The 57,671-nt window shown below is 47.0% G+C and carries 54 protein-coding genes, 2 tRNA genes and 2 riboswitches (1 of these 58 running past the window's edge); of the genes, 9 read left to right on the top strand and 47 right to left on the bottom strand.

The genetic code is table 11. The features are described 5' to 3' along the window. Positions 1-2,110, bottom strand: the 5' portion of a protein-coding gene (locus tag IT084_RS05835) for a sigma-54-dependent Fis family transcriptional regulator (protein ID WP_195711916.1). Its footprint begins 20 nt before the window's first position; only the first 2,110 of its 2,130 coding nucleotides appear in the window; its start codon is at positions 2,108-2,110; its stop codon lies off the left edge, out of view. A 979-nt stretch (positions 2,111-3,089) separates the two neighbouring features. Here IT084_RS05835 and IT084_RS05830 point away from each other — a divergent pair. Together IT084_RS05830 and IT084_RS05825 are read left to right on the top strand one after the other, a co-directional pair. Beyond that, positions 3,090-4,229, top strand: a complete 1,140-nt coding sequence (locus IT084_RS05830) for a sensor histidine kinase (RefSeq protein ID WP_313885431.1) — start codon at positions 3,090-3,092, stop codon at positions 4,227-4,229. 43 nt (positions 4,230-4,272) lie between these two features. Continuing rightward, entirely contained in the window at positions 4,273-4,923 is a 651-nt protein-coding gene (locus IT084_RS05825) for a response regulator transcription factor (RefSeq protein WP_195711914.1), read from the top strand. Between the two features lie 102 nt (positions 4,924-5,025). Here the strand turns inward: IT084_RS05825 and IT084_RS05820 are convergent, their stop codons facing one another. The 16 genes from IT084_RS05820 to IT084_RS05745 form a co-directional block, all read right to left on the bottom strand. Then, positions 5,026-6,672, bottom strand: coding sequence for a methyl-accepting chemotaxis protein (locus tag IT084_RS05820; protein ID WP_195711913.1), 1,647 nt, complete (start codon positions 6,670-6,672; stop codon positions 5,026-5,028). Further along, entirely contained in the window at positions 6,669-7,034 is a 366-nt protein-coding gene (locus tag IT084_RS05815; RefSeq protein WP_195711912.1) for a DUF192 domain-containing protein, read from the bottom strand. The genes IT084_RS05820 and IT084_RS05815 overlap by 4 nt, the downstream gene beginning before the upstream one ends. A gap of 25 nt (positions 7,035-7,059) precedes the next feature. Beyond that, a complete protein-coding gene (locus IT084_RS05810) occupies positions 7,060-7,977 on the bottom strand; it encodes a type II secretion system F family protein (protein ID WP_195711911.1) in 918 nt (305 codons plus the stop codon). 13 nt (positions 7,978-7,990) lie between these two features. Then, positions 7,991-8,950 (bottom strand): type II secretion system F family protein, encoded by a 960-nt coding sequence (locus IT084_RS05805; protein ID WP_207744449.1) that lies wholly within the window; start codon positions 8,948-8,950, stop codon positions 7,991-7,993. A 22-nt stretch (positions 8,951-8,972) separates the two neighbouring features. Continuing rightward, entirely contained in the window at positions 8,973-10,310 is a 1,338-nt protein-coding gene (locus IT084_RS05800) for a CpaF family protein (protein WP_313885430.1), read from the bottom strand. 8 nt (positions 10,311-10,318) lie between these two features. Further along, complete coding sequence (locus tag IT084_RS05795) at positions 10,319-11,554, bottom strand: CpaE family protein (protein WP_195711909.1); 1,236 nt, start codon at positions 11,552-11,554, stop codon at positions 10,319-10,321. A 15-nt stretch (positions 11,555-11,569) separates the two neighbouring features. Then, on the bottom strand, positions 11,570-12,268 hold the full coding sequence (gene cpaB / locus IT084_RS05790; protein ID WP_195711908.1) for a Flp pilus assembly protein CpaB: 699 nt from the start codon (positions 12,266-12,268) through the stop codon (positions 11,570-11,572). Between the two features lie 39 nt (positions 12,269-12,307). Then, positions 12,308-13,381, bottom strand: a complete 1,074-nt coding sequence (locus tag IT084_RS05785) for a pilus assembly protein TadG-related protein (RefSeq protein WP_195711907.1) — start codon at positions 13,379-13,381, stop codon at positions 12,308-12,310. A gap of 68 nt (positions 13,382-13,449) precedes the next feature. Continuing rightward, positions 13,450-13,848 carry a TadE/TadG family type IV pilus assembly protein gene (locus IT084_RS05780; protein WP_195711906.1) on the bottom strand — a complete coding sequence of 133 codons (399 nt, stop codon included), beginning with the start codon at positions 13,846-13,848 and terminating at the stop codon, positions 13,450-13,452. A 4-nt stretch (positions 13,849-13,852) separates the two neighbouring features. Beyond that, positions 13,853-14,392, bottom strand: coding sequence for a prepilin peptidase (locus tag IT084_RS05775; protein WP_195711905.1), 540 nt, complete (start codon positions 14,390-14,392; stop codon positions 13,853-13,855). A gap of 263 nt (positions 14,393-14,655) precedes the next feature. Further along, positions 14,656-14,817 carry a Flp family type IVb pilin gene (locus IT084_RS05770; protein WP_243276788.1) on the bottom strand — a complete coding sequence of 54 codons (162 nt, stop codon included), beginning with the start codon at positions 14,815-14,817 and terminating at the stop codon, positions 14,656-14,658. A 175-nt stretch (positions 14,818-14,992) separates the two neighbouring features. Then, complete coding sequence (ychF, locus tag IT084_RS05765; protein WP_195711903.1) at positions 14,993-16,084, bottom strand: redox-regulated ATPase YchF; 1,092 nt, start codon at positions 16,082-16,084, stop codon at positions 14,993-14,995. Between the two features lie 73 nt (positions 16,085-16,157). Continuing rightward, entirely contained in the window at positions 16,158-16,985 is an 828-nt protein-coding gene (locus IT084_RS05760; protein WP_313885429.1) for a carbon-nitrogen hydrolase family protein, read from the bottom strand. Positions 16,986-17,044: 59 nt separating this feature from the next. Beyond that, positions 17,045-17,266 (bottom strand): NifU family protein, encoded by a 222-nt coding sequence (locus tag IT084_RS05755; RefSeq protein ID WP_195711902.1) that lies wholly within the window; start codon positions 17,264-17,266, stop codon positions 17,045-17,047. A gap of 173 nt (positions 17,267-17,439) precedes the next feature. Next, entirely contained in the window at positions 17,440-18,525 is a 1,086-nt protein-coding gene (locus IT084_RS05750; protein WP_195711901.1) for a zf-HC2 domain-containing protein, read from the bottom strand. Next, a complete protein-coding gene (locus IT084_RS05745) occupies positions 18,512-19,135 on the bottom strand; it encodes an RNA polymerase sigma factor (protein ID WP_195711900.1) in 624 nt (207 codons plus the stop codon). The genes IT084_RS05750 and IT084_RS05745 overlap by 14 nt, the downstream gene beginning before the upstream one ends. A gap of 182 nt (positions 19,136-19,317) precedes the next feature. Between IT084_RS05745 and IT084_RS05740 the strand changes: the two genes are divergently transcribed. Then, positions 19,318-19,403, top strand: a tRNA-Leu gene (locus IT084_RS05740). Between the two features lie 112 nt (positions 19,404-19,515). Here IT084_RS05740 and IT084_RS05735 read toward each other — a convergent pair. Together IT084_RS05735 and IT084_RS05730 are read right to left on the bottom strand one after the other, a co-directional pair. Beyond that, positions 19,516-20,016 (bottom strand): hypothetical protein, encoded by a 501-nt coding sequence (locus tag IT084_RS05735; RefSeq protein WP_195711899.1) that lies wholly within the window; start codon positions 20,014-20,016, stop codon positions 19,516-19,518. Positions 20,017-20,216: 200 nt separating this feature from the next. Then, a complete protein-coding gene (locus IT084_RS05730) occupies positions 20,217-20,732 on the bottom strand; it encodes a hypothetical protein (RefSeq protein WP_195711898.1) in 516 nt (171 codons plus the stop codon). A gap of 135 nt (positions 20,733-20,867) precedes the next feature. Here IT084_RS05730 and IT084_RS05725 point away from each other — a divergent pair, with 135 nt between their 5' ends. Continuing rightward, positions 20,868-21,716, top strand: coding sequence for a DegV family protein (locus IT084_RS05725; protein ID WP_279327829.1), 849 nt, complete (start codon positions 20,868-20,870; stop codon positions 21,714-21,716). Positions 21,717-21,950: 234 nt separating this feature from the next. Further along, a complete protein-coding gene (locus IT084_RS05720) occupies positions 21,951-22,379 on the top strand; it encodes a universal stress protein (RefSeq protein WP_195711896.1) in 429 nt (142 codons plus the stop codon). A gap of 44 nt (positions 22,380-22,423) precedes the next feature. Here the strand turns inward: IT084_RS05720 and IT084_RS05715 are convergent, their stop codons facing one another. The 28 genes from IT084_RS05715 to IT084_RS05585 form a co-directional block, all read right to left on the bottom strand. Continuing rightward, complete coding sequence (locus tag IT084_RS05715) at positions 22,424-22,606, bottom strand: hypothetical protein (RefSeq protein ID WP_195711895.1); 183 nt, start codon at positions 22,604-22,606, stop codon at positions 22,424-22,426. A gap of 392 nt (positions 22,607-22,998) precedes the next feature. Further along, positions 22,999-24,261 carry an RNA-guided endonuclease TnpB family protein gene (locus tag IT084_RS05710; protein ID WP_243276796.1) on the bottom strand — a complete coding sequence of 421 codons (1,263 nt, stop codon included), beginning with the start codon at positions 24,259-24,261 and terminating at the stop codon, positions 22,999-23,001. Positions 24,262-24,295: 34 nt separating this feature from the next. Continuing rightward, complete coding sequence (tnpA, locus tag IT084_RS05705; RefSeq protein WP_195712064.1) at positions 24,296-24,736, bottom strand: IS200/IS605 family transposase; 441 nt, start codon at positions 24,734-24,736, stop codon at positions 24,296-24,298. Positions 24,737-25,165: 429 nt separating this feature from the next. Continuing rightward, positions 25,166-25,240: transfer RNA gene (locus tag IT084_RS05700), tRNA-Thr, on the bottom strand. A 696-nt stretch (positions 25,241-25,936) separates the two neighbouring features. Continuing rightward, entirely contained in the window at positions 25,937-27,547 is a 1,611-nt protein-coding gene (locus IT084_RS05695) for a polysaccharide biosynthesis protein (protein WP_195711893.1), read from the bottom strand. Positions 27,548-27,649: 102 nt separating this feature from the next. Beyond that, the gene (locus tag IT084_RS05690) at positions 27,650-28,198 is read right to left on the bottom strand and encodes a methylated-DNA--[protein]-cysteine S-methyltransferase (protein ID WP_195711892.1); all 549 of its coding nucleotides are present in this window, start codon (positions 28,196-28,198) and stop codon (positions 27,650-27,652) included. Positions 28,199-28,382: 184 nt separating this feature from the next. After that, positions 28,383-28,958 carry an ECF transporter S component gene (locus IT084_RS05685; RefSeq protein WP_243276787.1) on the bottom strand — a complete coding sequence of 192 codons (576 nt, stop codon included), beginning with the start codon at positions 28,956-28,958 and terminating at the stop codon, positions 28,383-28,385. Between the two features lie 152 nt (positions 28,959-29,110). Then, the gene (locus IT084_RS05680) at positions 29,111-30,637 is read right to left on the bottom strand and encodes an S-layer homology domain-containing protein (protein WP_195711890.1); all 1,527 of its coding nucleotides are present in this window, start codon (positions 30,635-30,637) and stop codon (positions 29,111-29,113) included. A gap of 19 nt (positions 30,638-30,656) precedes the next feature. Further along, positions 30,657-32,339 carry an ABC transporter ATP-binding protein gene (locus tag IT084_RS05675; protein ID WP_195711889.1) on the bottom strand — a complete coding sequence of 561 codons (1,683 nt, stop codon included), beginning with the start codon at positions 32,337-32,339 and terminating at the stop codon, positions 30,657-30,659. Then, positions 32,312-33,226 (bottom strand): energy-coupling factor transporter transmembrane protein EcfT, encoded by a 915-nt coding sequence (locus IT084_RS05670; RefSeq protein ID WP_195711888.1) that lies wholly within the window; start codon positions 33,224-33,226, stop codon positions 32,312-32,314. Before IT084_RS05670 ends, IT084_RS05675 begins: the two co-directional genes overlap by 28 nt. A gap of 24 nt (positions 33,227-33,250) precedes the next feature. Beyond that, positions 33,251-34,465 (bottom strand): DUF4430 domain-containing protein, encoded by a 1,215-nt coding sequence (locus tag IT084_RS05665; RefSeq protein WP_195711887.1) that lies wholly within the window; start codon positions 34,463-34,465, stop codon positions 33,251-33,253. Between the two features lie 53 nt (positions 34,466-34,518). Beyond that, complete coding sequence (locus IT084_RS05660; protein WP_243276786.1) at positions 34,519-38,529, bottom strand: S-layer homology domain-containing protein; 4,011 nt, start codon at positions 38,527-38,529, stop codon at positions 34,519-34,521. 198 nt (positions 38,530-38,727) lie between these two features. Beyond that, positions 38,728-38,919: riboswitch (cobalamin riboswitch) on the bottom strand. Positions 38,920-39,300: 381 nt separating this feature from the next. Then, a riboswitch (cobalamin riboswitch) is annotated at positions 39,301-39,495 on the bottom strand. Positions 39,496-39,555: 60 nt separating this feature from the next. Then, positions 39,556-40,317, bottom strand: a complete 762-nt coding sequence (locus IT084_RS05655) for an energy-coupling factor ABC transporter ATP-binding protein (RefSeq protein ID WP_195711885.1) — start codon at positions 40,315-40,317, stop codon at positions 39,556-39,558. Further along, positions 40,314-41,126, bottom strand: a complete 813-nt coding sequence (gene cbiQ / locus IT084_RS05650) for a cobalt ECF transporter T component CbiQ (RefSeq protein WP_195711884.1) — start codon at positions 41,124-41,126, stop codon at positions 40,314-40,316. The genes IT084_RS05655 and cbiQ overlap by 4 nt, the downstream gene beginning before the upstream one ends. A 62-nt stretch (positions 41,127-41,188) precedes the next feature. Beyond that, entirely contained in the window at positions 41,189-42,241 is a 1,053-nt protein-coding gene (locus IT084_RS05645; RefSeq protein WP_195711883.1) for an energy-coupling factor ABC transporter permease, read from the bottom strand. A 420-nt stretch (positions 42,242-42,661) separates the two neighbouring features. Further along, on the bottom strand, positions 42,662-43,291 hold the full coding sequence (locus IT084_RS05640; RefSeq protein WP_195711882.1) for a GNAT family N-acetyltransferase: 630 nt from the start codon (positions 43,289-43,291) through the stop codon (positions 42,662-42,664). A 74-nt stretch (positions 43,292-43,365) separates the two neighbouring features. Then, on the bottom strand, positions 43,366-44,931 hold the full coding sequence (locus IT084_RS05635) for an ABC transporter substrate-binding protein (RefSeq protein WP_195711881.1): 1,566 nt from the start codon (positions 44,929-44,931) through the stop codon (positions 43,366-43,368). 106 nt (positions 44,932-45,037) lie between these two features. Then, positions 45,038-45,796 (bottom strand): class I SAM-dependent methyltransferase, encoded by a 759-nt coding sequence (locus IT084_RS05630; RefSeq protein WP_195711880.1) that lies wholly within the window; start codon positions 45,794-45,796, stop codon positions 45,038-45,040. Positions 45,797-46,118: 322 nt separating this feature from the next. Further along, positions 46,119-46,538 (bottom strand): EamA family transporter, encoded by a 420-nt coding sequence (locus tag IT084_RS05625; protein WP_195711879.1) that lies wholly within the window; start codon positions 46,536-46,538, stop codon positions 46,119-46,121. A gap of 35 nt (positions 46,539-46,573) precedes the next feature. Then, positions 46,574-47,533, bottom strand: coding sequence for a nucleoside recognition domain-containing protein (locus IT084_RS18810; RefSeq protein ID WP_195711878.1), 960 nt, complete (start codon positions 47,531-47,533; stop codon positions 46,574-46,576). Between the two features lie 671 nt (positions 47,534-48,204). Beyond that, on the bottom strand, positions 48,205-49,125 hold the full coding sequence (locus IT084_RS05615; RefSeq protein ID WP_195711877.1) for a methyltransferase domain-containing protein: 921 nt from the start codon (positions 49,123-49,125) through the stop codon (positions 48,205-48,207). Continuing rightward, complete coding sequence (locus tag IT084_RS05610) at positions 49,122-49,961, bottom strand: bifunctional 2-polyprenyl-6-hydroxyphenol methylase/3-demethylubiquinol 3-O-methyltransferase UbiG (protein ID WP_195711876.1); 840 nt, start codon at positions 49,959-49,961, stop codon at positions 49,122-49,124. Before IT084_RS05610 ends, IT084_RS05615 begins: the two co-directional genes overlap by 4 nt. 32 nt (positions 49,962-49,993) lie before the next feature. Further along, a complete protein-coding gene (locus IT084_RS05605) occupies positions 49,994-50,803 on the bottom strand; it encodes a class I SAM-dependent methyltransferase (RefSeq protein WP_195711875.1) in 810 nt (269 codons plus the stop codon). Between the two features lie 26 nt (positions 50,804-50,829). Next, positions 50,830-51,618 (bottom strand): ABC transporter ATP-binding protein, encoded by a 789-nt coding sequence (locus tag IT084_RS05600; protein WP_313885428.1) that lies wholly within the window; start codon positions 51,616-51,618, stop codon positions 50,830-50,832. After that, the gene (locus IT084_RS05595; RefSeq protein ID WP_195711873.1) at positions 51,615-52,670 is read right to left on the bottom strand and encodes an iron ABC transporter permease; all 1,056 of its coding nucleotides are present in this window, start codon (positions 52,668-52,670) and stop codon (positions 51,615-51,617) included. Before IT084_RS05595 ends, IT084_RS05600 begins: the two co-directional genes overlap by 4 nt. 133 nt (positions 52,671-52,803) lie before the next feature. Continuing rightward, a complete protein-coding gene (locus tag IT084_RS05590; RefSeq protein WP_195711872.1) occupies positions 52,804-53,958 on the bottom strand; it encodes an ABC transporter substrate-binding protein in 1,155 nt (384 codons plus the stop codon). Between the two features lie 36 nt (positions 53,959-53,994). Next, positions 53,995-54,096 (bottom strand): DUF4198 domain-containing protein, encoded by a 102-nt coding sequence (locus IT084_RS18115; protein ID WP_243276785.1) that lies wholly within the window; start codon positions 54,094-54,096, stop codon positions 53,995-53,997. 39 nt (positions 54,097-54,135) lie between these two features. Further along, on the bottom strand, positions 54,136-54,489 hold the full coding sequence (locus IT084_RS05585) for a hypothetical protein (RefSeq protein ID WP_195711871.1): 354 nt from the start codon (positions 54,487-54,489) through the stop codon (positions 54,136-54,138). An 805-nt stretch (positions 54,490-55,294) separates the two neighbouring features. On the opposite strand from IT084_RS05585, the gene IT084_RS05580 reads away from it, so the two are divergent. The 4 genes from IT084_RS05580 to IT084_RS05565 all read left to right on the top strand — a co-directional run. After that, the gene (locus IT084_RS05580; RefSeq protein WP_195711870.1) at positions 55,295-55,726 is read left to right on the top strand and encodes a type VII toxin-antitoxin system MntA family adenylyltransferase antitoxin; all 432 of its coding nucleotides are present in this window, start codon (positions 55,295-55,297) and stop codon (positions 55,724-55,726) included. 21 nt (positions 55,727-55,747) lie between these two features. Next, on the top strand, positions 55,748-56,143 hold the full coding sequence (locus IT084_RS05575; protein WP_243276784.1) for a type VII toxin-antitoxin system HepT family RNase toxin: 396 nt from the start codon (positions 55,748-55,750) through the stop codon (positions 56,141-56,143). A gap of 248 nt (positions 56,144-56,391) precedes the next feature. Continuing rightward, positions 56,392-57,228, top strand: coding sequence for a metal ABC transporter substrate-binding protein (locus IT084_RS05570; RefSeq protein ID WP_195712063.1), 837 nt, complete (start codon positions 56,392-56,394; stop codon positions 57,226-57,228). A gap of 70 nt (positions 57,229-57,298) precedes the next feature. Then, positions 57,299-57,671: recombinase family protein (locus IT084_RS05565; RefSeq protein WP_195711869.1), on the top strand; the 373-nt coding region annotated here is incomplete at its 3' end.

The raw sequence follows: 57,671 nt of genomic DNA, 5'->3' as shown, positions 1-57,671 counted from the left end.
TTAATTTTTCATATAGCGTTGAACGGCTAATCCCCAGATTTCGGGCAGCAAGGGCTTTATTACCGGAAGCTGATGCTAGAGCCTCTATAATAACTTGTTTTTCGGTCTCAACCAAAGCAGTTCGGTAATCTTTGGAACAATTATCCTTTTTAACATTTCCAGTAGTTATGACGGGTGATTCCATATTAGATTCCGTTAATAATAACATCGAAAAATCGTCTTTGTCCAACCATTGTCTTTCCTTTGAAACGAGATTCATTACTCTTTCAATTACATTTTCCAATTCCCGAACATTGCCTGGCCAAGTATATTCATTAAGTAATTCTAAAGCTGGGATTGTCAAACCATAAATATTTCGACCCATAATACTATTAAATTTTTGAATAAAATAATCTACCAAGAGAGAAATATCAGATCTTCTTGACCTTAACGGAGGAATAGTAAACGTAACCACATTAAGCCGGTAATATAAATCCTTTCGAAAACTGCCTTGTTGCACCAAGTCAATTAAATTTTTGTTAGTAGCTGCAATAATTCTAACATCAACTGACCTGGTCCTGGTTGCTCCCACCCGCTCTACCTCACGGTCCTGAATTATTCGCAATAATTTACTTTGTAGATTTAAAGGCATATCTCCGATTTCATCAAGAAAGATTGTCCCGCCATTCGCCAGTTCAAATTTTCCCGGTTTGCCTTGACGTCCAGCACCTGTGAATGCGCCCGGCTCATACCCAAAAAGCTCTGATTCGGCCAACTCGAAAGGAATGGCTGCGCAATTTACTTTTATAAAAGGTTTCCTAGCCCTTGGACTAGCGTTATGTATAGCCTGGGCGAAAAGTTCTTTACCGGTGCCGCTTTCGCCCAGGATTAAAATATTAGAAATACCCTTAGCTACTTGTCTACATTCCGCTTTTAATTTTAGTAGGTCCTCATCTCGCGTGATAATACTATCAAAATTGTATCTAGTACCGTTTAAATGATGTAACTGGTTTTTATAATAATCGAGCTGACTCTTAAGGTCGTCAAGCTGAAAGATTACTTCCCGTAATTGATCCAGTTGACTAACAGTTATTTTTATAATACTGCCTTGAACTTTATCACCATACTTCATTGGCACAACTGATACTATCGCGGGACGACCAGCAACATAGCAGGCTTCTACTTTATTCAAATCCCGGGTAAGGCGGGTAATTGACTGATCTTCCACCACAGAAGAAATCGGTTTATATAAGAGTTCCCCTGAAGACTTGCCTATCAAATCGGAGAATGCCTTGTTGGCTAATGTAATAACTCCATTTTGATCTAATACAACAATACCATCATAAGCTAGATCAAGTATTGTTTGCAGAGTGGTTTGTAATTGTTTTGTACTATTAAGTTCCTTAGACATTTTTTCAACTTCAGTCATATCATGAATAATAAAAATTACACTCTCAATCTTGTTTTGGTTAAACACAGGGACAGCACTCACAATGACACTATGTTTTCCAAACTCTGCTTGTCTTGGCAATATTTTTTCACCATTTAAAATTGATTGCCATCCATCCAAGATGTTTAAAGGAACTAATTTAAAAATATTTTGACCAACTACTTCCGCTCCTTGAAAATCGATTATTCTTTTAGCCACCGTGTTACAAAAAGTTATGTAACCATCAGGATCTGTAGATATTATCCCAATTGATATATTTTCCATAACACTGTTTAATTGAGCATGTAAAATTTCAATGCGATTTATTAAAACAGTTACAGCATTGATGTATGTAATAACGCCAATAGGCCTATCATTATTATCAATCACCGGTGTTTCACTAACAGAAGAAGTGCGCAACCATTTAAGCATTTGATGCAAAGAATCAAAATGCTTATCCATCCGAAAATATATAACATTCTGTTGGTAGATACAGTCTTTAATTTTATGTTCCAGATTTTTCCCCATTAACAGGCTGTCATAAAGGTTTGATCGCGTAAAAATACCTATTAACTGATTATGTTCATTTACTATTGGAATACCATTTAATTTAGCCCTTCTAAAAATATTAATTGCATCTTTTAATGTATCATTAAGCTTAAGATAAATATGTATTTGTTGCATAATTTCCTTTGCGTTCATACTATCACTCCTACAAACAAGTTACCCAAAACACCAGATGACAAAACTGCCGTAAATACGGATATATTGCATCGGAAATATTATATTTATATTTATTTTCCGGTTCACAGTAATTCTACGCGGGCGTTTTAGATGTGTCCCGGCGTTGCAGACCTCCGCCTGAGGCCAGGAACCTATTTGCACTATTACCTGGATGCTACGCTCAGGTAGCGGGGCACCAGAGCAGAGGAGTGCTATAATAAGGTTTTCTACACATCTCCCCGGAAAGAATAACAACCCATGATGACCTGTGGAAAGCTGCAGCTATGAATATACTCTTCACTTTATTGCCAGTTTAGTATCTCAACAATGTTACCTTCAGGGTCTCTCATATAGAGAACTGTTAAAGCCATTCACCTTTAAGATCCCGCTCCGGATACACTGGCTCATACCCCAATACATTAACATAGAATTGAGCGAGTTTTTCCCAATCGTTGGCTATAATGTTTGTATGTGCAAATTTTATATTCATTATTATTTATCCTCCAATCTAAAGGCGTTTATCCTAATTGCTTTTTTTATATGAAAATATCCTTTTTTATTAATATTGCAAAAATAGCTTAATTTTTGTCAAGTCTAAAAAGATGTTTAAGATGTTTAAAACCAGCAAATATACCAATTAAATTTTATCATTGCAAGAAAACTCCTTATAATAGAGATATGGTCAGGCCCTATCAAAATAGCGATTAGGCTGGGCTAGCCTATCTTATGGTATTCCTTGCTATCCTTGCCTGTTTCTACGCTTAATGGCCCAGGAGCAGTAGATAACCTTGGTCTAGGCTATGTTTACCAGGTTTGATGTCAAGCATGTATATATCCACCAGTCCCTCCAGCAGCCTGGCACAAGAACGGCATCATATAGGAATCTTTTTAGACAATATATGCAGGATCGACCGGGCATTACAGCGAATAATTTACCTCACCCGGCTTTATTTGGCAGGTGAAATTCTTGTTTGACCCGTCTGTTCTGGATAAAATTATTAGCGAAACAGTTACTTACATTGAAAAATCCCAGGAACAAATTTACGACATTGCTGAAAACGCGCGTAAAGAGTACGCCTATGTCAATAACGAGCTGGAAGAGGTGAAAAAATCAGTCGCCCAATTAATTGACCGGGTGGACAAGCTGAATATACGGGAAAAACGGGCCCGCTACCGCCTGATGGAAGTCAGCCGGGATTTCACCTGTTATTCGGAAGAAGACATCAAAAAGGCCTACGATACGGCGCAAAAACTGCAATTGGAATTAGCGGCCCTGCGAGGCCAGGAACAACTACTCAGATACAAGCGCGACAACCTGGAGCGCAACCTGCGGCGCCTGCGGGATATGCTGGAAAAAGCGGAAAACATGATGTCACACCTGGGCGTGGTGTTAAAGTACCTGACCAAGCACATGGCCAACCTGTCCACCAGGATCGAGGAATTGATGCAAATCCAGCAACTGGGCATTAATATCATCAAGGCCCAGGAGGAAGAACGCAAGCGGGTGGCCAGGGAAATCCACGACGGCCCCGCCCAGCTGCTGGCCAACATCGTCATGCGCGCCGAGTACATATTAAAACTGATGGACGTTGATCCGCAAAACGTCAGAAAGGAACTGGTGGCGTTACAGGAACTGGTGCGGCAAAGCCTGCAGGACGTGCGTAAAATCATTTTCGACCTTAGACCCATGGTGCTGGACGACCTGGGACTGGTACCCGCCCTGAACCGCTACATTGAAGATTACAGGAAACAACATCAAATCAACGCGGAATTCATCTTTTTCGGCAAGCAGGAGCGACTGTCGCCGGCCACCGAGGTGGCCCTGTTCCGGGTGGTGCAGGAGGCGTTGAATAACGTACACAAGCACGCCCGCGCCAAACAAGTACTGGTTAAAATGGAACAGCTCAACAACAAGATTACAATTATGATTAAGGACGACGGCAAGGGATTCGATCCGAACTTGGTGGAACAGAGTATCAATCGTGAATGCTACGGCCTGATCAACATGCGTGAAAGGGTGCAAATTTTAAGGGGCGAATTTAAAATTTCCAGCACGCCGGGCAAAGGAACATCAATTACCGTCACCGTACCGGTATAAACATGCATATTCGATGACGTTATGATTGAAAGGAGGTTTAATTATGAAACAGACAACAATAATGATCGTCGACGACCACGCTTTGGTCAGGGAAGGAATTACCAAAATATTATCCCTTGAACAGCGTTTCCAAGTGGTAGCTGAAGCAAGCACCGGAAGGCAGGCCATCGAACTTTGCCGCAGCCGGAGGCCGGACATCGTGCTGCTGGACATCAACCTGCCCGACATCAACGGAATTGAAGTGTGCAAAACCATTAAATCGGATTTTCCCTCCACCGGAATCATCGCCCTGACCATCCACGACCAGGATGAATACATCATTGAAATGATTCGCAATGGGATTTCCGCCTACCTGCTCAAGGATGTCAGCCCCGACCAGTTAATTAATACCATATTACAAGTTGCCGAAGGAAAATCCTTTATTTCCCCCTCCCTGACGGCCAAGATTTTCAGCCAGATCAATAAACTGTCCACCAGGCCGGTGGAAAGCAGGCCCCGGGGATTGACTGAAAGGGAAATCGAGGTACTGGGGTTGGTGGCAAAAGGCAACTCCAATAAATCAATTGCCAGGAAGCTGTTCATCAGCGAAAAAACAGTTAAAAACCATTTAACAAATATTTTTCAAAAGCTTGAAGTATCAGACCGGACCCAGGCAGCTCTACTGGCCATCAAAGAAAAAATCGTGGAAATCTAAAACCCCTTCCGTCTCGAAGGGGTTGATGTTGCAAAAGCCAGGACCTTTGTCACATGTCGATGGGAGATTGTGCCCAGGAACAAAGTCCCGTAAAGTCCCGTATCAGGTTTTAAACTGTAGACATAAATTGTTCAAAGTATTTGATACCCTCAATATTTTGCGCATGGAGGATTCCAGTTCCCCCAGCAATTCGGCCTGTTTTTCGCTTGCCTCTCCCGTGCCGGCAAACGCCCTCAACGACTTGTCCAACTCGCCCGCCAGATAGCTTAGAGTTTCCGTTAATTCTTCCCCCAGCTTTTTGTTTTCCGCCAGGTGGGACATCACCCTTTCAATGGCATCCCTGTCTTCGGCCAGTTTCCCGGCTATTTCCCGCCAGAGTTCACCGGCCTTCCTGATCCCCTGTTCGCCTTGACGTACTACGTCGAGATTTCTTTCTACGGCTTCCTCCAGGCGGATGATGTCCTCACCCGCCCGCCGCAACATGCCGGTTATCTCGCCCGTCCGCTCCAAGCCCTCGTCGGCCAGCTTTTGTAGTTCCTCCAGCTTCTCCGTCATGCCACCCCCGCCAATCTTCGCCACTTCGACGGCGATGCCGAAATTGAAAGTTCTGCTCCGGTCCAGGTAACCGGTATACAGGCCGGCCGCTCGCTCCACACCGGCAAGTGTTTCCCTGTAAACCGCAAGGGCCTTTTTCATTTCCTCCAGGGACCGGTAAATGTCGCCAACATCCCGGCCCACGCCGTCAATTAATTCAGCTGGTTCCTCGCTGCCGGATACTGTAGCGGCAATTTCACCCGCCGACTGCTGTAAATACAGACCTGTTTGTTCCACCCGCTCGACCAGGCCGCCGGCCAGGTCGTTGCACCCCTGGATCAGGGCGATATGTTCCCGTGTCTTGCCGGTGTGATGTTCCATCGATTCGGCAAGTTTCCTTGCCGTTTTAACGGAGGAACCGACATTCCTGTTCAGGGCCTGGCACGACCGTACCAGTTCTCCGGTATAAAAGGTTATGGAATGGAACAGGTTGGCAAGGTACCCGGTCATCATGTTAAAAGACATGGCCAGGTTACCCAGTTCATCCCGGTGATGGATTCTGGCCTTTCTGGAGAAATCACCGGTGGCAATGGTTTCAGTGGCCGATACCAAATCCGCGATGGGCTGCTTGAGTATGCGCCTGCTGATCACTATGGCCAGGAAAATGCCGGCGATAACCGCGGCAATGGCGAAGGAACCCAGGTACACCATCATTTGTCCGACCTGCTCCCGCAACCGCCCGTCACCGGTGTCAACTGTCAAATAACCCACCGGCCTGCCGTCTCCGCTTTTTATTACCCCGGTAAAGTCAAAAGCCGGTTCGCCGCCCGGGCCACCGGATAAATAATTCACCGTAAAATCCGATTTCAAGGATCGGATGTTATCCAGTGTTGTCCCCAGCCGGCCGGCGTCCGTACCGGCAATAATCCTACCCGTAGTGTCCGCCACAAGAATATTTTTGAATTCATTTTCTGCCCGGAGCGTTGCAACAAGCTGGTTTAATTGACCCGGATCGCCTGACTCAAGCGGCCCGGCCAAGCGATAAGCCAGCGCCCGGGTCAAATACCGCCCTTTGGCCACCGCCTCTCCTTCAACCATTGCCTTCAACTGGTACAGAGTTACTATACCAACCGTCACCATTAAAAAAGTGATCAACAAACCCAGGCTCAAGGCGATCTTTGATGTTATGGACAACCGCCCCTGTCCGATTTTCATGTCCAAACCTCCCGGTTAACCAGATTTAGCCGGTCATTCAGCAAAGTGCCCGTTGCGGCTATAGTACCCGGGGGCAACTCTATAACCGCCCGGGCTTGTTTGACAAAAGGGCTGACTCGATAAGGGTGGAGAAATTCAATCGTTTTTAGAACCCTGTATTGATCGTCGATAAATAGCACATCGATGGGAAAACGCATGAAAAACGTATGTACCTGCTTGCAGGGAAGTATCAGCAGCGCCGCTCCCGCCGGAAACGCCCGCCGGTCCCGGCCCAACAAGCCCCGCAAGCGTTTTAGGAAAGTTTCGGCCCGGTAAACGTTGTGGGCTATAACCGTACGCCTGGATTCATTAATCAACACCATGCCGGCAATTTTCCACCTCCGGTCGTTAGTGGATAAATGACCGGTAGACCTGAATGGCGCCGGGCCCGAGAATAACGATAAATATGGCCGGGAAGATCATGAACACCAGCGGAAAAAGCATTTTCACGGGGGCTTTCATCGCCTTTTCCTCGGCGTTCTGGCGCCGGCGCAACCGCACCTGATCGGCTTGCCTCCTGAGCACATTGCCGATGCTGATCCCCAGTTGCTCGCCCAGGATCACTGCGCTGACGAAATTGTCCAGATCCTTGACTCCGAATCTCTCCGCCAGATCCTTCAGGGCCTCGCGCCTGGGCTTGCCCATCTTGATTTCATGCATCATCCTTTTAAGTTCATGCGCCAAAACACCCTTCGTCTTTTCAATCACCTTGTACACCGCGCCGTCGAAGCCCAGGCCCGCTTCCACGCTGACCGTCAACAGGTCCATCACCTGCGGCAGCGTTGCTTCAACTTCCGCGTTTCTGCGCCTGATTCGGGCCTGCAGGTAATACTCCGGCAGTATTAATCCCGTACAAACTCCACACAGCAAAATGACGGCGATATGCAACAACCCCACGCCCAGCAAGCCGGAAACAAACAAAGAGCCAAGCCCCGATAACAGTGCCAGCATGTACTTAACCGCCAGCGCTTCCACCGGTTTGAGCCGCTCGATCAACCCGGCCTGGACCAATTTCTTTGCCATGGCCGACTCTTTTTCGGAGGGCAGCGCCCTGGCAAGCGCCACGGTCATTTTCATAACCAGCGGCCTGATCACCCGCTCGGCAAAGGGAGCGCTTAATTCTTTTTCCCGGATGGATATCGCGGGTGAACCCACAACCTGGTCCACCCGCCTGGCCAGCATAATCCGTTCGCCGAAAATTAATATGTACCCCGACAGGAAAACAAAAACACCGGTCAAAAACACCGTCAACATCAGGTATAACATGACCATCCCCCGTTTAATATTTGATATCCACCATGCGCCTGATGATTAAAAATCCGGTAGTCTGCATCAAAAAGGCGATGCCCACCATCACCAGGCCCACCCGGGTGGTAAATAACAGGGAAATGTACTCGGGGCTCATCAAATACATCACCAGAGCCAGGGCCGTGGGCAACAGCCCCACGATCAATCCCGAGACGCGCCCCTGGGCGGTGAGGGTTTTGATTTCACCCTTGATGCGAATCCGTTCCCTGATGGTATGGGCAATTTTGTCCAGCACCTCGGCCAGGTTGCCCCCGACCTGCCGCTGAATCAGCACCGCCGTGACCACCATATCCAAATCGTCGCTGCCCACCCGCTCCGCCATGTTCAGCAGGGCCTGGTCGGTGGGCGTGCCCAGGCTGATCTCCTGGAAGGCCCGCCCAAACTCCCGGGCGATGGGATCGGGCATTTCCTTGCGCACCAGGCTCATGGCCTGCATGAAGCTGAAGCCCGAACGCAGCGCGTTGGCGATAATCAATAAAGCATCCCCGATCTGGCTGTTCAATTGCACCAGGCGCTTGTGCCGGGCCTGCATAATGAACAGGTACGGCAGGGGCAACAAAATCACCACCGCAATGGAAAAATACAACAGGTTGCCTGTAATAAACAATATGGCGAAACCGGCCGTACCGATCCCCAGCACGGAAAAAGCCAGGAATTCCTCGCTGCGCAAAGGCAGGTCCGCCCTGGTCAGTTCCCTGCCGATCCACCTGTTGACCGGGGTGGCGCTGACCACGTTTTGCAGCGCCCGGTACAGGCGGCCGGCGAATTGGTTTGCGCCGGCGGCGCCGGCTGCGGCGTCGTTCCTCCCGTCCTTTCTTAAGATCCTGGATATGCGCCGGGCAAATTCAAGTTGTTCCGCTATCGCGGGCTGGTAAAACCCCAAAACCAGCAGGATTACGCTGATAAAAACCAGCCCTGTGATATAAGTCATGGACACCACCAGCACCTCCCGTCTACCAGTAACCGCCGTCGCCGTTGAACAGGTCGTGGCGCAGCTCGATTCCGTACGCCTCAAATTGCTCAATAAACCGGGGCTTGATTCCCGTGGCCTCGAACCGGCCCATCACCCTGCCGTTCGCATCGATGCCCGTTTGCCTGAACACAAAAAGGTCCTGCAGGGTGATCACATCCCCCTCCATACCCTGCACCTCGGTGATATGGGTTATCTTCCGCGTGCCGTCCCGCATCCGGCCCTGGTGAATAATCAGGTCAATGGCCGAAGCAATCTGTTCCCTGATTGCCCGCACCGGAATTTCCATGCCCGCCATCAAAACCATGGTTTCCAGGCGGGACAACATGTCCCGGGGCGAGTTGGCGTGGCCGGTGGTTAAGGACCCGTCGTGCCCGGTGTTCATGGCCTGCAGCATGTCCAGCGCTTCACCGCTGCGCACCTCGCCCACCACGATCCGGTCCGGACGCATCCGCAGGCAGTTGCGCACCAGGTCCCGAATGGTAACGGCGCCTTTTCCCTCGATGTTCGGGGGGCGGCTTTCCAGAGTGATCAGGTGCCGTTTTCTTAGCTGCAGTTCGGCGGAATCCTCAATGGTAATAATCCGCTCGTTGTCGGGAATAAAAGAGGACAACACGTTCAGCATGGTCGTTTTCCCGCTGCCCGTACCCCCGGAAACCACGATATTCAACCGCGCTTTCACGCATGCTTCAAGGAACTCCGCCATTTCCGCAGTCATTGTGCCCAATTTGATTAAATCCTCAACCGTAAGGGGATCCTTGAAAAATTTTCTGATCGTAATGGAGGGGCCGGTCAGGGACAGCGGCGGGATGATCACGTTCACCCGCGAACCGTCGGGCAGCCTGGCATCGACCATGGGCGAGCTTTCGTCAACGCGGCGACCGATGGGCGCCACTATTTTTTCAATAATGTTCAGTACATGATCGTTGTCCCTGAATTTTATATCCGTCAACTCCAGGTTGCCCTTGCGTTCGATAAAAACCATATCAGGGCCGTTAACCATAACTTCCGATATACCCGGGTCGTTCAACAGCGGAGTGATCGGGCCATAGCCAATGGCATCATTGATGATTTCTTCCACCAACCGCTCCTTTTCCAGCCTGGACATGCCGTTTTGAACGGCCAGTTCCTGCAGCACGAGCTTTTCAATGTTGGCCGCCACCTCGTCCATGCCAGCGCCGGCCGGCTGGCTCCCCGAAAGCTCGCTGATCACTTTTTTGTGCAGTTCGGCGCGCAATTCTTTATAGGGGTCCCGTTCCGGGGCTGCCTGTTGGGCTACAACGCTTTCCATGTTTTTCTGCAATCGTTCCAACAGGGACACGGTTTAGATCACCTCGAAAAGCTGAAAATCTTTTTGATGGGATTGATTGAAGCGGCCCGGGCGGGGGTTTTTTCCACCACCTTGTTTTCCATCACGCTCAATTTTCGGGCCAGTTCCAGCACGCTTTCGGCCACCCGGCTGTTTTTGTGCCCGAGCACGAAGGGTTGTCCTTTGTTCACCGATTGCAAAACCGTTCTGTCGTCGGTGGGAATCACCGCGGTCATGGGTAAGCCGAGGCTCTTCTCCAGCTCTTTTACGCTGATGCCGTCGGGCCGCAGCTGGTTTAAGAGCAGGGCTATTTTATCACTGTAATGCAGGGCGTTAAGCACCTCCACTGTAGACCGCACGTGTTTTAACGTGGGGAGGTCCTGAGCCACCAGCAACAGGATCTGGTCGGCCAATTCCAGCACGTTCAGGTTGATTTCGCTGTAGGAGGGCGCGGTATCAACGATGACAAAGTCAAAGACGCTCTTTAAATGACCAATGATCCCGGCCACATGATCCGGGGTGACCAGTTCCGCCTGTTCCGGGCTATTGGGGGCAAACAGCACCTTGATCCCGGAAAAATGGGCGGCCAGAAAGGTATCCGTAACCGCAACATCATGGTCAAGATCTTCCTGGACCAGTTCGGATATGGTATGAACGCCGGCCATGTTCAATATTACCGACACGTCGCCGCCCTGCAGATCCAAATCCACCAGCACCACGTTTTTATTCGTTTCCCCGGCCAGGGCGATGGCCAGGTTGCAGGCCAGTGTGGTTTTGCCCACTCCACCCTTGGTGCTGAAAAGAGTAATAATTTTGCCCGCCGGGCCGGTGTTTGAACCGGCTGCTTTTTCCTCCTGACCCACCAGGCGCAGCGACCTTTTGCGGGAAAAGGCGTTGGCCCGGCGAATCGTTTCGGCCAGTTCGGTGCTGGTAAAAGGTTTGACCAGGTAATCCCTGGCGCCGGCGGCCATGGCCTTTTTCAGATATTCCTGTTCACCCTGGATGGATATGATGATAATCGACGCCTCCGGCACCTGCACCGAGATTATCTCCGAAGCGGCAATACCGTCCATGCCGGGCAGGTTGATATCCATCAACACCACATCGGGTTTGATTTGCTGGGCCAGTTCCACCGCCTCTTCTCCGGTTGCCGCCTCCCCGACCACCTCCATGTCTTCCTCGAAGTACAAAAACCGCTTGATGTCTTCCCTGGTGTTTTTTACGTCATCCACGATTAATACTCTTATCCGTTGCACCGGACGCCCCCCTTTTTATCTCACCAGTTCCTGCTTCCGGCTGGAAGGAATGTTAACCAACCCTTTATCGGCTGGTGAACGCAGCATAAGCCTGATGCTGCCCTTTTCCGAAGCCAGCACCAGCTGCTGGGCCTGCTGTGGAGCCGCCAACAAGGTCAATGTGCTTGCCGCTCCTTTCTGGTCCCCGGTCGTTTCTTCGCCGGTTTTTTGATCCGTGGCCAAAACCTTAATATTCTGCAGAATTAAAGTCGTCGCTTCTTCCAGAGTAACCAGCACGTCGACATAATCCCCCGGCCTGACCAGCCCGGCCACGCCGGAAACCTCGTCCACCGCCACCGTCACCGCCCTTTGCCCCTGGGGAATGACGAAGGCCAACCCTTCCGACGGGTCATCCCGGCCCGCGATCTTGCTCCGGAGAATCTGTTCTCCGGGGTAAATGGCCGTTTTGGTCAATTGGCCAGTTATTTCCTTGGGGTCTACCACAGCGTCATCATTAATATACTTTGATGGAATTTCCCGCATGGCGAACATCTGCGGCGTGATCTGCGTTTTAGGCGGTATGTGCTGCGCGGCCACGGCCACCGGAACAAATTTACCCTGTTCCACGTAAGCAGCCTTGACACCGTTAAGATACTGCATAACTCCGTAAGCGGCCGCCGCCCCGAAAACTATGGCCAGAAGCAATATTAGATTGAGCTGTTTTTTTATTTTCATAATGAAGTCTCCTTGTGCTGTTGTTTTTCTCAATCACTCTTATTTAGACAAATAAACTACATAAGTTCCATACTCGCTGATGGTGGAACTGGTAGGGTCGGGATCGCCCTCAATCGAACCCTCCAAAAACCAACCTTTTATGCTGCTCGATTCAATATTCCCATGTTCATCAAGATCTTCTGAATAATCAATAAGTAAAAATTTAGCAAAACCAACCGTTCTCACGTTTATAACGTGATTGCCCTTCTCCTCGCCTTTCTCATACACGGGAACAATAATCACCCTGGGACAATTATTCTCGTATCTCGAAATAGAGCATTTTGGAGAATGGGTACATTGGTTCAATCTTGCTTCAACAGCAGCTTTGACGGGGCCGTTTCTGTTCCCTTGGATAGTTGCGATCAGATCGCCCTTGCTGATTTCCTTGTTATATCCGTTAATAAAATCTTCTCTCCACTCATCGGACCCGTGACCGTTTCTTTCTTCTTCATCTATGTCCCTGCTGCTGCCCTGGCCTGTAGAACCTGGGTCCAAAAGGCCGCAGTTGCCCGAGCCTAAAAAACTCCGCCATCCCCCTTGGTTGCCGTCCTGGGCGGGAAGTTTCAAAACACATTCTTTGCCGAAACCAAAATCGGGTTGATCAAAGGTCTCTGCAGGAATACCAACCGGAACAACACCTGTAACTGATGTTGCGGGATCGACCCTGGCGGTGGCGGCGGCGCTAACCGTGGATTCGCTGATACCTAACACGGTTGCTAAAAAATGCTTCACCTGCGTGTTCCCTCTCACCGTAATCTCCCTGTGGTCTTCAGATACCGATATATCCAACTCCACTTTTTTAGTGTCGCTAAACGCAACCGCCATTGCCTTACCTAAATGGCCCGCGGTAACAATTTCCCACTCATTCTCTCTGATATATTCTTCAGCCGCCGCTATGGCATAGTCTTTCACATTGGCTTCTGCAAATTTCTCACCCATTATATTGGCGCCGGCAAGCGCCGCAGCATCTACTGAATTACTCAGCTTTTGCCTGGTTAACAACAAGTTGCCGATGTCCACAACCAGCGAACAAAAGCCCACTATGGCGACAAAAGCAACGGCAATAATAATCATGACCGCACCCTGGCGGTTCAATAGCATTTTTCTACACCGCATAATTGTCAAATCGAGCATCACTTCCTTTAACTCTCAATGCGCATCGTTGTCTTTGATTTGAGCACGACCGGATCCGGCAAAATTGCGCTAAGAACGGGTGTAAACGGGTGCACTTTGTATGTTACCTGGACTTGCATTCTCCTCAACACCGAATCGGAATTAACATCAACAGTGATTTCAGATTGATCAAGAGCAGCGCACATGTCCTTTACTTTCTGCTTTAAATCCTCTTCGTCGGTATATTCTCCAACAATGCCGATCCTGGCCCCATCCCGGGAAGCATTGGTAATCACCAGATATGAATGGAAGATGCTACCAAATTCAAAAATGGCCATCAACAGCAGGATAACTAAAGGAAGAATAAGGGCAAATTCCACCAACGCTTGCCCGCGAGTATCCCTACTAAGTTTTGTCAAAGCCCGCACCTAATCACCCCCGGAAAAAAGCCCAGACGACCCCTATGCCAATGGCCAGGGCATAGGGAAAACTTTCGCCTTCCACCGCCGAATCCAGTGTTTTAAAGCTTACAGAAATAGGAATATGTAAAACTTTGTTTAAAAATAGAAAATAAATTTTTTTCAGAGTAATCATCAGCCTACCCTGTTTCACCAGCATTAATATCGCAAAGATACCACCGGTTATTGCTCCGGCTAAAAATGTTGTAAGTACAAATTCCGGGCCTTTGAACGCCCCGATGGTTCCAAGCAGCTTGACGTCACCGGCGCCGATACCGCCCCGGGCGAAAGGTATCAATAACAGTGCAATACCCAGGAGCAAGCCTTGCAAACTATAAAAACAGCCCCCCAACCCGCCAGTGATATAGCTGAAAACAAATGCCGCAACCACGGCTGGAATTAGAACGGCGTTGTAGATTTTTTGGGAACGCAGGTCAGTGTAACAGCAAACCAGCAAAGTTACCATTAGTAAAATATCCACACCTGTAATTATAGAGTTTGATAAACCATCCATCCGGTACCAACCTCTCCGATAAGGTGACCCTACTTAAGACATGCTCAAGTAGGGTCACATGAAGAATAAAACCGCCTCAATGCTACATTTGGTTATTCAAATTCGAATAAAATGACTTTACTTTGGTGCCTATGCCTTGGAGCACGAAAACACAAGCAATTGAGATGAAAAAAAGGATTAGAACATATTCCGTCAAACTCTGGCCCCGCTCGTCAAGTAAAAAGCACCTAAAAAATGCATTAGTACTCATTTCCGACTTAAAGTTAATTAAGTTGACTGTCTACTGCTTGGAATTTGGTAAGTAGTTTTTGACCGATTGTAGCAAGAACACCAATAACCACCACAGATACCAACGCTAAAATCAACCCGTATTCCACCATTCCCTGGCCACTTTCTTCCCTCCACAGCTTGGCCAACAAATTCATATAACTCACCTCCATGTTTTTTTATAATTTTACTTTTTTTTTAGAAATTTAAAATGCGTCGACAGTCTCAAATCTACAAATAATACCGTCCGATCATCTTGGGACCATCTTCCCGGTTAAAACAGGGACAAAAAAACCGGCACAAGGCCGGTGCTACAGCACTAAGCATATAATTTTACACGTTAAACCGGATATTTAAAATATCCCCATCTTTAATAATATAATCCTTACCCTCCAGGCGCGCCAGACCCTTTTCCTTCACCCGGCTCATGCTGCCCAGTTGTTGCAGGTCGTCATAGGCAACAACTTCGGCCCGGATGAACCCGCGTTCCAGGTCGGAGTGGATTTTGCCGGCGGCGCTTTTGGCGTTCGTTCCTTCGGAAATGGTCCAGGCTTTCACCTCGTCTTCACCCACGGTGAAAAATGAAATCAGCCCCAGGGTGTCGTAAGCCGCCCGGGCCAGCCTGTCGATGCCCGGTTCTTTGAGCCCCAAGTCCTCCATGAACTCCCGCCGGTCATCTTCATCCAGCCGGCTGATTTCCATTTCAATCTGGCCGCTTACTTCCAACAGGATGATTCCCTTTTGATCTGCATACTCCCGCACTTTCTCCATCCCCGGGTAACTTCCGGCGCGCAGCTGGTCCTCGCCGGTGTTGATTACCAGGATCATGGGCTTGTCCGTCAAGAAACTGTAATTTACCAGCAGCGCCCTTTCAGCATCAGTTAACTCCATGTTATGCACAGTAACCTCGTTTTCCAGCGCTTCCAGGCATTTGCGCAAAACCGCCAGTTCCCCGGCCTGTTCCTTCTTGATCTTTTTCCCCGTCTCGATGCGCTGAATTCTTTTTTCCACCAGGTCCATGTCTGCCAGCAGCAACTCCAGGTTAATGGTTTCAATATCCCGCATGGGATCGATATTTCCATCGACATGGGGCACGTCCCGGTTATTGAAGGCCCTGACCACGTGGACAAGCAGGTCGGCGTTGCGGATGCCGTCCAGAAAACGGTTGCCCACCCCCTTGCCCTCGCTGGCCCCGCGCACGAGGCCCGGCACGTCGCTGAACTGGATCTGGGCATAGGTGGTTTTCCGGGGCTTATATACCCGGGAAAGAAAATCCACCCGGGGGTCGGGCACGGTAGCCATACCCACGTTGATTTCCGTTTTCCCCGTTAAATAGTTGGACGTCTCCAACCCCGAGCTGGTTACCAGGTTAAAAAGTGTCGTTTTACCCACCATCGGCAGGCCGATGATACCAGAAGTAAGCACGTTATTCACCTCAAAAGAGATTTTATTCTTTAAAAGTAAAAAAAGCAACCTGGATTACATTTTTAAAGAAGCTTTACTTCCGCTTTATTTCATAAAGGTCGGTCCGCCGTTGGGAGAGCAGGGGCAGCCGGCCGCGCACATCCTTGATTTTTTCCGGATCTATTTCAGCCATGATAATTTCCTCGCCGGTACCCGCCTCGGCCACCACCTCGCCCCAGGGATCGACGATCATGGAATGACCATAGGCCACATATTTCGCACTTTCATCCCGGGCGGGGGAAGCCGCCGCAACATAAACCTGGTTATCCACCGCCCGTGCCCGCATGGACATCTCCCAGTGCGCCGGGCCGGTAATTATATTGAAGGCAGCCGGAATCACCAGCACATGGGCTCCCTCCAGAGCCAGCAAGCGGGCCAGTTCCGGAAAACGCACGTCAAAGCAGATGATTACACCAAGCTTGCACAGTCCAGCGTCTATCACATCCAGATTGTTCCCCGGCCCCAAAGTACTGGATTCCCTGATCCGCAAATTGGGTAGATCAACGTCAAAAAGGTGCACCTTCCGGTGCCGTCCCAACAAATCGCCCCGCGGCCCGAAAATAAAGGAGGTATTATAAACCTTATCCCCGTCCCGCTCCGGAATGGAACCGCCCACCAGCACGATACCCGCGTCGGCCGCCACCCGCGCCAGCATTTTAACCGTTTCGCCGTCCGGGTAAGATTCCGCATAAGCGGGAAAAAAATGTGTTTCATAGGGACAATTGAACATTTCCGGCAGCGCCACCACTTTGGCACCCCCGGCGGCAGCCTCCCGTACCATTTCCCCGGCACGCCGGATATTTGTCTCCTTATCTCTAGTTACGCTCATCTGGCAAACTGCCAGTCTAAATTTATCTTTCACTTGCAAGCCACCTTCCATAAAAACCATAAACCCCCGCCTGGGCAGGGGTTGTTATTAACTTACGCCTGTACTACTTCTTTAACCTCGGGCACAGCTTGCTTGAGCGACCGCTCAATCCCCATTTTCAGGGTATATGTGGACATCGGTCACCCGCCGCAGGCACCCTTTAACTTGACTTTCACCACGCCGTCAGGCGTTACATCCACAAGCTCAACATCACCGCCATCGCGTTGCAGGGCAGGACGTACTTTATCCAAAGCGGCTTGTACTTTTTCGCGCACTGTTCCAACCTCCCTTCTGCTTCTATTATAACAACAAGTGATTAACAATATGTCCGGGCTTAAACCGTAACTATTCCTATTTTAACTGTAATTTACCAGGATGACAAGGCCCCGGAAAAAACCGGGGGCACATAGATTCTAAATATAATAATTATAACGAAATTTAAACAAATTTACTTAATCGTGAGCTTGATAATGGCCATATCCTGTTCCCGAAGCTCATTTAGTTTATCTTGCCCCTGTTCAAATTCATTGTTCAAGTCCTTGTAATAAGGAATGTAATTGACTTCACCCAGTTGTTTTATCTCACCCAGGAAAAGTTCAACCCCGTCTGCGGGAATAAGAAACGTCCAAACCTGGTTCTGCCCCTGAGGTTCGGATTCAACATAGCCCCCGTGCCTGCCAGCCATCTCCACCACCAGTTGCGCTGCATCATCCCGGCCCGTTTTCAGTGTTACCTCGTATTCCCGCGCAACCAGCGGCCCGGCCTCAACCGGATCATATTGTTTTACCTTTTGTTGGATGCCTTCGCTATTCCCATCTTGATTCCCGTCCCGGTCATCCTGACCGGCTATTTCACCCGGTGCTCTCTCAGGAGCTTGCATAATGAATAACCGGGGTTCATCCCCCTCCGGGCTTTGATCTTGCTGTACATCGCCTGTTGGCCGGTTTTCAGGGTTTATAGCGATTTGCTTGGTTCGTTCCGCTACAGGTTCCGGATTGCCACCGGGTGAGGGTCCAAACTTCTTGGAGCCATTTTCAACCAAAAGATCCTTTTCCCCGGTTTTACCCTGCCCGGCGGTCAAAGCCGCCACCTCTTCACCGGCGTGGCGGTCCCGGTGTCCGCCCCGTTCAACCTGCTTTTGATTCTCCTGGAAAACTGGGTCCAGTATACCGCCATTATGTTTATCATACCAGAGAGCTGTAACACCAACGGTGAGAAATATCACCGCCGCCGCGGCCAATGGCCGGGACCACTTTTTCCAAACCGGCCCCTGCTTCCCGATGGATTGTTCGCTGTTAACAGCGGGAATAACGTTGAAATCCCGCAATCTTTGTCTCAGATTGGCGTGGAATTCGGGCGGCGGAACAACTTCCGGCAGTTCCCTAACCATCTCCACCGCCGCCTTCAGATCTTCATATTCCGTCCTGCACTCAGCGCAGGAAGCAATATGTTCTTCGACCTGTTCAACCAGGGAGGAATCAAGCATGCCATCAATATAGGCTGATAATTGTTCACGAAGCTCATGACAGCGCATTTTCCTTCCCCCCTTTTCCAATCTGACGACTATGCCGGGATAAAAGTTCCCCTTTCCTTTTCATCTTTTCTTTCAGCGCGTTCCTGGCCCGGCTGATGCGCGATTTTACCGTTCCCAGGGAACATTGCAACACTCCGGCTATTTCCTCGTAACTTAGCCCCTGAATTTCGCGCATCACCAGGATCAGCCTGTGGTCGTCGGTAAGTTCATTCAAGCAATCCTGCACCTGGCGCTGCACTTCGCGGCGCTGCACCGTTTCCTCGGGAGAATAATCGCTGTCGGCCACGGGCATGTTGGCGGGAGACGACGCAATCATCTCTTCCATGGACACATTGCACCGCCTTTGCCGCTTCCGGAGTTCATCCCGGCAGGCGTTGGCCGTGACCCGGTAAAGCCAGGTGGAAAAGGAAGAATCGCCACGAAACCCGCTTAGAGCCTGGTATAGGCGGATAAAAGTTTCCTGAGCCAAATCGCTGGCATCAGCGTGATTGCCCATAAAGCGATATGCCACGCTGTATACCTTACTCTCGTAACGGAGCACCAGCTCGTTAAACGCGTCCAGGTCGCCTTGTTTGCTTTTCTGGACCAGTACCTCATCCGAAAGCTGCAATTCAGCTCAACTCCCGTCAATAAAAAAGCCAGGGCACCAATAACACCCCGGCTTAAACTTCGACAAAATAAAACGCACTTCCTGCAATACATTGATCCAAAGAATGCCGTTGACAACTGGAATTCAACTATGTTAAAATCTGATATGCGGGTATAAACGCCTTCAAGATGATTCATAAATATGCCGAAGTGGCGGAACTGGCAGACGCACACGACTCAAAATCGTGCGGGTTTATCCCGTGAGGGTTCGACTCCCTCCTTCGGCACCAAAACCTACATAATAACAATGGTTTCATGGTTTTTGACCTTGAAACCATTTTTTTATCCACGGCAATCCGGCAAACCGCCATATCAATATTTAATAGTTTTAAATGTGCCAACTTAATAATTGACCAACTTTCTTTTTATCAAGCGAATGTCAATATCGTGTTGGCCTACCTTTTCCAAGAGATAGCTTTTTGTTTCCGTATCGCTTTCCTGCTTGTCTTTAATCCACTCTATCATTCCGCTAAGACTGTTCTCAATATTATCTATTTTGGCATCATGCTTTTTAATACTGCCTTCCAGGTAGTTAAGCATTTCATCGTTTCTTACAGCAATAGCTCTGGTTACTGAAACATTTTCTTCCAAACCCCGGAGAATCCGGTACATTTCGTCTTGTCCGCTTGCTAGATTTTCAACTTTTTCTTTTAAAATACCAACATCTTGTTTTAAAACACCTACATCTTGTTTCAATACGCCTATATCTTGTTTTAAACTGCTTACATCTTGCTTTAAATTGCCTACATCTTGTTTTAAGACACCCACATCTTGCTTTAAGTTGCCTACATCTTGTTTTATATCCTTAATCCCGCCTAATATTTGCTTTAATATTTCTTCCACAGGTAAAACCCTCCAGTTTTTAGTTAAAACCATTATACCATCCAACAACATGAAAACCAAGGACATGTTAGTTAAGCAATGTAATCCCAGGGTTTGTGATCAACGGCAAGCTCAAAGCAAGCGGAAGACTGCCGGTCAAATCGGAAATAATCCGGTGGTTAAAAGAGGAATTTAATCGCTGATTAAATTTAATAGAGCAGTTAAAAAAAGCTGCAAACCCTTGATAGCCCGGGGCATACAGCTTTTTTACCTGTCCGAGTGGCCAATCTTTGGGCATACGCTAGTAATCTGGATAAGTGGATTTTGTACGATGCCGATTCCAGTAACGGCCACGAAGCGGTCAGGACCAGCCCCATAAAAAACAAGGCCGTCACCAAGGCCACAATTCGCAACACCGGCGAGGTGCGCCGCGGCTCATCTTCATAATCGTCTACGGGCTCTTCATAGTTTTTTAGATACTCCAAATCATATTCTTCCGGGTAGTCTTTTTCATCTTCTTCGTATCCTTCCACCAGGTCGCCGTACTCTTCCTCGTTGTTCCAGGCGATATCGTCATCGTAATTCCCGTTCAACTCAACTTTCGATTTTTGAATCCCGGGTTCCCTTTGATCATGGAAACGCAAATCTTCAAAACTTCCATGCTTTTCCACCAATCCGGTTGTCCAGCATATATAACTTCCTTTCTTTTTTGCATTTCCCTGTATATATTTGTCCAAACCTTTATGCTCCCTTCATGCGGTTACAATTTAACAGGACTTTAGACCCGTAGAAAGCAGGACGAAAGAATCAAGGAAATTTTAATTGAGATAAATATTATAAAATTATTATATTTGATTGGGCAGGTGATTTAACTGACCAGGGTTAGAATAGTCACCGACAGCACCGCCGACTTGCCGGCCGATATTGTGGACCAGCTCGGCATATACGTGGTTCCGCTAAAAGTTATCTTTGGCACCGAGGAGTACCGGGACGGTGTCGATATCAAGACTAAACAATTCTACGAAAGATTATCGGCCGGAGAGTTGTCCATGTCCTCACCCCCGGCGCCGGTTGATTTTTTGAAAGTATACGAGAAGTCCATCGCCGCCAATGAAAGCATTATATCCATCCACATTTCTTCCCAGCTAAGCGCCACGTTGAATTCGGCCCGCACGGCCAAAGCCGTTTCCGGCTATGAAGATATAACGGTTATTGATTCCCTTTCGGCCAGTTCCGGGCTTGGACTAATGGTAATGGCGGCGGCGCGGGCAGCAAATGAAGGCAAGACCAAAGAGGAAATCATAAATTTGATCAAAAACGTCAGAGAAAAAATGAAGATATATTTCGTTGTTGATACACTGGAGTACCTGATCCGGGGAGGAAGAATCGGTAAAATTGAGGGTTTCGTGGGTTCATTATTTAACATCAAACCCATCCTGACCATCAAAGACGGTGTAATTCTACCGTTTGCCAAAATAATGGGCAAGTCCAGGGCCGTGGAAAAGCTGCTGGATATTATAGCCGAAGATGCCGGAAGGGCCGGTGAAAATTTTGTCTTCTCTCTAATCCATGGAGATGATAACGCGGCCCTGACCCACTTGGATCAAAAAATTAAAACAAGGTTGAACAAACATGAAAAAACCGTAAGCTCGGAGGTCGGCCCGGTAATCGGAACCCACGTCGGCCCCAGGGTGGTGGGCCTTGCCTATTATGCAATTTAGAGTCTAATTTTGGTTGATCAAAAGAGTTTATCAAAACAATAGTTTTTTTCCACTACAGTTTGCGGCGTTATTAGTGCCATAACCCGCAAACTATTTTCTTTTTTGGGCATGTTTTTAACCCTTAAAAAAGTAATTTTTTTACGTTTTGTAATTGATTTCACTTTCACATAGTTATATAATTAACATATAAAATTCCTGAATAATATTTAATATGCCTACAAGGAGGTTAATCCGATGTTTACTAAAATACTTGTTCCGACTGATGGTTCGGATAGTTCCGCAAAAGCGGTACAAGAAGCCGTCGATATCGCGTCAAAGCTAAACGCGTCAATCACCCTCTTCCACGTGGTACCTCCCCTTCCAACCGCGGTACGGGGTATGGTCTATGAACGGCAGCTGATTGAAGACCAGATGCAAAACGGCCGGCAAATACTGGAGGAGACAAAAAATAAAATTTCGGACCAAAATTTAAACGTAAACGTAGATATTGAGATGGTCCCGGGTGACCCGGCTTACGAAATATGCCTAAAGGCCAAAGAGGACAATTATGACCTCATTGTTATCGGTAACAGGGGTCTTGGTGAAATAAAGAGCTTTCTAATGGGCAGCATCAGCAGGCGCGTCTCACGCCACGCGCCCTGTTCGGTGCTGGTTGTCCGGTAAGCGAAAAAAAATAGCCCGGTCACGCCGGGTTAGTCACAGTTCCTTCACCCGAGTTTGCCCAAATACCCCAGTTGCAAGCGCTGCTGTTGGGCCAGTCGCCGTTTAAGCCTGCGCTTTTCCCCGGGGTCGACCGTTGCAGCTATTTGCTTTTTAAGGTTATATATTTGCTTTTTCGTTCGCTCAATCACAGCCTGAAGATCGGTGGGATTTTTGGGGCTTGGATCCATGCCGCTCACCTCTTCAGTACATTATAACACCCGAATACAATTCAGACAAACCATCCTCTCCTTCCCCCATTAACCAGTTCAGCACGGCTGAACTGATTTTTTGTCACCCAAGGCGGCAACGGCATTATTTATTATGCAGCTGAAGTCATATTCTTAATGACCACAAACAACCCGAGGAACCCTTTGAGAATCCCGATGGAGGAAGATAATAAAAGGTCGGCATTCTGTGACCTCCTCCCCTCAATAAATTGAGGGGCATCCACGGAGAAGACACCATCCGTGGTGCCGGGGTCCGTGATTAGGTGCCCCGGAGGTTTCTGCATTGCTGCAGCACACAAGTACAACCTTTCGGTCATACCGTGGCCCGGCCACAGAGGCAAGGGGTCGTTAATTTAAGCCGGCCTCAGCAACTCTTCCCGGTGCGTCCACTTGCCGCACAACGTCCGGTGAAATGTTATACGCACCCGGAAGTCCTTGTAGTTAACTCTCCTTTGAGCCGTCCCGGCGATGACCCTGTTCAGCAGGTTGACTGACGAGTTTTCGTCCCTGTCCATGACCATCCCACACTTCGGACACCGGTAGACGCGTACAGACGGGTCCAACTTCATTCGGTGCCCGCAGCTGTTGCATTCCTGGGAGCTATACTTCTCGTCGAGGGGCAGGAATAGCTTGCCTCGGTACTCCAGCTTGTAGTCGAGGAACTTGTTCTCCTTCTTCAAAGGCCAGTTGTTCTGCACGGCCCGGTTGATGGCCTGGTTGCCCTTACCTTTGTCAGGGGCGTCGGAGACCATGCCCAGCTTGTCCGGGTTGCCCACACCCACAACATCCCACTCGCCCTCAGCAAGCAGCTTGGCAATGGCGTGCAGCTCGTCGTCCACCTGGGCGGAGCGCCGACGGTAGAGGCTGTCCAGAACGTCGTTAAGCATGTTGTGCCGGCGGGAACCTTTTTTACATCTGTCACGCATGGACTTCACTTTGTCGATTTGCCCGTCGAAATACCTGGTCGTCCTCTTGACCAGCGAGTCGAATACGATTATCCTGCCGCTGTTGTCGGCTCCCGTGAGGAATGTCTTCACTCCCGGGTCGAAGGCGGCGACCTTCAATGGCCGCACGGCTTCGTATTTTAGCGGCTCGGCTTCGTAGACAAGGCTGGCGTAGAAGTTGCCGGTCTTCCGGTCATGGGTAATTGTCAGGCTGTGGACTTTATCGGGCAGTTTCCTGTATCCGGCAATACTGATGGTCTCCCTGCGCCGGCGGTGCTTCACCCTGCCTTTCTTGTCGGTGTGAGGCTCCATTCCTCCGGAGAGGACGAGCTTGCCGTCTTCCAGGGCAAAGCCACTCTGTATATAGCAGAGGGTGAAAAAGTATTTGGAGCTTTTGAACCGGGGCGGCCTTGCCGTGACATCTTCGCCGTTCTTCTTCTGGTTCTTCAGCCGGCCAAAAAAGGAATTGAAGTCCTTCTGCAAGAGCCTGAGCGCCTCCTGGGCGACCAGGCTGTAGAGGCACAGGAAAAAGGGAAACTCCTTCTTCAGCTCCACGAGTTGGCCGTTTTGGTGCTCGTAGTTTATGCCCGGTTTCGTGCCGTGGTAGCGTAGCCAGTGTCCTTTGCGCTGCTCCAATGCTATGTTGTAGAGCAGTGTCGCCACGCGACTCATGTGCCAGAGCCAATTTCTCTGCTCAGGCGTGGGATCAAGCAGGACCTTTTCTGTCATCAGCATCGGGTTCACCTGCCTTCTGGAGTTCGATGTACTTTCTGACTGTCTCCTTGGAAACATCACCAGCCGTACCGACGTAGTAAGAAGGGTTCCATAGGTGCCCGCCCCAGAGCTTTTTCTTTAATTCCGGGTGTCTGGTGAACAATGTCCTGGCGCTGGCTCCTTTGAGTACCTTGGCAATAACCGCCGGGGCCACCTTCGGCGGTGCGGAAAGGAATACGTGCACGTGGTCCGGCATCACTTCCATTGCGATCAGTTCGTACCCGTGTTCTTCGCAGAGGTCGGTTATGGTTGATTTCAAAACTTCCTCTACAGGTGGTGCCAGCACTCTCCTGCGGTACTTGGTTGACCATACAAAATGGTAGTTGATATTGTAAACTGCCGTTCCAGTTGACTTCCAGGTTTCTTTTCTCATACCATTATTATACCATGGCAAACTTGTGTTCGCAACAGAATTTACCGGGCTTGCGCCCGATGCGAGGGGGTCCGTGTATCCCCTCAAATAAATTGAGGGGGGATTACAGCCCCCTCGCGCTCCCCCTTTATTCTAAATTGATTTGCTTTATATTTTCAAAAAAACCGGCTTTAACTTTTTGCATTACTGCGCTTATTTGTTGGGTTGCGGCCGATACTTCCTCAGTTGTCGCGGTCATTTCCTGGCTTGTCGATGCCAAATCTGTAGCTTTGACCGCTACTTCTTGTATTTTTAATGCCGCCCTGAATGCCATTAATTCCGTATGTACTAATGAAGTCAGCCAGTGCCGATAAAAAGAATGGCTATGGCTGCAGCGAATTTCGCCGGTAAAGCGAAACCCCGCAATTCCTTGCGGGGCTTGACTTTGTTTGGAGCCGACGGTCGGATTTGAACCGACGGCCTGCGCATTACGAGTGCGCTGCTCTACCACTGAGCTACGCCGGCTTAACACTTATAAATAACGCAACATTTATATTACCGGTTTTAAGCCCGGTTGTCAAGACTCAGGTCGCAAGTTTCGCAAGTTCCCAGTTTTCCTTTAAACCTTGGACATCTGCAAGTTTGCTCACAAATTTTTAGAAACCGGTCTCCAAGATATTCAGGGCAAAAGGTTTGATACTAGCTCTTCAAAACGACAGACAGTAAAGGAACCTCTCTCCATCCGGAAAAGAGGTTCCTTATTACCTGAGCCCGTAATAATCTTCGCTCCGGCTGCTACGCGTATCTTAACAGCCTGTGCCAACCTTTCGGCTGCCACAGACCGCTATTGTCGACACCCGCAACAACCTTTGCTCGACCATTATGGATATCTTATGAGCCCGCGGCAATCTCTCGACTACCGCGAACCCTTGCTTAAAGGGAGAACCTTAAACACAACACCCATAATGATCTTAGCTCGACCGGTAAACATCCCTTGCGACCATATTGCAATCGTTCGGACTGCAATATAACCTGCCGGAACATTTACCAATCTTCCCGCCGGCCAATACCGAGCTTTTAACCCGGTATTAACCTTTGGCCGTCCGTTACAGAGCCTCACTTGAGACCCTGTAACGAACTTGGCTCGACTATTACGAACCCGTTGTTTGTATTATCACCAACACGCCGGTAATTATTACTGGTAAAATACGGTTTTTGAAGTTATTTTCGGCCGATTTTTTCCAGTATTAAAGCCAGCCGCGACCCCACTCCGGGAAGGCGGCGCACGTCGCCGGCCCTGACGCCGTACAAGGCCACCTGAAACACGGGGTAAATGATCATTCCGGCCAGCACCGCCAGCAAGGTGGGCCAGGTATTGCCCCCGATATGCTGCACGGCTTCGTGGTAAACGGCCAGCACTCCCGCGGACATGGCGATGGTGGACAAGGCGGATCGCAACAGGGTTTCGTTAAAGTTAAAATTAAACCCCACCAGGCGGGCTATGGACAATATATTAAGCAGAGATGAGACCACGAATATGACCACGGTGCCCAGCGCGGCCGCCCTGATTCCAAGAGAGGTGGGAGTGTAATAATAAGTGATGGCGATCTTGATGATGATACCGGTGACCAGGTTTCGCACGGGTATGGCGGCCCTGCCCATGCCCTGCAGCGCGCCGGAAGTGACCAGGTGCACCGACCAGAACAAAACGGCCGCTGACAGCGAAGCCAGGGGGACCCCCGCAGCTTCCTCGGCAAACACCAGGAGGGTCAGCTGGTGGGCAAGGATATACAGTCCCGCGGCGGCGGGGAGAGTAAAAATAATCACCAGCCGCACCGCTTGCGATACCTGATGCCTGATACGCTGCAAGTTTTGTACCGCCAGGCATTCCGCCACCGAAGGCACCAGGCTGGACCGCAGGGACTGGGCCAGGGCGGTGGTGATGGTCACAAAAGACATGGCCATCTGGTTGAACTGGCCAAACTGGGCAATGGCCTGTTGCTGGGTATAACCTACCAGTTGCAGCCGGTCCACGATCAGCTTGTGATCGATGATGGCCGTCACCGTAATGGCAATACTGGCAATGGACACGGGAACCGAGGTTTTAAAAATACGTTTAAGCAAGGACAACGTCCCCTCCCTGGCCCCGGAAACGTCCTGTTCGGCTAAAGCAAGTAAATCCCGCCGCTGCCCGCGATAAAGAAAAACCAGCAACAAAGTGGCTGCGGCCGCACCGGGCACGGCACCCAGGTTGGCCCCGGCGGCGGCGACGGCCAGTCCCTGCGGCAACAATAGGTAGCTGAACAAAATGGTGGCCGCCACCATCATCACCTGGTCGGCAATCTGGGAGTAGGCCACCGCCCGCATATTTTGAAACCCCTGGAACAGCCCCCGGTAAGCTGAGGTGACCGCCGCAAAAAAGATGACCGGCGAGATGGCCCGTAACCCCAGGTAGGCATCCGGGTTGGGCACCAAACCGCTCTCAATCAGCCACCCGGCACTGGCAAACAAAGTTAATGAAAAAACCAGCCCCACCAAGATCATAACGGTCCGCGTCAACCGGAAAACGCGCAAGGCGTCACGATAATGCCCGACAGCCATTTTTTCGGAAACGATGCCGGCAAGGGCTACCGGTATCCCGGCCGAGGAGATTGTATAAAAAAGCATGTAAAACTGGTTGGGCACGGCATAAATCCCCAGCCCCACGTCGCCCAGCATGCGGCCAAGGGGCACCCTGTAAACCGCACCCAGAATCCTGATCACCAGCCAGGTGATCGTCAATATTAGAGTACCCTGCAATACCGTCTGTTTGTTGATGGAAACCCGTGACATGTTCTACCCCGTAATAACAAAACTTACATTATAAAGCATATCCATTTTTGGCATCAATTACAGTAACGAAGAACACCATGTAAATTTGCCAGGTCGAGCCCGTCAATCCAATCTGCTAAGCGAATATCTCCCCCCGGGCCCGGCGGCATTTCCCTCCAGGGCCAGCAACCGGGCTTTCCATTCCAGCCCGCTGCCAAACCCGCCCAGCGTACCGTCGCCGCGAATTACCCGGTGGCAGGGAATAACCAGCAAAATCCGGTTGGATCCAAGGGCTCCGCCCACCGCCCTGGCCGCCCGGGGGTACCCCGCCAGGGCGGCCACCTGACCGTAGGACAACAGGGAGCCGTAGGGTATTTTATGCACTACCCTCAATACCTCCCGCTGAAAGGGCGTGTACACAGACCAGTCCACGGCAAAATCGAAATCCTCCCGCATCCCGTTAAAATACCTGTTTAACGCCTCTTCCAGGCCCCGGAGCTCATTTTTCGCCCCCGGCGGCTTGATGATGTAATCACCTTTAACACCCAAATCCACCAATTGCCGCAGACTGTCCTGCTCAGCCGGCTGGGGCAGCGTCAAAGCCGCCAGCCCCCTGCTGGAACGGGCGGCGCAAACCCACCCGGCCGTCGTTTGCATTGTCCAAACATACATATCCTTCACCCTGTCAGTTGGAAGCGGCGGCTCCTGGGCCGCCTTGGTGAAAATGGAACCGCAGAAACCCGCGCCACCCCAAGAATAACAACCAGGTAAGAATTAATTACAGGCTTTGACATTTACGTTCATCCTGGTTGATTAATTCGTTATATTATAAGCTTTAACCTTTAGTTTTAAAAAATTATTGCTTTACTTCTTCAAAAACGACTAACAATCTATTTTTAAAACGCATTAGAACCTGGTAAAAAGATTTTCCCAGTAAGATAGTAAACACAACGTTTCCTGCGGCATGTAAAGTATCAAAGGGAAAACTGGCTATATAAGTGGCAATAAAAGTTTCCAGCGTTAAAGGATAAACAAAACCAACCCAATGCCATACATTCATGATCCAGCCGAAGAGATAGCCCCAGAATCCGGCCAGGATTGCAAAAGTATTTAATTTAAACCCCTTTTGTACCCGCGCCAGCAGTGCCGCCGATACACCGCACAGGCCCCAGCAATACATCTGCCAGGGTGTCCACGGCCCCTGTCCCAAAAAGAAATTAGAGACCAAAGCCGCAATAGCTCCAACCATAAACCCGGTTTGTGCACCGAAAACATATCCGGTAATCATAACAATAAAAGTTGTCGGCTGAACACTCATAATGGCAGCAAAGGGTATTCTCGAAACAGCCGCCAGTGCGGCCATGGTTGCTATTAGGGCAATTTCCTTTGATGTTGCCCCGCTTTGCTCGAAACGCCAGAAAAAGGCCGCCATGGCCAGGCCGATGATAACCGGTGAAAACAAAGCCCAGTTGACATTATACAAGGGATTGCCGGGAATTACGCTAGCAGCCAGTAAAATTCCGGTTAAAATTATTATTGCAATAAAAATTTTCTTTTTCATCAATTCACCCAGATACGGCCTGATTAATTCAATAGATTTTTTAACCGCGCGATACTATAGGCACACTGGGCCCTGGTTGCATAAGCCCGGGCATCAAAGCCGGGATACAACAGTCCATTATCTCCGGCCAGTTGTACGCTTCCCGAGTACCAGTAAGGACCGGCCTCAACTTTAACCTGTTTTTCCGGCGGCAATGCCCTGACCAGCATGGCGGCCAGTTCCCCTCCGGTTATTTTGCCGCCGGGATCAAAAATTCCGCCCGGCCTTCCTTTAACATATCCCTTATCCACTGCTATAGAGATAACCCGGTTAGCCCAGTAGCTTTCTGACACATCCTTAAATCTCCGAGCGGAGTCACTTTCCAAGCTCTGGTAACCCAGGCCGTAAACCATAAATTTGGCAAATTCAGCTCTGGTCACCGGGTTCCCCGGCTTAAAGGTTCCGTCGGGATACCCGCCCAATACTTTTTCTTTCACAAGCTCCATAATGGAGTTATAAGCCCAGTGACTGGCGGTAAGGTCGGAAAATATCCCTCCAACAGGAAGTTCCGCTTTTCCCGCAGCGTAATCAATATTCACCGGGAACGGCTTTTTCGCCAAAGCCATTATTGCATAAGCCGTCATCAGCACCGGTGAAGATTGCACACCGGGCATCCAGTTAAAGGAACCGTCACTGTTTTGCAAAGCTAAAAGGTGGGTTACTGCATTCCTTCCGTCTACAGACCATTCTTCACTTACCGGGTTTTCTCCGGCGGCGAATAGCCCCTGTAACACCCAGGCATCGGTGGCGCTGTTGGACTTATTACTCTCCCAGCTAAAGCCGCCGTCTTTTTCCCGGCAGCTTTTCAAATAACTCAGAGCACCTCTTATGACCGGAGAACTTTGCGGGTCCTCTCCCAGCATAACCAGGGTTTGTATGGCCACCGCCGTGTCATCCGGGTCACTGGCTACTCCCTCGGCCCAGCCGAAGCCGCCGTCTTTATTTTGCCGGGCCAGCAGCCACTCTTTGGCCCGCTCTTTGTTTGGTATATCCTGTCCGGTTGAGGCAAGGGCCAAAATCGACCACATGTGATAGTTTATCAATCCCTGCTCTCCCCGGGCGGGCTGGGCAAATTGACCGCCGGTCTGCTGAAAGGAAACAATTTTCCCGGCCAGGTCCGCACCTTGATAAGCCGTACCCTGATGGGCAGCCGTCAAAGCCAGTAGAGTAACAGCATAGTCACCGGTTGATTCCAGGGAATCTTTACAATTCTTTAAAAAATCAATGGGGCCTTGGCCGGAGGGAGACCATTTGCCGCCGGCAACATCCTCCCCCGCCGCCGCCAGGGCCATGACAACCCAGGCAGTTATAGCCCGGTTACTATTGCGTTCCTTTTGAGCAGGAAATCCTCCATCATCATTTTGAACACTGTGCAGGTACGTGATTGCTTTTTTGATACTCTGCTCAGCCTGCTGCTCCGGGAATGAATTGCCGGCCAAAGCGATACCGGCAAATGAAAAAATAAGCATTAACGCAACACTAATGCAAACGATACTTCTTTTATTAATCATATCATTCCCTCCTTATGAACTAACCGCAAACAACCTGATTTTCTTTTACCACCATTAACCGGGTTAATATTTCGCGACCTTGTTCCAGAGTGACCACGTCATCGACCAGATTATTGAATAACTTGCTGATCTGCGGCGAATAAAAGGTGGAACGGGTGAGCATTTCATACTTGCTTCCGCCGGCAATAATGGTACCCTCTGCCATTAATACAATGCTTTCAGCATACTCCGCAGCAAATTCCACATCGTGGGTGACAACCAAAACGGCTTTCCCTTCTGCCTGAAGTTGCAAGAGAATATCTCCCAACTCCGCCTTTAGCCGGTAATCCAACCCCCTGGTGGGTTCGTCCAGCAGCAGCACTTGGGGCCTTGCTACCAGGACGGAAGCCAGGGCCACGCGCTGCCGTTCCCCCGAGCTTAAATCCCGGGGATTGGTTTCCGCATAAGAAGTTAATTGCAACCGTTGGAGTATTTCTGCACTGACTCCGTCATCAGAAAGGCACATATTGCTCAGGGTAAAGGCCAGTTCTTCCCGTACAGTGGGTAAGAATAAATAGTCATTGGGGTCCTGAGACAGGTAACCGATGGTGGAAGCCAATTCCTCCACGGACACTTTTTTGGTGTCCCGGTTTAAAACTTTCACCTGTCCTCTGCCGGGTTTGAGCAACCCGGTGATGTTTTTCAGCAAAGTGGTTTTCCCCGCCGCATTTTCTCCCATTATTACCGTGAAATCACCGGGTCTGATTTTAAGATTGATGTTCTTTAACGCCTCTTTGCCGCTGGGATAAGTAAACCAGAGGTTTTGTATATCTACCAGGCATTCATCCCCGGCTGCTTCCGCTCTTTTTATTTTTGGGTTCCGGTTTCTTAAGCCGGGAAACGGATAATAAGCTTTAAGAATCTCCCTGCCCTGTTTAACGGTAAGCGGTACCTCCGGGAAGCCCACGCCCGCAAATAACCTGGCCAGTGGTGGGATAAAGGGCGACTTGTTTTTTGCCGCCCACCGGGCTACTGATTCCGGAACACCGTCATAGAGTATACGCCCGTTTTCCATAACCAGCACTCTGTCGGCCAGGTGAAAGCACCTTTCCAGGCGCTGTTCCACCAGGATAACGGTAATGCCGTTTTCCTCGTTTAACCGTCTAACCATGGCAAGTATTTCTTCACCGGCTACGGGATCCAGCTGGGAGGTGGGTTCATCCAATACCAGGATTTCCGGCTGCATGGCCAAAACAGAAGCAAGGGCGACTTTTTGCTTCTGTCCCCCAGATAATTCCGGGATAAAACCATGTAAATAACCGGATAACGCCAGGGCGCCGGTAACTTCCATCACCCGCCTTTTCATCAGGCTATTGGGCAAGCCCAGGTTTTCCAGCCCGAAGGCCACCTCCTGTTCCACGTTAGTCATGACCAGCTGGCTCTCCGGGTCCTGAAAAACCATACCCACCTGGCGGACCAGACTGCGCCGGTCGAGTTGCCTGATTTCTTTACCATTAAGAAAAACCTTGCCCCTGTAAGTTCCGCCGTAAAAGTCGGGGATCAATCCCGACAGGGCGCGGATCAAGGTTGATTTTCCGCAGCCGGACCCGCCCACCAGCAGGACAAACTGCCCTCCGGTAATTTCCAGGTTGATATTATCCAGAGCCGGTTTCTCCGACTCCGGATAATAATATGTTAAATCCTGGATTTTAATAACGGCCATTTCTTCCACCCCCAGCCAAGCATAGCAGGAACCGTCAAAGCCAACATTATGATCATTGCCATCTTGAGCTCACCCAACTTAAAACTTTCCAACCGGGGGTAATAGGTGTAGGCGGACCACCCCTGCCGGGCCGCCCAAATTCCGGTGATCAGGGAAAGGACCGCGGCGAAAAGGATTAAATAGTCCCCCGGTCGCAATAAATCACGGGTATAACAAGTCCTTTTCCCGCTACCGTATCCCCTGGCCTGCATTGATTCAGCCATCTGCCAAGACCGCTCCAGAGAAGACAACAAAAGCACGTTAATTACCGGCAGCCGGTTTTTAACCCGCTGCCACCGGCTACCCGTATCCAGTTTTACCCCGCGGCAGCGCTGCACCTCGGTTATTCTGCGCACATCCCGGATCATCAGGGGAAACAACCTGGTGGAAAGGGTTACGGCCAGTACGGACTTGTTGCCAAATCTACTGAATAACTTTAGTACTTTATCAGGGTGTACGGCGTAGGTATAGAAACAAAATACGCTGGTAATTACCAGCAAACGAATACCCATGCCGATCCCGTAACATATGGCTTCCAGGGTTATTCTAATTTTACCCAGCACGGGAACCCGCGGGCCGTTAAAGAGCACGGTGGAACCGGCCTGAACAAAGACAGCATTAACCAGCATAATCACCGTAATCAGGCCCAGGCTGATCAACAGGTAAGGTTTCCATTCCCTGTAATTACCGGAAGCGATGATCACCGTTCCCACCGCCAGCAGCAGGCCCAGCAGGTATACCGGATGGGAAAAAAGCAGAGCTAAAAGGATAATTACGGTGATATAGGCCACCGCCGCAAGGGGATGCAGCTTGTGAATTAAATTTTCCTTTTCACGGTAAGCAAGCATGATTCACCCTGTTCCTTTAATTTTTTATTCCAGCGGCAGGCTGACAACTTCTCCCGCTACAATTGCCGCGCTATATAACCCGGAGATTTTACCGGGACTTGTAACCAGCACATCCACTGCCTGCTGCAGGCCTTTCTGGTCGGTACCCACAATCAGCCACAGCGGGCTTTCGTCTCCGCTGCCCTCACCGGTAGCTGTTATAACCCCGGCACTACTATCGATTGTACGGGCGACCCGCCCCCTGTAATCGAGCAACTCCAACCCGTCACTGGTAAAATGTACGCAAGTGCCGTTTTTGGTATAAGCCTTGTTTAAATTGGCCAGCCAGTCAATTTGGCTTAATTCGCTCCACTGTCCCAACACAATGGTCGGACCCTGTCTGTTTTTCAACAAACCGGCATCCAAATTATTGATGGTGACGGAAGCCACCCCTTTAGCCTTCAATGCTTTTTGTAAATTGTCAGCCAGTTTCCTGTTGCCCTCGGCACTCACGATCGTTGTATGACCGGCTTTACCCCTGAATCCGTGAACGAAGGGTTCAGGATAACAACCGATAACCGCGGGGAACATGGACATTCTTTCCCACCCGTGGTAATCCCACCAAATAACATCCCCCGGCCGGGGGTAGTAATCCAGCGCCCCCACATCGGCAAATATTCCGTTAACGTAATAAAACCAGTCTTGCTTCTCACCCCCAAAACCGCCGGAACCGGATTTTATCCCGTTAATACTGTCAATAAAAGCGCCGCCATGGGCAGTGGTCACCCGGGTACTTGTTTCGAGAACATCAAATACCGACCAGTTTTTTTGCAGAGCCACTGTTTTAATTAATATCGACTTTCTGCCAAAATCCCTTGTCACCCACAGAGACACTTTTTTTCCATTACCTGCAGCCGGTACCGGTTGAGTTTCCGATACGGGGGCGCCGGGCTTTTTCGTACTAACTGTTGCTTTTGAAGAGCCGGTTTTTTCCTCCTGTTCCCCTTGTTTCTCCTCTGGTGCGCCAGCAGTTGCAGCAGTAGCTACATTACCGTCCGGTTTGGCCGGCTTTTCCTTTACCTTAAGATCCGTCAGCCAGGCCCCATCTGCAGTGTCCTGTGCCGTTTTTGACTCAATCCCGTTGGCAGCAGGGGTAACACCAGCCGGTTCCTCACCGGTGCCCTTGCCTGCACAGGCAGTAGCAATCAGCAGCATTAAAACAACAATTGGCAGTAAAAATATAAACCGGTTTTTTTTCACTTTTACTCAATCTCCCTCCCACAAGGTGCCAGGTGTTGAAAGGTTGAAAGAATTTACTCAATATACTCAAGCAATCGCCCGATTATGACAGCTATTTCCGCCCGGTTGACCATACCTTGCGGAACAATGGTATCTTTTGTGCGGCCGTTGACAATGCCGCTTTCCACGGCAAGGGCCACCCCTTCTTGAGCCCAGCCGGGAATTTGTCCGGCATCGGTATATTCAGCCAGTACTTTTTTTGCATCGGAAACTTTCCTGCCTGTTCTACTTTCAAGCACCCGGCTGATCATTACCGCCAGTTCGGCCCGGGAAATACCCTGATCAGGCGAAAACATGCCGGCTGATGTTCCTTTAATAATGCCCGCCTTTGCGGCAGCCGCAACATCACCGGCGTACCAGGCGCTGTCAGGAACATCGGTGAATGCATGGCCGGCATCACTTTTTGGCATGCCCAGGGCACGGACCAGCAGAGCGGCGCACTGGGCCCTGGTTGCCATTTGACTTGGTGCAAAGGTAGTAGGTGTAGTACCGCTTACTATATGCCTTGCGCTCAGCACCCGGATATCTTTTTCAGCCCAGTGACCGGCCAGGTCGGTAAATTTCTTATCATATTCCAGCAGGGTGAAGGTCCCTCCAGTGCTTGTTTTGGCACTGATCACTTCTCCGGACTTGTCCGGTTTTGCTCCGGTAAAAGTAAACTTGCCGTCCTGATACCTGTAGATTCCGGTAATTTCCGGGTTTTCGGCCAGTCCCCGGTAATTCATTATCAGTTCCAACGGTTCGGCCAGGCTGTTTACAACTTCTTTGTCAACCGGATCCATAATCGCCACCGTGTATGCTTTACCCACGGGGCGCAGGATAAGATGCGAAGACGAATTTGCTTCGGCATCCCGGGCCAATTTATCCGCCCTGGCGGAATCTAATTGGGATACCGATAATACGTAACCTTTAACAGCGGAGGATGCCGGTTCATTCCCGGAAACAAGGCCGGAAGCAAGTAAACTACCGACATCACGGGCTGCTAATTTTATCCCTTTGTTATCAATAAAAGCTATTCGGCCGGCCCGTTCTTTTCCGGACAGCACGATTGCGAAGCCATCATTCATCCTGACAGCCAATTTTAGCCCGCTATCCCCCAGGTTCCGGGCAACATCACCGGCAACCACCAGCTCGGTATTTGCTTTCCGTCCCGCAATCCCGGCAAGATCCATTTCAATTTGCTGAACCGGTGCCCGAGCCAGCACGGCAACGTCTTGCAGTTGGTCACCGCTGAGGATGTCCGGCAATTCCCGCCGCACCTGGCCAAGCTGTGTAAGTTGCTGTTCCAGAATACCGGCCGGTAAACTTACTGTCGTTGTTGAATCCGAACCGGATAATTCCAGTTGCCAGGGATAAATTGTACTTACCCTGGCAATTATATTCCGGACCAGAGAGGTAAGGCTATTTTTAAGTTCCTGCGCTACACCGGTCGCATCGGGCCTGGCCAACACAATTTTCACACCGTCGGTTACCACGGATTTCAATGCTGCCACGGCTTGAGCAGCATTAGCATTTTTATTTTCCATCAGGGAGGCAATGGTGTTTTCCATAAGGTGCCGGACCGTTTTACTTGCATCCACGGCGCTTATCTCCGGAGAAGCCAGCTCATCTTTAATGCCGCTCATTATTTTGGCAAATTCATCCACGGCATCAGACGGTTTTATTGAACCATTGATAATTTTGTTTTGTAAATCATTTGCTTGATCAATGACATTCTCTATCGTAACCTGGTTTTGGAGTATAATATTATTTTTTGTTAAATTATCCCAGGTTGGGCCGCTGGAATTGGGGTCCGTGCTATACCACCAAATAATCTGATCTCCCTCATTTATAGTTTTGTCGCAAGCCAGGACGCTGGGCACGGAATTATTGACCTTGTACATCCACCCGCTCATGCCGCTGTTGGTCTGCCCGGCAATGCTTGTAACAAAACCTCCTGCTTCCGTATAACTAAGTCCGGTGGCATGCAGAGCGCCCATAGCCGTTAGCCCCCAGCTCCCGGTTTTGCTCACAACAACGCTGCCGGGGCCGTAGAGCAGCTCACCGTCTTTACCGACCACAGCGATGTCGACAATATATTCACTGGCGGGCGGCGGAGGTGATGTCGGATTATTATTGTTGTTGTCACCGGCGCCCTGTTGTTCATCTATTTCAAGGACATAAGCGTTAAGGGCTTCGGTGGCCCCGAACACGTTTTTCGAGGTACCGAAACTGCCGTCGGAATTCATCGTTTTGTTCATCAGGTAGGACACCGGGTTAACGTTTTGGCCGTCAACGGTTTTGGTCCATTCCGCGCCCTTGGGTTCCCTGCCCAGCTTGTGCAAGGTTATGATGATCTCCGAGTTATCAACTGCCGGGTCATCCCACGGGTTATACACACCGCCGTCGTCCTGCTGAAACCCTTTCAGATAATTAAGTCCTCGCTCAATAGCCGCCTGAATTTCAGCATCAGTTGCGGCACCGGGCAGGTAAGTCAATGCCCGAATGGCCTGGGCCGTGGAAAGGAAGTCGGGATAATACACGAGATTGCCTTCGGCATCAGGGAAACTTTCTCCCCAGGAGCCATCACCGTCACCGTCACCATGTTGCTTGGACAAAATGTAAGTTTTTACATCACCGGTATTCAGTTCGCCTATTTTACCCGCTTCGCCAAGGGCGATATAAGCCCACATGTCACTGTATACACTATTTTCAAAGGAACCTTTCCCAGGGTCTGCCGCCTTTTGTCTGCCGGTCAATAGACCGGCCAACCGGTTCTTGCGATTCTCATCATTCCACTTGCTCAGCGCCAGCAAACACTGGGCAATGGTTTTTGTCTTCGACTTCTTCACCCAGGGTGATGCGCCACCGGCGTATTCGTTATACGTTTTCCCCAGGGATTTTAAAGCAATGAGCGTTTCAGCCGTAGCAAAGGTGCTGTCCCACTGGGCCGGGATGGCCGCCGTATCGGGGTCCTGGATGTCCGCCAGGTAGGTTAAGGCATCTTTAATTAAATTGTTAACATCACTGTTTGCGGTACCGGCTCCATCAAAATAACTGAGGGCGGTAACCACCTGCGCGGTAAGATCGGGTTCCTCAATACCGCTTGCATAACCCCAGGCCACGCCGGCATCATAGCCCCAACTATCTTTATGGTTCTGCTTTAAATTATTAATATAGTTAAATGCTTTACTCTGATCAATCCTGCCAATTTGACCCGTTTTGCCGAGGGCGGTTAAAACCATCACATGGTCATAAATACTGGCCCCAAAACCGCCATCTTCACCCTGTTTGGCTATAATGGCATTGGCCAGAACATCAATATTGCTCGAAGTTGGGTTAACAGCGTAAAGGGCTGTGAGCTCTTTGGCCAGGTAAACGGCATCTTTTACTGAGGGATTGTTTGCGGTGGCGCCGGCGGAAGCTATCACCGCATCCTTAAGTGACGTACCGTTATAGACCCAATCGCCCACCGAAAGGTCTTCACCGGCCCGGGCCAGCGCTTCCACGCACCTGTAGTCAAAATTCCAGCCGTTTACATCATAGGTCATACTCCCGTTCCGGTAACCGGTTTTAAAGTAGTTGACCGCACCGGCAATTGCAGCCTGCACCTGATCATAAACCGCCGTGTCCACAGGAATATCGTCTTTTACCATTGCCAGCGCCTGCAACGGAGCCTTGGTTCCGTATTCATTGGCATAGGGCCCGAAACTGCCGTCATCGTTTTGAGTGGCTGTGATATAGTCAATCAAACTGTTGTGGTCGCCCAGTAAATCAGCCAGGTTTTGAATTTCCTGTTTGACGGTCTTCCCATTGTTACTCCATTTACCGGACGCAAGGTCCTCGCCGGCCAAGGTCAATACATAGGCCGCATAACCATCAATTTTTTCCCCGTTTTGATATTTGTCATTTATAAAGTCTATGGCTTTACCGGCCAGATCTCCCGCCGAATATACAGACGGTTCTTCTGAAGCATCAACTCCGTTTACCAAGGTAAAGGGAACCACAAAGCTGAAAAGAAAACAAAACGTTAATAGTACAGACATAAAACGCAATTTTTCCCTATTTCCCATTATTGACACGCCCTTCCAATGCTAATTAGAATATAAGCCAATCAATTCAACAACTTCTGCTTAATTAACCATTAACAAAAAGCCCCTGCCTACAAAGAGACCGGGGATTAATCCCTACTACCGGGATAATAATTCAGCATAAAAATAACCACCTCCCTATCACCCGTAGGTAATGGTTCCGACAAAACAGGCAGGTCTCCTGGCTCTGGTTCATTAAGATCTCACGCCTTCCCGGGTTAGCGCCCAGTGACCTTATGTGAGATCTTTCCCCATCACAGTGGCGGGGCCGCGCCGGATTTACACCGGCTTCCCTTTTAAGCTTGCACCTTTCCGGTGGAAAGCACCTGTTTCGTTTATTGTATTAAGTTATAATATTCATTTAAGTTGAACTTTTATAAGCCAACCATACTTTGCCAGTTTTTTACTTTATACATTATTTGCAACGTAACGTTTGAGTCTTTTAGTGATACCAAAATAATTGGCATATTGCTGACTTCTCATGTTATATGGAAAGTTATATATAAAGCTGAAACTGCCGTTTTTAAAATTTGCTCCCGGCGGGATGTCACCCCGCCGGGGTACATCAAATATAGAAAGGAGTTTTGGGTTTAAAATCTATCATAATCCAAAAACTTATAACATACGGGAAAAGCCCGGCTTTTCCGTGAAAGCCGGGCTTTATCAAAAGGTTTGACACCTTTACATACGATACCCATTTAGCACCTGACCTTTCCACGGAAGGCGATACTTATCCTTTGCCCAGGCAGGTCTCCTGACTTGTGGCTCATAGCACCTCTCCCGCCTTCCCGGGCCTTCGTTAACCCAGTGGCATTATGGGAGCCGCTCCCCACTTACAGTGGCCGGACCGTCCGGGATTTGCACCCGGTTCCCTTTTTACCCCCGGCAATAACCGGGGTAACCTGAACAAAGTATTCAATTTATTTAACATTAACATTCTTTTAGCAATTTGTCTATCCTATTTTTAAGATCCTCATTATATCATGTTGCCTTTTTTGCTCCACAAACCGGACAGTTTTGCAAACCAAGGGGCATTTCAAGCCCGCACTTTTCCATCAATTCCTCATTGGCCAGAATTTCCACTGTCGGCCCGTCGGTAATTACCTTCCCATCCTTCAAAATAATAGTTCTTTCGCAAAGCTCCAGGACCATGTCCAAATCATGAGTTGCTATAATTTTGGTATGAGCAAAGCGCTGAAGAAGCGTTATCAACCGGCGTCTTGATTTCGGGTCAAGGGCGGAGGATGGTTCATCCATAACAAGAATATCTGGATTCATGGCTAAAACTGTGGCAATGGCTGCCGCACGCTTTTCTCCACCTGAAAGCTTGTAGGGAGGCCTGTCCATCAAGTGGAGAATTCCGACAGTCTCAAGCGAACTCTTGACCCTCTTATCAACCTCTTCTTCAGGCAATTTATAATTACGTGGACCAAAGGCCACATCATCATAAACAGTTGTCATAAACAACTGGTCATCCGGATCCTGGAAAACCATCCCCACACTTTGCCGAATCACCGGCAACGTTTTCTTAATTACAGGCACTTCGCCAATACGAACTTCTCCCTCATCCGGAAACAACACGCCGACAAGATGCATCAATAATGTCGACTTACCCGCACCATTTGCACCTACAATACCCACGGACTCGCCGTGTAATATTTTGAAGGTAACACCATTTAGCGCCTGTCGCCCGTCAGGATACGTATATTTTAAATTGTCGGCTTGGATAATATGGTGACTCATCTTCCCACTCCTGTAATTAATGAACCTATCGTAGCCGGAATATTGAAATATCGTACCACCACAAAGTACAAACTCCATCCGGCAAAGTATAAAATATCTCCAGTCCGGATTCTTTTTTCACTGCCGGCATTATACTCTCCTGTAAACCCCCGGCAGCACATTGAATAATAAACACGCTGGGCTCTTTCCAGTGTTCTGATCAGCAACTGGCCTGTTAACGAACCCCAATCACTAAACCTGATGCCTTTTTCACCCCGGGAACGCAATGAATACGCGCGTACCGTGCGGCCAACCTCCTCAATCAGCACGGAAATATACCTGTATGTCAGAATAAGCTGCAGTATAAATACCTTTGGTATTCTCATCATCCCAAGCGCCGCTGCAATCCTTGTCATTCCCGTTGTAGCTATAAGGAGCAGTGCCGCCAGTATCGTCAACACACCTTTGGTTAGAATTGAAAAAAACGATATCCAGCCGCCTGAAATTTGCATCCATGGCAATATGACCACCGGGTCGTGATCAAACAGCGGGTTAAATAGTCCTATGCCAATTATGAAAGGTGAAACCACAATCATCCTTTTTAACAGCGGAACTACCGGAATATCCGCCAGCGCCATGACAATAACAGGATAGAAAAAAAGCGGCAACAACCCGCTCAATTCGTACTTATTGAAAGACACAGTTATGATCAAATACAAGCAGGTTGTCAATACCTTCACCAGCGGGTGAAGATTATGAATAATTGTTGTTTTTTCTGCAAGTTCATCAAGCAGCCTAATATTGTATAATGATGCTATCATGTTTGACATAAAGTTATCAATCCCAATTTAAATTATATTGGCGGGGTTTAAAGCCCCGCCTCGATTCCCCTTTAAACAGCGCCGGCTTTATTGCGCTTCTTTACCCTATTTATGCAAAAGCCTACAATACCAGCCAACAGCAAGGTCATTGCACCGCCGACCAATCCCGAAACGCTTGTTCCGGCATCCACTGCAGGCCATGCTTCTTCAGGCTCCGCATCACCGGCACTTGTTTCCTGCTCCTGAACTTTAAAACTATAATCGGGCAAAAACGCAATCTTTTCCTGAACAGCCGCCAGTATTTGATGAATACCACCCGAAGCCTCAAGTTCTTCTTTACCCGAAGTTTTGGCCATGGACCATTCCAGTCCATCGGGATATGCAGATGCAAACCATGAGAGAATACCACCGGTTATAACTGCAACAACGGCAAGACCGGCAAGGACCTTCTTGATTGAAACGCGGCCCAATGCCTTACCCGATGCCGCTTTCTCAATGATTTCAGGGCGTGCCTTCCAAACAAACCCGACAATAGCAGCAGTAACAAGACCTTCTACCACTCCAATGGCAAGATGTATGGGCTGCATTAACATTACAAAAGTACCAAAGGGCAACTCCGATTTGCCCGAAAACAGCGTTTCCAAAACTACGCTGAACGCGCCGAGCTGAAGACCGATGATTGCAGATAACATTGCCCCGGTAAAGATGCGTCCGGTGGAATACCCTTTGCGCGTAATCCACTTATAAATCAAAGGATAAGCGATAAAACACGTATAAAAGCCGAGATTAAAAATATTGCAACCCAGCGCAAGCAAACCACCATCCGCGAAAAACAACGCCTGGATCACCAGAATAGACGCCATGACAAGAAAGCCCGCATAGGGGCCCAGCAATATCGCAAGCAGCATGCCTCCCCCCAAGTGCCCGCTGGACCCGGTCCCGGGAATTGTAAAGTTGATCATTTGAGCAGCGAAGACAAATGCCCCCATTACCCCCATTAAAGGAATTTTTTGCTCATCCAGGTCATTTTGAACTTTTTTGGCTGAATAAGCTGCAACTCCTGCCGTCGCCGCCCACATGGCTCCACCCACAACCGGGGAAATCAAAGCGTCTGCCATATGCATATGTATCCTCTCCTTTCCTGATAATTTGAAAATATTTTTCCGGCAATTAAAAAACACTCAAACCAATACGCACTCCGGTAGTGTATTCAGCCTTAGTGACTGTGTTATATTGCATAATGTCCATCAATCATATATTGAGGGACAACACGCCCGGTTCATGCCTGGTGATAAATATTTCGGCTTCCAAACCGGCGATTTTGCAGGCCGATTCAACATTTTGACCAATTCCAGCGCTGGAAAAACAATAACCACGAAAGCACTCTCTGCTTTTTGCAGGGAAATACCTCCGTGGTATGTTTCATCCTCTGCTTGTATAGTTGTAGTTGTTTTACGATTAATTTTGCACAACCTTTAATTATAGCGGATCCATTCCGCCTTACTCCGTTATTTGTATTCTGTGATTGGTTTATAAACTCCTGCTTACCGTAAAATTTTTTCTTTAAAATTTTGATTTTGACCACATTCAATATTTTGATGATAACGATCGTCAAATTTAAAGAATTTTTCCATATGCACAGTTTGCCTGGTGCCACCCTCATTTAATCTGACTTTAAATCCCTGCGACTGCCAGAATTCAAAAGCACCCGGCAAATGCATATGAGTGTGCAAATAAATTAACTTATATCCAGACCTTTTGCAGAATTGTTCAGCCTCGTTAAATAACAAGGAACCAATACCGGTTCTCCGGTATCTCTTATCGACAAAACACTTCGCCAGTTCTGCCGTCACATTTAAATCATAATAACCCTCCAGAGCCTGAATTCGACCATCATACCGGCGCACGGCCAGGGTTCCGACAATTTGATTATCTTCAGTAAAAGCGGCCAAAAAGGTATTGCCTTGCGTGTTGATATATACCTCTTCAAAATTAAGCAGGTCATGGTCCCAAACAGGGTTAATTCCCCTACCATAAACCTCTTTAATCATTTTAAAGGCAAATTCCGTGGCGGGCCGGATTTCACTATCTCCCACTCTTGCAAGAAAAACCCCTGTGTATATTGACATATAACGTTCTCCCATATTACTAAAGTATAGTTTTTCAGTGAGCACATTGGCCTACATTGGATGAAACCGGCGGTTTATGGAGCGACTTTTCACCAGCATCGATTTTACCGTAGTATCAATTATGGTGCGACAGTTACATCCGAGTTCAACATATAGTACTCGGAGGGAGATAATTCAATGCCCTTGACTTTATCGCTTATGGCCATATAACTCTTAGGATAGACCAGGAAGGCAAAAGCCGCGTCATTGAGCACCACTTGTTGAGCTTCTCTGGCAATAGAATTTCTTTCCCGGGTATCAAAAGTCGTTTTCAGTTGATCAGCTAATAAATCAAGCCTGGAATTGCTATATTTTCCGAAATTAGAATTTGCCCCTGTCCTGAACATGGTCTCCAGAAGGTATTGCGGGTCGCCGGTGGGAGCAGTGTTCAAACTGTAAATAGCGGCGTCAAAGTCTCCTTTCATCAGTGCCTCAGTAATATTTTCCACGTTGACAATATTTATCCTGATGCCGATATCTTTCAATGCTCCCTGGATGGTTTCTAAAAGAACCGGCAGCTCCGGCCGATTTTTATAGCAAAGAACAGTAAGTTCCAACTTTTTCCCGTTTTTTTGGCGGATGTTATCGGGTCCAGGTTTCCACCCCGCGTCATCAAGCAATTTCTTGGCCTCCTCGGGCCGGTAATCATATCCCTTTAGCTCATTACCTCCAAAAGGCAAAACCAACGGGAAGGGACCAACCGCGGGAATGCCGCTCCCTTCCATCACTTTGTCGGCCAGGTCTTCTCTATTAATGGCCATATTAATAGCCTTTCTCACGTTAATATCATCCAGACCCGGTTTATTAACATTAAAAATAATCATATGCGTGCGAACAGAGGACGCACCTACAACTTGATAATTACCTGTTTTAGTAATGGCTTCCGTGCTTTCTACAGGAATGTTATTCGCAACCTGGATTTCTCCCGCCTGTAATGCCATCACCCGGGTATTGCTATCAGGAATGTATTTGAAGGTAACCTCGTCCAACTTTGCTTTATCCCCCCAATAAACGTCGTTTTTTTCGACTACCACCTGAACATCTTTAACATAATCCTTTACCTTGAAGGGTCCGGTTAATACGGGTTTTTCGGCAAATTCTTCACCCATTGTATTGGCTGCGGTAACATCCACTATGACCGCAAAAGGATCGGTTAAAGCAGATATAAATGATGGATTGGGATGATTGTTCTTTACCGTTATTTCATTGCCATTTGCCTCTATTGAAGCAATATCAAGCAACTGAGGCGCCCTTTTATTTATTTTAACGGTACGTTCGAGTGAAGCCTTCACCGCATCACCGGTAACTTTTGCACCGTTATGAAAAGTCACATTATCCCTGATTTTTATTTTCCACGTTACATCGTCCACTTGTGTCCATGATTCAGCAAGCCATGGCTCAATTTTCATATCCTTGCCTATCTTTACCAGAGTCTCGCCTATGCCGTACTTAACAACATACCAGCCGTTATAATTATCGGCGGGGTCCAGGTTGCCGGGCCATTGGGCCAAACCTATAGTTAAGGTTTTCTTTTCGGTTTTTTCTCTATGTCCAGATTTTTCAAAAACATTCTGACCGCAGCCTGCCATTGACAGCAACAGCGTTCCAATTGCTATAAATATGATAAAATAATTTTTTAGCTTCATTTTTATGAGCACCCTCTTTCAAATGATTTAGTCATCATATTGCTTGTTTTTTTTATTACCGTAACCGTTAACCGTATACAAGTAATTTACCGGAAGTATCGCCTCCTCATGACTCTATTTTATAAGCGCAAACCAAAAACATCGGAGAAGTGCTATATCGTATCTGTTCCAGTTCAGACCAAATTTTACACGATATGTCATTATACACAATAACTTTTTGGAAGCCGCACTCTAATAATGCCTTTTTATCCCAATCCGGTCTCACCTCATAACTTAGTGGAAGGTTTTTGGCTATATTTTCATATTCTATTTGTTGTTCCTTAGACAATGGACTTTTATATCCCATTGCTTCCGCTGCTTTTTGACTTTGCTCATATTTTTCTTGCAAAGATGCATCGCTTAGCCTAAGGTACCAATTAGCATCAAAGATGATTAGCTTTCCATTCTTACTTAAAACTCTGTACCATTCTTTGTATGCGTCCCGGGGATTGATTAGTGTCCAAACAAGATTTCTGCAAACTATTAAATCAAATGAATTATCGCTAAAAGGTAATTTGTGCACATCAGCTTTAACAAACTTAATTGAAAGCCCGGCATTTTCCGCATTTTGTCTTGCTTCGAGCAGCATATTCTCTGAACTGTCAACTGCTGTTACATTGTAACCCAATTCCGCCATCAATAAGGCGAAAAAACCAGGACCCGTACCTATATCCAGTGCCTTGATATTCCCACTTTGCCCGGCATTTTCGCTTATGAGTTTCTTCCAGGCGTCTTTTTTAAAAGAGCTAATCTCCTCTTTAATTAATTGACTATAACCTTTCGCTCTTGCTGACCAATAGTTTTTCATCCTATGCTTTATTAACATGTAAAATTCCTCCAATCAACTATGTAGTGTAACGGGCAATTGAGTATTGGTTATCATGGACCGCGGCATCTTATCCCATCATCCAATTTTATGGCCTTCTCTTTTTCTTGCTTTAACAAAATTAAAAATGCCATGAAAGCTTCACCCGCTTCAGCGGGAAAAGGCCTCCATGGCATGGGTTTTATGGTTTTAACTTTGAAAAATACAAGTACTTAAAAACTTTTGGCCGAACTTCTGCGGCCAATGGATGGTTCTTACCACCCTTTTATTTTATTATTTCTATAATTACTAACCTGGTTCCTGCTGCTTTTTCGAACATAAATTATTTTTTTATCAATAAAATACCTGCAATAATGAAAAGAGTTCCCACAAGCTTATACCAGCTGAACTTTTCTCCTAAAAACAACAGCGCCATTGCCACCGTCACCAACGGAAACGCGGCAACAATGGGAACAATACGAGATGTTTCGTCCAGTTTTAAAGCATGGTAATAAGCAAGGTGACCTAAAAGAGAAGCAAAAATACCTTCTCCGGCAAGAAAAACAGCCGACCTGAAATCTAATTGCGCCAGCCCTCCCAGTTTCCCCGTCAGGATACCGTATAAGAGAATAATTCCACTGATCACAAAGGTTCGCAAAGCCAGACCAATAAATGGGTCCGCTTTAATCAAGCCTATTTTGGCAAAAACCGGTGCGAGACCCCAAAATACCATTGTTAGCAATGCAAAAGTAAACGCTTTCAAAACAAAGCCCCCCTATAAAAAATGAGAGTACATGCCTATGTTAACAAAACTACCAATCCAAGAGCCAGGCAAGTAGCAGATTCTCGCACCAACAACGCTGCCAGGCTTACCTTACTCCCTAATTTGGGGCCAAAAATGGAAATATTGGTGGGCAGTCCTCCGCTCCAGAATTCATACAGGTAGTGAAGTACCGAGGTGATTAATAACGTAGTAATTGCCTCACAAGGAGTTACCAATCCGGCCTGCAGGATCGGACCTAAGGTACCGATGCCGGCAATCATGCTCATCACACCGGTGGTAATCACAATAATAGTAAGTCCCGGCAAACCCAAGTAGTTTAAAGCCGGGTCAATTTGGCGCATTATTTGATCCATCAACGAAGTATGTATCAGGATGGATACCAGCAGGGTAACGGGCATAAAGACCGTGGCAAGGCGACAAAAAGCCGGCAGAGTACGGCGTGCCGCGACAATTAATTTTTCCCGCCACGGTTCCCGAATTACTATCCAACTTGGTTCATCTTTTTCCTGGCCTTGCTCCGGTAGGGGCAAAAGAAACTTACCCATTAACAGCCCTACACAACTGACTATAATATTAGTGCCAAGGTAAATGAATAGATATGCAACCCCTGTAAACCACCCCAAAGAAGAAATGACTACCGGACCAATAAAGAAGACAATAAAGTATAAGCTGGTGGGAAGGGCGGAAACCAAAAAAGAAACCACCACATCCCGCGCCTTTATCAGCCCGGTATTCTTCAACTCGGCCAGCATGGTATAGGCGGCAATACGATTAACCAGACATAAAGTAAGAGATGTAGCACAACCTGCGGGCAAGTGCCCCAGTTGTGCCAGAGGGCGCATTCCCTGACCCAAACGATGTAAAAAAGCAGTATTATGAAATAAATTGCCAAGAAAGCAACCCAGCAACATGGAAGGCAACACATTTATCCATAACTTCAGGACACCAGGCAGCACTTCTAAAATAACCTGCACCCCTCATCTCCACCTTCGGGATAAACCAATAGAAGTTCAGATTCAATTATTACTTTCTTTAATTATATTTGATATATCTAAAAGCCTGTTAATTATAATAATAAAGATGCCTATAGAAAAACAATAATGTTAGAGATTATTTATCTGCTATAAACCCAAATAAAGGGGCTAGTATTTATTACGAATAAAGATCTAAGCTGACTTTCAACCGACATTACAAAATACCATATATGGTAGCTAGATATATTTTTATAATTTCATCCTCATTATAACCTTGGAAACTTAAAGCTGTAGCTGCAAGTATAGTTGTTTATATAATCTTTAATAATTTTAAAGATACCATCATATAAAGAGGAGCTTAGAAGAACCTTGGTTTAGAAAATCCAATAAATATGGTATAATACATATCAAAAATATCCATTTATCTCCTGGAAGATTCATTATAAATATTATTGATACTATCGCAGATATTGAAGAGCCCAAAAGAGAAAATGATCGAGTTCTACCATATAGAAATTTTTTAAATTTAAACCAATGTTTTTGCTCTAAATATGAATAAATCATAAACAGAATTTTCAAATTGCTTATCCCTTTTTATTTCCTTATAAACGTTTTTAGTTTTCCCCCGGGGGCCCTAAAAAATAACCCTTACATAGCAAGCGTGGTACTACCTAAAACAGTTTATCCTCTGCCGGGAGTAAATCTGGCATTCCTTCTATCATTGGAAAGCTTCTGTTACATCCTTTACAAACAAGCTCATTTTCCCCTTTTCTTTCAATGTCATTATGGCATTCCGGACAAGTAAGAATCATTAGAAATTCATCTTCTTCCCACTCTTTACTTTCATAATTAGAAACATGGTTGAATTTGACAGGTTTTGTACCTTTAATCAAGGAAAATTTAAATCCGTCATAGAAAAGCTTTGAAAATAAAGTTCCATATTCATCCTCTTCTGTTCTTGAAACATCTTTTAACCCTAGTTGCTCAAATTTTTGGACATATTTATCCAAAGAATACATAGGAAGCTTACCTTTCGTTTTTTCCCAGAATCTTTTTGTTCTAAAGGGAGATGCTCCAGTTAATAAGATTAAATAAATAGAATAGAGTTGTTTTAAAAGTTTTTTCGGAGTAAGCTTTTTTTTCTTACTACCATAACTGCCTGATTCAAATGTTATAATTTTTCCTCCCGGCTTAGTAACCCTAATCATTTCCTTTATCGCCCGCTCCGGATCGGGCATTACCCAAAGAACCCATCTACTTACAACGGCATCTACAGAATTATCTTTAATCGGAAGATTTAACCCATCACCACGCACTAACTTGACCGGATAACCAAACAATTTTTTCTTTGCCCTTAATAGCATATGTTCATTTATGTCCAAACTAATGATCCTTTTAAAGCCTGATTTAGCTAAAATTGAAGCTAAAAAACCAGTACCCGTCCCAAAATCAAGTATGGTGCAATCTTTATTTACCTCCAAGTGATTAAATAAGCTGTCCTTAAACTTATCTTCATTTATATGATGCATCTTATCATAAAGCCTTGCACCTTTTTCATTCCAATAATCCCGTACTACATGTGCCACTTTCACTGTATTTCTTCCCCCTTTTCTTGAACATTCCACCATATTACAGCTGCTCGTCCCTTTTCTCTGTATTTTTCTCCCTCTGCCTTTGTTAAAACATAATCTCTAATCATTTGTTCAATTTCTGAAGTTACCTCCCTATATTTTTCAAAGAAAAGCTTTTTATGCATTATTTCATTTTCTACAGACCTTTCGCTGGTGTAGTATATTATATCAACATTTGGAAACCTGCCTTTGCTATAGAGAAGATTATAGATTAGAGGATATTCTGAATAACTTGGTTTCTTTACATCACCCATTACCTTGTGCCAGAGTTTTTGCTCCTCGCCATTCCAGTCTCCTGTTCCCGTAACAACACAGCAATATCCTCTTGACGATTGTTCCATTCTTTTTAATTGTTCCCATACATCTTTGAAAATCCATAATACAATGGAGCAAATAACAAGGTCATATTTTCCGGTAATTTTAGAAATATCGACTTCTTGCCATACCTTGTTTATTATTTCAAAGTTTCTAACCCCTTCTTCCTCTGCATTTTTTCCTATCTTTTCGCACATTCCTTTTGACGGCTCTACAGCAGTAACTTTTTTGACCTTTTTTGCAAATGGTATCACAAAAGTTCCCGGCCCTGCTCCAATGTCCAGTACCTCAGAATTAGAATTTATTATTTCATGAAGAGCTTTTATAACTTCCCTTCCATATTCGTAATCATTTGTCTTCCTGCTTTCAGAAAAGTCTTCAGCCCTTTTATCCCAGTACTCTATTCCAGGGTCCCTGTATTCAATCTTTCCTCTCTCTTCATAGATTTTTTCCCATAGATTCTCCCAATTTAATTGTTGCACATCAATTACCTCCCAATAAAAAATTAAAGATTCTAATCGACAGCCTTCCACCACATCACTGCCATTTTGCTTTTCCTCTGGTATAAGCCACCCTTGGAATTACTAAATACATGTTTTTTTATTGTTTCCTTATCCTTATCAGTCGGCTCTCTATATTTACTGAGCAGTAGTTCCCACATACTTAATGCCGAATCAACTGACCTTCTCATAACAACTTCGAACATCCTAACATTAGCCAACATATTTCTCTGATAAAGAATATTAAACAGGTAAATAAAACGGTCCAAGCTTTCAGGGTTTATTTCTAACTTCTTGTATATTTTAGCGAACTCATCATCATCCTTGATACCGTTTACAACAGAGCAATATCCCCTTGATACTCTGTTCATCCTCATTAATTGCTCTCCTATATCCGGGAACTGCCATGAAGCTTGCGAGCAAATCACGAGGTCGAATTTCTTTTCCCATTCAGCGTCATTTACTTCCTCCCATTTTTTGTTTATTATCTCAATATTTTTAATTCCTTTTTCCTCAGCGTTTCCAAGCAGATTTTCAACCATTTCCTTTGCCGGTTCTATTGCCGTTACTTTTTTAACAACTTCTGCAAAAGGAATGGATACTGAGCCGGGCCCAGCTGCAATATCAAGGACCTCAAACTCCGGCTTTAATATATTTGCATTCTCAAATATCGCTCTTATTTTTCTTCCATGATTATAATCGCTCGTTTTTATATAATTGGTATAGTCTTTGGCTCTTTTGTTCCAATAAATGGTATCGCTAACCTTGCTGATTTGTATCGTTTTTTCCTCCCATTCCTTTTCCCAATTTACCAGATCTTGCATGACCGGCATCTCCCCTTTTTTAGTCTTTAAGCTAAACGTTTACTCCTAACAGAATTAATAGGAATTATCTGTGGTATTCCGTCATCCTCACCAATATTGACTCTGGCATTAACCCCGTATACAGACCTTACCATCTCTGAAGTTAAAACAGACTCCGGTTTTCCTGCTGCATAGACTTCTCCATTATTCAATATAACTAACTCATCGGCACACCTGGCTGCCATGTTCAGCTGGTGTAATGTAATAATGGTAGTAATATTCCTTTCTACTGATAATTCCCTTATTAAATCAAAAATTTCAAGTTGATGTTGAAGATCCAAATTGTTCGTTGGCTCGTCCAAGAGAAGAATTTTGGGTTCTCGAACAAGCGCTTGAGCTATAGAAACCATTTGCCTTTGACCACCGCTTAACTCGTTGAAATGCCTTGAAGCCAATTTATGAATTCCCAATTCTTTTAATATACCCCAAACAACCTCAAGGTCATCATCGTCAACTTTCCAGGATAAGGAATGTAGCCTCCCGAGAAGAACTACTTCAAAAACACTTAGTACAGCTCGAGCAGAGCTTTCCTGCGTGAGGTAACTCACAAGTTTTGTGATATTATCTTTTTTAATAGTATTTATTTCTTTTCCTTCAATTAAAATATTTCCCTCAGGCCTTATTATCCCGGCTATACACTTAAGAAGCGTCGACTTTCCGGCAGCATTTGGGCCAATGACAGCGGTAATCTTTCCTGGCGATACCTTGATATTTATATTTTTCAAAACTGGCTTGGAATTGTAGCTAAACTTTAAGTTCTTAATCTCTAACCTCACCAATATCCCCTTCTCTTTGTTAAAATTAAGGAAAAAAAGAATGGTACACCGATAAGAGAGGTGACAATTCCTATTGGAAAAACAGCTCCTGGAATGATTACTTTGCTACCTATTGATGCAGCTGAAAGCAAGAGAGCGCCTCCGAGAGCTGACATGGGTAAGAAGAACCGCTGATCCTCTCCCACAAGCATTCTGGCTATGTGGGGCCCTACAAGACCTATGAAGCCTATTGTACCGACAAAACATACGGCAGCCGCCGTAAGAAGAGAAATCAATATAAATGCTTTTAATCTCAGCTTCTCAACATCAATTCCCAAGCTTTTAGCTTTCTCATCTCCCAATCTTAATGCAGTAAGTTTCCAGGCGTCCTTAGCAAGCAACGGGACAACGATAATTAAAACTGCAGCGACAATTCCTAACTTTGGCCAGGTAGTTTTCATGAGATTTCCAAATAACCAAAAAACTATTGCCTGCAGAGCTTCTTCTGTTGCTATATATTGTAGTAATGCTAATAAGGAGTGAAACAGAAACAGCAAAGCAATTCCGGCAAGTATCATGGTCTCTGCTGTTACCCTCCTTGCTTTGCCAATGAAATATATTAGGAGACAGGTAAGCAAGGAAAAAAAGAAGGCGTTAATGGAAACGAGATATTCCCCTGCATAAGGAACTATACCCACACCAAGAACTAAAGCCAGGGCGGCGCCAAATCCTGCTCCTGCCGATACGCCAAGCGTATAGGGACTCGCCAGGGGGTTATCAAGTATCGTCTGCATTTCCGCACCTGCAATGCCGAGGGTTGCACCAACTACAATTGCCATCAAAGCAATTGGCAATCTTATTGTCCAAACAATAACATGTGTTGTAGGATCGCTGGAATTTGCCATGAAAATTGCTGAAAAGACTTCCCGAATTGATAGCCACGCCGGTCCTACTAAAATATCTATGATCAAAGTAAAAACACAAGCGACTGCGAGTAAGACCAAAAGGATATACTTTCGGCCTGTTATTTCGCAGTATATCTCTTTAGCCTGAATATCTATCTTTGTGGCCACTTTTTCAATCCTTTCTTTGCTAGCGTAATAAAAGGTATATATTTAGGGGATCGAGGTAGGGGATCGAGGGCCTTTAAATCCAAGGTCCCTTGCTCCCCAATTTATTAGTCAATTCCCCAAAATAACAGACTGATTAATCTGTAAGACTCATCATCCATACACCGCTATAATCCACTGGTAGGAATCTTTCATGGAACTCTTTAAAACTATCTACCGGATCTAAATCCTTGAATTCTTCCGGATAGAAAACCTTGGCAAGGTATTGAATTGGTACAAAATCCCAAATTTCTCTTGAAAGCCCGTGATTTATGGAATAAACCCTGTTGTTTTTTACCGCGTTTATATTTTCCCAGCCGGGACGCTTTGTAAAATTCTTGAGGAGATTTTTTGATTCTTCTGGGTCGGCAATATAGCCAAGTCTCATCGAATCAGGAGTCTTCGGCCAGTATGAGCCCGTTATAATTATCACATCAGGGTTTGTCTTCAAAATATACTCGGGATTTAGCGGACCATAATTTTCTATTTTCCCTTTGGCTATGTTTGTTCCGCCACACTGTTCTGTTAATGCACCCCACATATAATTGCCATAAGAATTACCATAAGTGGATGGCCCCTGCGAACCACATTCTACGTAAACCGCTGGCTTCGATTTTTCTATTTTTTCCAGACGGGAGTATACTTTATTAACCTGCTCTTTGTAAAAATCTGTGATTTCCTGGGCTCTCTTTTCTTTCCCCAAAATTCTACCCAACAACAGAGCACTTTTCGTATGGTTTTCAAGGGTTTCTGAATGATAATCCATAACTACAGTAGGTATACCTGCATCTTCCAATTTGCTAACAACTTCTTTAGCGTTTCTGTATAGATCTAAAGGTAGGATAAGTACATCAGGTTTTAAAGAAACAACCTTTTCTACACTAAATGTTTCTTTATCTATGTTCCCCACATCTGGTATGTTTTCCAGTTCTGGAATCGCTTCTAAAAATTTTTGCCACATATCGTACCGGTATTCTTTCAACCCGGGGTCCCAACCTGCTATTTTTTTAGGAGCTTCTTTTCCCTCTAAGGCAAGCAAGGTAATAAAACCGCCACCACTACCACTATACTGAAGTATCACTTTATCAACCGGCGCCTTCAGTGTTACTTCCCGCCCAGCGAGATCTGTGACCGTGATTTGTTGTTCTTTACTTACTTCCTCTTTCTGCCCACAACCCGTAAAAGCTGTAGCTGTAATAATGAGTAAAATGGTTATAATCAGTACTTTAAACGGTACCTTAAACTTTTGCATAAAAATGGTCCCCCTTTTTCTTTTGGAATTATTTAATCATGGAATGGCCCCGGTCAAAGCCTCACCCTTGTACAATACCTTTACCTGCAGGGTGTCGCCCGCTGCCTGGTATAATTCGCCCTGGGGCACTATTTCCAATGTATTGCTCACCGCCGATACCGTGCCGTTAAGTGCTTTTTATTTTGTAACCATAAACGCGTAAGTGGTGGTCAACGAAAGCTCATCGTAGCCCCCTTCTTCCCCTTCGAGCACCCGGCAGCGGGCAATCAGAAGGTAACGGCCGGACTCCCTGGCCTGCAGGGCGAGCCGCCCGTCTCTTCCCGTCATTTCCTGCCACTGCAAGGCCTTCATCTCCTCTTTCCCGGCCAGCCCGTCGACTTGCATATTATGGCCCCATTTGAGATAAACCGTTACGTTTTCACCCACGTGGCCGTGACTTCCGGCCAGTTCCAGCCACGATTCGTGACCGTAAACCATCAGGTGGGTGGTGTCCTTGAAAAAAGCGCTTGTTTTTTTGTTTAATTTGATCATCCTCCTTCTAAATAGGTGTATTTTTTTAAATCTTAAACAGAAATCCTATCATTTTTATTAACGGCTTACCGTCACCCCCCTTAAGCCCAACAAAATAAATAACCATGAAAAGTCCATCTTGCTTCTACAAGACAATGACCTTCATGGTCAAAATACATGTTTTTAAAATCAGTAACTAATGAGTTTTATTGTATTACTGTTAAGTAAAAGTCTAAAAAGAACCCCGGCGCATGAGGTTAGTTTAGGGGTTACCAACCCCATACGCCGGTCGAAAAAAGGAATTATTCTACTACCGGTGCATGTAAACCTGGTAGCAGAATTACTTTAAGGAGGTTAAAGACCCTGCCAAGGTTAAGCTTTTAGCTAAAATTAAAATGCCATGAAAGTTTATACCTGCTTCTGCAGGTTAAAAACCTCCATGGCATAATATTTTTCAAATGAATACTCATTATCTGACCGCTTTCAGCGGTCCAACGGATGATTCTTATCATCCTATTTTAGTTTATTATATTTTTTTAAAAAGATTAACATACTTTCGCTAAACTGTCCATATAATTAAAACTTTTTTTGACCCCCAATCATAAGCAACCTTTGTTTAGCCCGACAACAGCTATCCCAAAGGCCATGGCGGCAGAAAAAAATATCCCGATGGATACGTCCTCCTGAATTCCTCCATGCCGGCTAACAAAACCGATGATGTTTCTATTACGGCCTGTACTATCTGGGAATGAAAGTCCGAAAAAAAATTGGAAAAGGAATGTTAAAGTTAGTATAATTACTTTAGGATTTTTCGGGTGGGGTTAAAATGCAAAATAATAAAAAACAATTCAACCAAGAAAAACTTATAGAGATTTTAAAGCAAGAACCGGACATTATTGCTGTTTATCTTTTTGGTTCATACCTGGATGAAAAGGTTACTCAACCTGGAGATGTAGATCTGGCACTGCTTCTTAGTAAATCACCCAAAAGCAATGTGCAGCGTTTTATTAAGCTGTATCCCAAGCTGTCCGAGGTGTTTGCACCGTTTGAAGTAGACCTGCTATTTTTACACTCAGTTAAAGTCCCCATGCGTTTTGAAGTAATCAGTGCCAGTAAGGTTATTTACTGTACGGATGATGATTTGCGTACCGATTTCGAAGATAACGTAACCAGGGAATATCTTGATTTTATGTATCACCTCAAAGCTGCCCACCGGGAGTTTTATGAGGAGTTAATGGAGGGAAATTTATTTGTATAATCACCAGTTGATAGCAAAAAATTGGGGATCATTCGGTCTTCTTTTAATAGATTAAAAAAACTTGCCCAGGTACCAAAGGAAGAATTTCAGAAAAACGAAGATGCCCAGGATATTGCTGAAAACAGGTTGCGCAAGGCTTTGGAAGCCTTGTTTGATTTAGGTCGGCATCTAGTAGTTAAATCCGGGTCAGGAATACCCCATGATTACCGGTCTGTTATTACTATGTTGAAGGAAAAAGAAATATTGCCGGCAGATTTTGCCGATCAAATTGCGGGTATGGCCGGTTACCGGAACCGCTTAGTACATGAATATAACAAGGTAACTGTGCAGGAACTACATGAAATATTACAGACAAGATTAGAGGACTTGGAGCTGTTTTGCCAATATATAACTAAACACCTTGTAAACAAGAAGTGAAGTTTATACCTAATGAATATCCCATAAACCAGCAAACGGTTGCCTTGCTTGGGATAATTTAAAAATTTTTATAAACGGCAGGAATTTATTTTCACATGTCAAATAAAATTATTAAACTTGCCGAAGCAAGGTAACCAGGGGAGCTTGCGAATGGCGAAATAGAGGCCACGAAGGTTTCTAACCCGGTAAGTGCGGGAGTAGACTTTCGTGGTCTTTTTATGTTCAAAAAGGAGGTTGGGCGAGTGAAAATGAAAAAAAGATTAACTGCGGTTATTGCTTTGCTCATGGTGTTGGTACTAATTGCCGGGTGTGCGGCCAAAGAAAGCAATAAGTTAAAGGTGGTCACCGGAACTTCCCTGATTGACAATATTGTGCAGGAAGTGGGCGGTGATAAGGTAGAGGTGGTTAATATTATTCCACCAGGCTCCTGCCCCGGGCACTTTGATCTTAAACCGGATGATGTACAGAAGCTGGCTACAGCCCATTTATTTTTGCTCCATACCTGGCAGGGCGAAATGTTTACCCGGGATCTTATCGATTCTGTGCATAACGAGCAATTGGCCGTGATGCCGGTGGATGTGGCCGGTAACTGGATGGCACCGCCGGTGCAAAAAGAAGCTGTGCAAAAAATAGCTGCCGTGCTGGCGGAAAAGGATCCGGCCAATAAGACCTATTATGAACAAAATGCCGCCCGTATAGCTGCGAACGTGGAAGCCAAGGGTAAAGAATTGCTGGGCAAGTTGAATGCTGCCAGTGCAGCAAATGTGAAGGTGATTTGTGCCGATATGCAGCAGGGTTTTTTAAAATGGGCCGGCTTTGATGTGGTGGCCACTTACGGGCGACCGGAAGAACTTACTCCACAGGTGATGCAAAACCTGGTCGTACAGGGCCGGCAGGCCGGTGTAAAACTGGTAGTGGATAATTTACAAAGCGGGCCCGAAACCGGGGCCGGCATTGCCAGGGAATTGGGTGCGGCCCGGGTAACCCTGTCCAATTTCCCCGGAGCTTTTCCTCAAACCGATACCTGGAGCAGCGCGGTGGAAAAAAATGTGGACTTACTTGTAAGTGCTCTAAAAGGTCATTAGGAGGTATGTAGCAGCTGCTAACAAGCAAACAAATATTGACAAAACATAACAAAATAACTACCATAAATTCATGGAACTTTTAACCATCAGTAAAGCGGCAAAAAAGTTGGGCGTCCACCCCAATAGCCTGCGCAACTGGGAAAAGCGCGGCTTAATCAAGCCCGTCCGTTTGCCTGGAGGCCAGCGCCGGTACTCTATAGAAGAACTCAACAAACTCTTACAATCCGGCCAAATGATTGACGGACAGGAAACAGCAGTCGTGCTTTACGCCCGGGTATCCACAAAAAAGCAGGCCAACGCGGGCAACCTGGACCGGCAGATGGAACGGTTGCGGCATTACGCCCGGGAAAACAGTTTTACCGTCAGGGCGGAATTCACGGACGTGTCCAGCGGCCTAAACCAGAAGCGCCGCGGTTTAGCGAACGTACTCAAACTGGCCGAGC

It is taken from the genome of Desulfallas sp. Bu1-1 (genome assembly GCF_015594625.1).
Classification (GTDB): domain Bacteria; phylum Bacillota; class Desulfotomaculia; order Desulfotomaculales; family Desulfallaceae; genus JADNRQ01.
The sequence above is the reverse complement of the archived record's forward strand: the minus strand, read 5'-3'. Positions and strand labels throughout refer to the sequence as shown.

Coding starts and splice junctions, on each gene's coding strand:
- IT084_RS05675 (WP_195711889.1), bottom strand. CDS start 32,339: ATGGCCGTTATTAAAATCCAGGATTTAACATATTATTATCCGGAGTCG.
- IT084_RS05810 (WP_195711911.1), bottom strand. CDS start 7,977: ATGTTATACCTGATGTTGACGGTGTTTTTGACCGGTGTTTTTGTTTTC.
- IT084_RS05715 (WP_195711895.1), bottom strand. CDS start 22,606: ATGGATCCAAGCCCCAAAAATCCCACCGATCTTCAGGCTGTGATTGAG.
- IT084_RS05655 (WP_195711885.1), bottom strand. CDS start 40,317: ATGAGTCACCATATTATCCAAGCCGACAATTTAAAATATACGTATCCT.
- IT084_RS05630 (WP_195711880.1), bottom strand. CDS start 45,796: ATGTTAATAAAGCATAGGATGAAAAACTATTGGTCAGCAAGAGCGAAA.
- cbiQ (WP_195711884.1), bottom strand. CDS start 41,126: ATGTCAAACATGATAGCATCATTATACAATATTAGGCTGCTTGATGAA.
- IT084_RS05770 (WP_243276788.1), bottom strand. CDS start 14,817: ATGAATTTGTTGGCCAAGCTGTGGAGGGAAGAAAGTGGCCAGGGAATG.
- tnpA (WP_195712064.1), bottom strand. CDS start 24,736: ATGAGAAAAGAAACCTGGAAGTCAACTGGAACGGCAGTTTACAATATC.
- IT084_RS05635 (WP_195711881.1), bottom strand. CDS start 44,931: ATGAAGCTAAAAAATTATTTTATCATATTTATAGCAATTGGAACGCTG.
- IT084_RS05580 (WP_195711870.1), top strand. CDS start 55,295: ATGCAAAATAATAAAAAACAATTCAACCAAGAAAAACTTATAGAGATT.
- IT084_RS05590 (WP_195711872.1), bottom strand. CDS start 53,958: ATGCAAAAGTTTAAGGTACCGTTTAAAGTACTGATTATAACCATTTTA.
- IT084_RS05585 (WP_195711871.1), bottom strand. CDS start 54,489: ATGATCAAATTAAACAAAAAAACAAGCGCTTTTTTCAAGGACACCACC.
- IT084_RS05605 (WP_195711875.1), bottom strand. CDS start 50,803: ATGCAAGATCTGGTAAATTGGGAAAAGGAATGGGAGGAAAAAACGATA.
- IT084_RS05685 (WP_243276787.1), bottom strand. CDS start 28,958: ATGGCGGCCTTTTTCTGGCGTTTCGAGCAAAGCGGGGCAACATCAAAG.
- IT084_RS05750 (WP_195711901.1), bottom strand. CDS start 18,525: ATGCGCTGTCATGAGCTTCGTGAACAATTATCAGCCTATATTGATGGC.
- IT084_RS05805 (WP_207744449.1), bottom strand. CDS start 8,950: ATGACTTATATCACAGGGCTGGTTTTTATCAGCGTAATCCTGCTGGTT.
- IT084_RS05815 (WP_195711912.1), bottom strand. CDS start 7,034: ATGGTGTTGATTAATGAATCCAGGCGTACGGTTATAGCCCACAACGTT.
- IT084_RS05785 (WP_195711907.1), bottom strand. CDS start 13,381: ATGATTATTATTGCCGTTGCTTTTGTCGCCATAGTGGGCTTTTGTTCG.
- IT084_RS05645 (WP_195711883.1), bottom strand. CDS start 42,241: ATGCATATGGCAGACGCTTTGATTTCCCCGGTTGTGGGTGGAGCCATG.
- IT084_RS05670 (WP_195711888.1), bottom strand. CDS start 33,226: ATGCTTGCTTACCGTGAAAAGGAAAATTTAATTCACAAGCTGCATCCC.
- IT084_RS05690 (WP_195711892.1), bottom strand. CDS start 28,198: ATGTATGTTTGGACAATGCAAACGACGGCCGGGTGGGTTTGCGCCGCC.
- IT084_RS05710 (WP_243276796.1), bottom strand. CDS start 24,261: ATGAGTCGCGTGGCGACACTGCTCTACAACATAGCATTGGAGCAGCGC.
- IT084_RS05820 (WP_195711913.1), bottom strand. CDS start 6,672: ATGAAAATCGGACAGGGGCGGTTGTCCATAACATCAAAGATCGCCTTG.
- IT084_RS05775 (WP_195711905.1), bottom strand. CDS start 14,392: ATGGATGGTTTATCAAACTCTATAATTACAGGTGTGGATATTTTACTA.
- IT084_RS05660 (WP_243276786.1), bottom strand. CDS start 38,529: ATGTCTGTACTATTAACGTTTTGTTTTCTTTTCAGCTTTGTGGTTCCC.
- IT084_RS05680 (WP_195711890.1), bottom strand. CDS start 30,637: ATGATTAATAAAAGAAGTATCGTTTGCATTAGTGTTGCGTTAATGCTT.
- IT084_RS05695 (WP_195711893.1), bottom strand. CDS start 27,547: ATGTCACGGGTTTCCATCAACAAACAGACGGTATTGCAGGGTACTCTA.
- cpaB (WP_195711908.1), bottom strand. CDS start 12,268: ATGAAAATAAAAAAACAGCTCAATCTAATATTGCTTCTGGCCATAGTT.
- IT084_RS05720 (WP_195711896.1), top strand. CDS start 21,951: ATGTTTACTAAAATACTTGTTCCGACTGATGGTTCGGATAGTTCCGCA.
- IT084_RS05825 (WP_195711914.1), top strand. CDS start 4,273: ATGAAACAGACAACAATAATGATCGTCGACGACCACGCTTTGGTCAGG.
- IT084_RS05570 (WP_195712063.1), top strand. CDS start 56,392: ATGAAAAAAAGATTAACTGCGGTTATTGCTTTGCTCATGGTGTTGGTA.